The following is a 55,906-nucleotide window of genomic DNA, read 5'->3' as shown; positions in this document are numbered from 1 at the left end:
CTGTGGCCGGGTACAACGCGGTGAGCCCGACCGTGTTGTCGTGGACGACGCTGTACCCTGGCCTCGGGCCCTACCCCGGCCAGGCGCCAAAGGTCGCCTACCCCGCGACCACTCCGTATCAGACTACCTCCGACGCCAACTTTGCCCAATCAGCCGGGCCGGCGTTGGCGCCGTCGAAGCAACATCGCCGCGTGTTGAACGTGCCTTTGCTTCAGTGTCCTCTCAGCACCGCCGGATCGGTCCAGGCGAATGTTCTTGAAATCGGCAGGTTTTTCATGACAGTCCCAGCGACATCCACCAGTGTCAAGGTGGAATTCGCTGGGTTAATGCGCCAGCAAAACATTGACGGCGAAGTGGAGCTTATCCAATGAAGCAATCGACCAATTGTCGCAACCATCGCTGGCAGCGTGGCGTGGCTGCCGTGGAACTGGCGATCATCCTGCCAATACTGTTGATGTTGTTGACCGTGCCGTTCTATTTCGGCCGCGCGTTCTGGCCTTACACCGTCGCGGAAAAAGCCGCTCACGACGCGGCGCGCTATTTGTCCTCCATCCCTGTCACGGAAATGAAGTCGCAGGCACGTATCGCCGCAATAGTCGATGTCGCACGCCAGATCTACGATCAGGAGGTCGCTGAGCTAAACCCGGGTATGTTCCCTCCCACCCCGACCATTACATGTGGCAACTTTACTTGTGATGGAATCTCGGTCCCGGACACGGTGCGGGTCGCCGTCCGGATGCGCGTCTTCGACAACTTCGCGGGCACGTCGAACAGCGAGTACAAGGACGAGGAAGGGGGCATTGTCCTTACTGCCGACGTGACCCTGCCCTATGTCGGAAAATAATCGTCGTGAGGCTTTGATGCATCGCTCAAAAAACTTTCAGGGCGGCACAGCGGCCGTCGAGTTCTCGCTGACGTTGATGGTCTTTTTTCTCTTCATTTTCGGGATAATTGAAATGGCCAGGGTCTTGTACGTAATGAACACGGTGCAGGAAGTGACGCGCAGTGCAGCCCATGCGGCAGCCAAGGCCAACTTCGCCGACAGCAGCGCAATGGAACATATCCGTCAACGCGCGGTGTTCCGGGCAGACAGCGGATACCTGCTCCTGGCCGAGCCGATAACCGATGCGCACGTTCGGATCGACTACATGGCCCTGGTGCGCGCCGGCAGCCTGCAAGTGCTGACGCGTGTGCCGACCTTGCCCGCAAGTCCCATGATGAACCGGTCGACCTGTATCGCCGATCCGAATGACGCGAATTGCATCAGATTTGTCAGAGTCCGGATCTGTGGACCGGGCACTGCCGGCGAATGCAATCCGGTTCCGTACCAGACAATCGTTCCGCTGGTCCCACTGACGTTTAACGTGCCGATGGCGACCACGATCGTTACGGCGGAATCGCTGGGTTTGTAGTTTCGGCGGAAAATGGGCGATTCGGAGAGCCTCGCGCTAGTACGCGCGAGTCTTCGAATCCACGGGGGCGCCGAGCCCGTCTCCGTCCGAACAAAGAAAAATGGCCTCCCGCAGGGGAGGCAATTTTTCTTGGTTCTGGCGCAGACGGTGGAATCGGTACTGCGGCCCGAAACCCGCATGGATACTAGCTTCTGACGATACGGATGTTCTCGCATACCCTCACCTATGCCTTCATTAATACGAACTCAACAAGAAGTCCCTTACCTTGACGTTGGGCCGATTTTACCTCGGTTTTTTCGAAACCTCTTGCCCTGTTGTGTTGCCGTTCCGGACCGCATTTTTTGCCTCGACGTACCATCCGATCGTAAGCGGCTTTGCAGGCCGTATTGATGGGTAAGGAATCAAGCACTTGGAGCTAAACCGCTCGTAGCGCCTCCCACAGTCTCCAATTTCCGTGCGGCAGCAAATTAACTCCCGGGCAGACGCTATTCGGAATGCCTGGGAGGAAGCGCGTAGACGCCCACCCTTTTACCATATCGCTCAGCATGCGCTTGTACCATTACACCTCGGTCGCTCTCTTTGATGGGGCTCTACGGACAGACCTTTCCTTAGGCCATTTGAACATGGTCGGGGAGGTCATAAAGCCGGTCGCGTGGCTCGCCACGGCCGAAGCCACAATCATGAAAACGAGAGGAGTGGCCACCGACCAGTAGCGGACCCGATCGAGCCATCGCGCGACCCGGCCGGCGGGTGACGTCCTCGATTCGATGCTGGAGGTTTTGTAGCTCGACCTCGCGCAGTTGGATCAGCGTGAAAGCGGGCTGATAAAGATTTATCGGTTCGTTAGTCGGCGCTGGGAGATCGACGTGCGAATGCACTGGTGGACCAATGTTACGGCTGAAATCATGAGCCATATCGACACAGCGGCAGCACCCGCAGCGATTGGCGCCGAAGCAGTTGCCGTTTCGGTATATCGCATTGCAAGGGCGAGCGCACCTCCCAAGCCAGTGATTAGGATCGTGAGCATTACGGCTGACTCTTTGGCAAGCGCTTCAAAATTCTGGAGTCGAAATTTCATGTTTTCGTTGCCGGCTTTTTCGGCCCAGTCTAGAACGTCGGACATTTTTGTCTCCGATGGTTGATCGGCGACGAATGCTCGCTCTGTCGGCTTCGAGACCGTCGATCTGTCGCAGGATGTTTCGCTTGCGGATCAGATCGCCCATATCCTCGGCACCCCTGAAGTTGACTGCGCGGTCGATTGCGTTGGTTCCGAAGCGCGCGGACATGGCCATGCCGGAGCTCAGCATGAGGCATCGGCGACGGTGTTGAACTCGTTGCTGGAAATTATGCAGGTCTTCCCCGCCTTGGGCTTGGAACGCTGTAGTCATGCTGCTCGCCCGGTAGATCTTCAGCGGAACAACGCCACACCATCTTGCGGGTGGATCAGGCATCCAGCTTAAACAGGCTGGTCGCTTGCAGTTCCAGCACCGTGATAGCGTTCTGATTCACCAGCCGCCATTTCCACTGGACCACGCCCAGCCAGGGCTTCGAGGTCGATACCTTCGACTCGATCACTTCGACGTGCAACGTCAGCAGATCGTTGGGGCGCACGGGGTTTGGCCACTTCACGTACGACAGGCCGGGCGAGGCATACGATTCGGAGCCTTCCAGGATGGTGGCCGCGACCATTTGCATGGCGATCGAACAGGTATGAAACCCGCTGGCGATCAGGCCATTCCAGACGCCCGACTCTGCCCGCATCGGGTCGGTGTGGAACCACTGATTGTCGAACTTGCGCGCGAATTCGACGATCTCGGACGCCAGCACGCGCACTGGTCCCGCCTCGATGCGCCGGCCTGCCGTCAAATCGGAAAACTTCATGGATACCCTCCGCCGAACTGCGGGAGCCGCTTTTCTTTGAGCGCCGCCAGGCCTTCGCGCGCGTCGGCTTCGGCAAAGCCCATGAACTCGGCATTGAGGGATGCTTCAAACACTGGCCAGGCGGCTTGCAGCCACAGGTTGAGGGAGCGCTTGGTATGCGCCAAGGCAGCTGGGCTGCCCACCGCCAGGCGCTTTGCTATCGCGAGCGCCTCCGGCCCTACTAACGGCGCCTCGAGCGCAGCGCTGACAAGGCCGATCCGCTCCGCTTCCTCGCCGGTGACCGTCTCGCATAACAGCAGGTAGTACTTCGCCTTCGCCATCCCGCATAACAATGGCCACAGCAGCGCCGCATGGTCGCCTGCCGCCACGCCCAGTTTGGTATGGCCGTCGATCAGTTTCGCGCCCTTCGCGACGATCGAGATATCGGCCAGCAGCGCGACGGCCAGGCCGGCACCGACTGCAGCGCCATTGATCGCTGCCACGATCGGCTTGCCGCAATCGACCATGCCGCGCACCAGGTCGCGCGCCTCGGCCATCACGCGCGCCCGCACCGCCTGACTGTGCAGCATGTTCTCCACCATCGCCATGTCGCCGCCGGCGCAAAAGGCTTTGCCTTCGCTCTCGACCAGGATCACTTTGACGCCGGCATGCTCATCGAGCCGGCGCCAGATGCCCGCCAAGGCGCGGTGGCCATCCATGTCAAGCACGGGCATGCCGCCGGCCGGCTGGAACACCACATGCGCGATGCCACCGGCGTCGATGTCGACCCGGAAGTTCGTTGTGTCGACCAATACCTGTTCCATCATGCCGTGCTCCGTTCAATCCAGTAGCGTTGGCGCAGCAGCGGGCTGACGCGATAGCGCTCGCCACGGTACGTTGCGTCCAGGTTGTCCAGCATGCCCACAGTGGCATCGACGCCGATCTGTGCCAGCCATTCGAAGGGGCCCATCGGATAGTTCGTCCCCAGGCGCATCGCCTGGTCGACGCTGGCTTCGTCGCACACGCCCTGCCACACAGCGTCGGCCGCTTCGTTGATCAGCATCGCCACGGTCCGCGCAACGAGGAGTCCAGGAATATCGCGCAAGACGCGCACCTGCCACCCGCACGCCGCCAGCGCGGCTGCCACCCGTGCCTGTGCGTCGGTATCCGCGCCAGGCGCGAATGCGACGGCTAAGGCAGCTGCGTTTGCACTTAACGGCCAGTCGATGACGCCCAGCGCTGCCTTGCCCGCGATCTGCGCCGCGCTGCGACCATCGGTCAGGTGCATCGGCAAGCCGTCGATCACCAAACCGTTCCAAACGCTGCCGGCCACGCGATGAAATTGGATCGAGCGCGCGTCCAGTATCTGCGCGAGCCGCTGCGCCATCGGACTGTCCCCGTGGACCTCAACCTCTCCGGCGGGCGAGGCTTCGATCACGTCGCTTTCACCTGCAGCACCCTCGTAGAAGCCCTTGCCGGCCTTGCGGCCGAGGCATCCGCCGTCAACCAGTGCCTTCTGCACGAGCGACGGCTGGAAGCGGCGATCGCCATACGTCGCGTTGAATACGGAGCTGGTCACGGCATAGTTGATGTCATGGCCGATCAGGTCCATCAGCTCACAGGGCCCCATGCGAAAGCCTGCGCCGCGCGCACACTCGTCCAGCTGCGCCGGCGTGCCCGCCTGCTCGAGAAGCAGCTGCAGGGCCTCCGCGTAGAAGGGTCGGGCGATCCGGTTGACGATAAACCCGGGCGTAGACTTGGCATGCACGGGCGTCTTTCCCCACCTGCGCACCAGTTCGAAGATAGACGTCGCTACGGCCGGCGACGTCTCCGCGCCCGACACTACTTCGACCAGCTTCATTTGCGGCACCGGATTGAAGAAGTGCATGCCGACCACCCGGTGCGGATGGCGCATGCCCTGTGCAATGGCGGTGACGGAGATTGTCGACGTGTTCGACGCCAGGATGGCATCAGGGGCGACGTGGGCCTCAAGTTCGCGCAGCAGTCCCTGCTTGGCGGCGAGATCTTCGACAATCACTTCGATGACAATCGTAGCCGCGGCAAGGTCGGCCAGCACTTCAACCGCTGTGATCCGTGCAAGCAGATTCGCGCGCGCGGTCTCATCGAGCTTTCCCTTGGTGACCAGGATCGACAGGCCCGCGGCGATCTGCGCGTGCGCAGCCGCGGCCGCGCCCGGCCGCGCGTCGAGCAGCAGCACCGGGTGTCCGGCGGCGGCCGCCACCTGTGCGATACCGGCGCCCATTGTGCCGGCGCCAACCACCCCAACCAACTGTTCGCCGACCGCGCCGATCATGGCTGCACCCATGCTGCGGAACGCTTGCCGAGGAATGCGGCGAAACCCTCACGCGCCTCATCGGTGCAACGCACGCGGGCGATCGTCGTCGCGCTCTGTTCGCGCACCCGCTCTTCGATAGGCCCGACCTGGAGCTGGTCGAACCAGCGCTTGACCTCGCCCAGCGCGTTCGGCCCGTTGCGCAGCAGGTTGCCGACGATGTCCTCGATCGCGTCATCAAGTTCTTCCGGTTTGACCAGCTCGTGTACCAGACCGATCTCTGCGGCGCGAAAACCCTCGATCACTTCCGCGGTCAACGCCAGCCTCAGTGCGTGGCGCTTGCCGACCGCGTTGGTGAGATACGGACCAATCACCGCCGGCAGTATGCCGAACCTCGCTTCGCTGACCGCAAACTTCGCCTGCGGCACCGATACCACGATATCGCAGGCGCACAACAGTCCGACGCCGCCGCCCAGCGCCGCGCCATGCGCCCGCCCGATGACCGGCTTCGGGCACGAATGCAGCGCGTGCATCATGTGCGCGAAACGGCGCGCGTCTTCCAGGTTGGCCTGCTCGTTGTTGGTGCTCGCACGCTCCATCCAGCGCAAGTCGGCGCCGGCGCAGAATGCGCGGCCGGCTGCGGCAAGGATGACAACCCGCGTGACGGAATCGGCGGCAATCTGTTTGAATACCGCTGACAGCTCACCGATCATGGTCTCGTCGAAAGCGTTCAAAACGTTGGGACGATTGAGGGTGACCCTGGTGACGCCACGGCTGTCGGTGGCGACGTCGAGCGTCTCATAGGATGATGCTGTCAAGATAACTCCAGTTTGGTGAATCCGGCTTCGCGAGGAAGCCGATTGATAATCGCGTCAATAAGTCTCGACGTGGAAGCGGCCTTCCTGGACCATGCGCGCGTGCAGCGCCGGCCAGTCGATGCCGGCGGCGCGGCAGCTTTCTGCCAGCGCTTCCAGCACGCCGGTCTCCATGCCTTTCAGGCCGCAGATGTAAACGTAGGTGTCGCCGCCGAGAACATCTGTCACAGTGTTGCCAGCAGCACGGATCTTGTCCTGTACGTAGGTGCGCGGCTGGCCTTCGACACGCGAGAACGCCAGGTGGATATCGATGAATGCGGGTGGAAGCTTGAGCAATGGGCCGAAGTACGGCAGCTCTTCCGGCCGGCGCGCGCCGAAGAACAGCATCAGCTTGCCGCCAACGGGCTGGCCTTTTGCGGCCAGCCGGCGCCGGTGCTCGGTCATCGCGCGCATCGGTGCCGAGCCGGTACCCGTGCAGATCATGATGATGTTCGAGCCATTCTGGTTCGGCATCAGGTAGTTGTTACCAAATGGTCCGACAACCTGCACCTGCGCCCCCTTCGGCAAGTCGCACAGGTAGTTCGACGCCACACCGAGTGCGGGCGCGCCCGCATGGTCCGCCACTACCCGTTTCACCGTCAGCGCCAGGTTGTTGTAGCCATCGCGCTCCCCATCACGAGGACTTGCCACCGAATACATCCGCAGGTAATGCGGCTTGCCGCTCGCATCGACGCCAGGCGGCACGATGCCGATCGACTGCCCCTCGAGCAGCGGGAAGAAATTGGCGCCGAAATCGAGCACGATATGATGAATATCGCTTTCGGTTTCCTGCGCCGTAAGGCGGAAGTTCCCGGCTACAGTGGCCAGCACCGGCGCCTTGACCGAATACAGATTAAGGTAGGGGTGGGCTGCCGACCAGGGCGCGCGCGTTGATGATGCAGACGTCGCCGCATTGACCTGCTGACCGCCCTGCAACAGCGGCGCCGCCGGCTCGTCACCCGCCTCAAGCTCCGGGAGGTCCTGTTGCGCCGGCAGGTCGTCCCATGTCAGCTGCTCGGCGATGCTGTACGCATTGCTTGCTTCGACCGTGCGCCAGTGATCGATCGATCCGGTCGGGCACGGCGAAATGCAGGCATTGCAGCCATTGCAGATCACAGCATCGACTACGTAATTGCGGTCGTCATGGGTGATGGCGTCGACCGGACAGGTTTCCTCGCAGGTGTTGCAACGAATGCAGACCTCAGGGTCGATCAGGTGTTGCCGAATCAGGACGATTGGGAGCGCAGCGTTCATGTCAGGACCATCCAGTGAAAGCGGGTAAATCGCCGCCCCCTCGATCCTGCCGCTCCTTTTAACGGAGCGACAGTGGGAGAGCCAGCTTGTCTTAGTTGAAGCGGACGTATTCGAAGTCCGCTGCCTGGCGGTTGATGCCCACCGGCGGCGGCGCGATCCATCCGGCCATCTTGCCCGGCTCGGTCACGCGTCCCATCAGCGAAGCCACGTAAGCACGGTCTTCCTCGCTTGGCAGCCAGGCGCGCGATTTGGTCGCCCATTCCGCTTCCGACAGGACGCGGCCGTCGGGCGAGATCTTGAAGTCCGAAAAGCTGCCGATGTGGCGGTTGAAGGCCTTGTGCGGGGTAGTCAGGCGGAACGCCAGGCCAGCCTTTTCGATCACCTTGTTCCAGCGCGCCACGCCGGCGACCGAATCACGGATGTAATCGTCGCGCAGCACTTCGTTGAGCGAGTTCAGCATCGGCATTTCGCGCTCGACCAGGCGGTCGCCCGATACTTCCAGGATGCGATACTGCTGGTTCTTCAGCAGGTGGTCGTCATCGCGCTTCATCTCTTCGTAGCGGCCTTTTAGGCCAGCAGTGTAAAACGCCGCTGCATTGGACGACTGGTCAGCGCCGAACAGGTCGATCGTCACGCTGAAGTGGAAGTTCAGGTAGCGCTGGATGGTCGGCAGGTCGATGACGCCCTTGCTGCGCACCTGCTCCGGATCCTCGATACCGAACTCCTTCATCACCGAGCAGGTCCGGTTGAGGACACGTGAAATCCCCGACTCACCGACGAACATGTGGTGCGCTTCCTCGGTCAGCATGAAGCGGCAGGTGCGCGCCAGCGGATCGAAGCCGGATTCGGCCAGCGCGTTGAGCTGGAATTTGCCATCGCGGTCGGTGAAGTAGGTGAACATGTAGAACGCCAGCCAGTCCGGCGTCTCTTCGTTGAACGCCTCCAGGATGCGCGGCTTGTCCTGATCGCCAGAGTTACGCTGTAACAGCGCCTCGGCTTCCTCGCGGCCGTCGCGGCCGAAGTACTTGTGCAGCAGGTAGACCATCGCCCAAAGGTGGCGGCCCTCTTCCACATTAATCTGGAACAGGTTGCGCAGGTCGTAGTTCGATGGTGCGGTCAGGCCCAGGTGGCGCTGCTGCTCGACCGACGCTGGCTCGGTGTCGCCCTGCGTCACGATCATGCGGCGCAGGTTGGCACGGTGCTCGCCCGGCACTTCTTGCCAGGCGTCCGAGCCTTTGCTTTCGCCGAAATTGACCTTGCGGCCCTGCTCCTGCTGCGCCAGGAAAATGCCCCAGCGGTAGTCCGGCATCTTGACGTGGCCGAAGTTGGCCCAGCCTTCCGGCGTGACGTTAATCGCGGTGCGCAGGTAGACGTCGTGGTTGCTGGAGTTGTCCGGCCCCATATCGCGCCACCAGTTCAGGTAGTTCGGCTGCCACTGTTCGAGTGCACGCTGCAGCGTCTTGTCCTCGGAGAGGTTGACGTTGTTCGGGATGGTTTCGCTGTAATCGATTGAGCTCACGGTAGATTCCTTTGGATGGTGGTTGGCGCTTACACGCGGTTCATGTCGAATTGGGCTTTGTTGCCACTGCCGTAGACTTTCAGCGCGCCGAATTCGCCGACGGCGTTCGGACGGATAAAGATCCAGTTCTGCCACGCGGTCAGGCGGCCGAAGATCCGGGTGTCCATATTTTCCTTGCCATTGAAGCGCAGGTTCGCTTCCAGGCCGGTCAGTGCGTCGGGCGACATGCTGGCGCGCTCTTCCAGCGCCAGGCGGGTCTCGTCAGCCCAATCGAGGTCATCCGGGTCGGCGGTGATCAGGCCAAGCGCCAGCGCCTGTGCGGCGTCGAGCGGCCGGCCGACGGTGGCGCGCACTGCGCCCACCTGTGCGTCGTCCTCATAGAAGCGACGGGCGATGCGCGACTGCGCGGTTACCATGGGCAGCATGCCGAAGTTCATCGGCGACACAGTAATCTTCGGAGCGCGGTCAGGTGCGCCCGGCAGCGCCAGCATGTAGATGCGGTCGGCGCTGAGCGCGATTTCGAGCAATGTGCCGGCCGAGCATGAATCTTCGTCGATCAGGGCAAACAGCGAACGGGAAGAGACATCCAGACGTGCCAGCGTACGGCGCAGCAGGCCGATGGTCTCGCGGACCAGCCAGTGCGACTGATGCGCTTCAAGCGTAGCGTCGACGGCGAGGACCGCGGCGGAATCGCCACGCGTCTTCAGGATCCAGGTGCCGATGTCGAGCTCATTGGTACGCATGTGCAGGATGGCGTCGTCCAGTTCCCGCGCCATCTGCAGCGGCCACCACTTCACCCCAGCCGCCTCGATGCCGGCGATGTCGGCCGGCTGCGCACTGGAAGGAGCGCGCACGGTCAGCGTCGCATTACGGCTGGCGCGGTCGATGACGATGCTGACGAACTCATAATCGAGCGTGTCGGCGCCCTTCTCCTTGCGCAACGGGGTCAATTGGACGCCCTTGCCGTCCGCAGGCCGGTCGCTGCCGGCAGCCAGCGCCAGCGCGCGGTCGGCCACCACCTGCTGAAACTGGGCCGGCTTGGCGACTTCGTCGACCAGGCGCCAATCTTTCGCCTTCTGGCCGCGCACGCCTTCCGAGGTCGTGCAGAAGATATCGGCCAGGTCATGGCGCACCTTGCGCTTGTCGGTAAGGCGCGTGAGGCCGCCGGTACCTGGCAGCACGCCAAGCAGCGGGACCTCGGGCAGACTCACCGACGACGAGCGGTCATCGACCAGGATGATCTCGTCGCAGGCGGCAGCAAGTTCATAGCCGCCGCCAGCGCAGGCGCCATTGACGGCGGCGATGAACTTCAGGCCAGAGTAGCGGCTCGAGTCTTCCAGGCCATTGCGCGTCTCGTTGGTGAATTTGCAGAAGTTGACCTTCCATGCGTGGGTCGATTTACCCAGCATGAAGATGTTCGCGCCGGAGCAGAAAATCCGGTCGCGGCTGCTGCCGACGACAACCGTGCGCACTGCCGGATGCTCGAAACGGATCCGCTGCACGGCATCGTGCAGCTCGATGTCGACGCCAAGGTCATACGAATTAAGCTTGAGCTTGTATCCTTCCTTGATGCCGCCGTCTTCGTTCACGTTCATCGTGAGCGCCGCGACCTGGCCTTCGCAGGAAAGGGTCCAGTGTTTGTACCGCTCGGGAGCGGTCTCGTAATTAACGTGCGGGTTGGTAGTCATGACGCTCCTTCGGGACGGTGTGAAAAGTTCAGATACACGCAATATGCTGCATCTCATACTCGATGAATGAACTATATTGCACGTTGAAGGCATCGTCAAGCAAAAAAATGCAGTAATGTGCAGACGGGGTGGAAACGCCATGCCGGCAGGCAGCGCTGAGGATGGTCGACTAAGGGAGATGCACGGCGCCGGGCGGCGCCGTAGCAGTACAACTAGAAGAAAGCTTTGTCCTGCTTGAGGACGGCGTTGCGTAGCGAGTCCAGCAGACCGACGAAGCTCGCTTCCTGGGTCATTTCGCTGGTGTCGAAGGTCTGGTCGGCCTTCGAGTAGAACTGGGCGCGGCTTTCGAGGATCTGCTTGAGGTCCTCCATCGCCTCCTTGTTACCGGACATCGGCCGCGTATCGCCCTGCGCCACGACGCGGCCCATGTGCTCTTCCGGCGACGCTTTCAGCCACACTGTATAACAGTGCGACAGCAGCAGGTTGAACGTGGCGGGGTCGGACACCACGCCGCCAGGCGTGGCGATCACCGCGCGCGGAAAATTGCGCACGGTCTCCTCCAGTGCGCGACGCTCGTAGCGGCGGTAGGCATTCGGGCCATACAGCGCGTGAATCTCGGCGATGCTGCAGCCTGCGATCTTTTCGATCTGTCGACCCAATTCGACGAATGGCACCATCCAGTGATCGGCCAGCATCTGCCCCAGCGACGACTTGCCGGCGCCGCGCAATCCGATCAGCGCCACCCGCTGGCGCCGCGCCGAATCGCTGGTCGGCGTGTCGAAAATCCCGGCCAGCGCAACGCGCGCCTTGGCCAGTTCGTCCTCCGGACGTCCGCGCAGGATCTCCCTGATCATCAGCCATTCCGGCGACGATGCGGTTTCGTCGCCGATCATTTCGGCCAGGGTGCAGTTAAGTACCTGGGCCAGCTGGCGCAGGAACTGGATGGAAGCGTTGCCAACTCCGGATTCCACGTTCGCCACATGCCGCTCGGAGACATCGGCCAGCTGCGCCAGGGCCTTGCGTGTGAAGCCGCGCCGGCCCCGCAGGCTTTTCAGCCGTTCCCCCAGCGCGATCAGGAAGGGGTCCTTGTCTTGTTCAGTCAACTCGGTCATAGGTCTGGGCATATCATTCTTGGTGATGAAATATATTATGAATCACTATCTTGACATACGCAAGATATTGCATCTATACTCGATTCAAGATGCACTATAAGTAAGCGCCTTGGGGGTATTTTACCTGTTTGGCACGCCGCGAACCCTGCTCGGAGAACTAAATGGATGTGAATGCTTTTCAAACCCTGGTCGCGCGCATCACCGGCGAGATCGCCGGCGCCCCACTCGACTCGTCGCTCGAGGCGCATCTCAATGCAGAGCACGGCCCTGGCAGCGATACTTACGATGCACTCGCCGCGGCTTGCCAGGCTGGCGTACGCGACGGCTGGCTGTGCAACCGCGAAGGCGGCGGCATCCGCTACGGCCGAGCGCTCAAGGCCACCGACGCTACCCATGGCTTCAGCGTCGACGTCGTCGACATGGAAAACATTGCCGGCCCGCACCATGCGCACCCGAACGGCGAGATTGATCTGATCATGCCACTGACATCGGGCGCCAACTTCGACACCTGCCCGGCCGGCTGGTGCGTCTACGAACCGGGCAGCGCGCATCGCCCTACCGTTACCGAAGGGCGCGCGCTGGTCCTCTACCTGCTGCCAAACGGCGCCATCGACTTCACCGCGGCGGCGGCATGATCCCCTATCTGCAAAACTACCTCGGCGGCGCCTGGCAGGGTCAATCCGCAATCAGCGCCACCCTGCTCGACCCCGTCACCGGCGCGGCTCTGGCAACCGCCGGCGGCCCCGCCACTGGACTCGCCGATGGTTTCGAATTCGCCCGCAGCCGCGGCGCGGCCGCCCTGCAGGAAATGAGCTACGGGCAGCGTGCCGCGATGCTGGGCGAGGTGAACAAGGTCCTCCAAGCCAACCGCGACAGCTATTACGACATCTCGTGCGCGAATTCCGGCACCACCAAGGCCGACTCCGCGGTCGACATCGAGGGTGCCTGCTTTACGCTCGGTTACTACGCCAAGATCGGCGCCGCGCTCGAAAGCGGTTCGCTGCTGCTCGACGGTGAAGCTGCCATTCTTTCCAAGGACAAACTGTTCCAGTCCCAGCACGTGCTGGCCCCCGTGCGCGGGCTGGCGCTGTTCATCAACGCCTTCAACTTCCCGGCATGGGGCTTCTGGGAAAAAGCGGCCCCCGCACTGCTGTCCGGTGTCCCGGTGGTGATCAAGCCGGCGACCGTGACGGCCTGGCTGACGCATCGCATGGTAGCCGACGTCGTCGCCTCCGGCTTGCTGCCGCCCGGCGCGCTGTCGCTCGTCTGCGGCAGCTCGGCCGGCCTGCTCGATGCCCTTGGACCGTTCGACGTGCTGTCGTTCACTGGTTCGGCCGATACCGCATCCTTAATCCGCTCGCACCGCGCCGTGGCACGCAATTCCGTGCGCGCCAACATCGAGGCGGACAGCCTCAATTGTTCCATCCTCGGCCCCGATGCTGCCCCTGGCAGCGCCGCCTTCGAGTTGTACATCAATGAGCTGGTGCGCGAAATGACCACCAAGAGCGGCCAGCGTTGTACCGCAGTGCGGCGCGCGCTGGTGCCGGTTGCCTGCTACGACGCGGTCGCCGAGGCGGTCAGTGCGAAGCTGGCGCAAGTGGTGGTCGGCAATCCCCGCAATGCCGAGGTACGCATGGGATCCCTGGTCAGCCGCGAGCAGGTCGAGTCGGTCGAATCGGGCATCTCCAAACTGGCAGCCGAGGCGCAGGTACTGTACTCCGGCGCCGGCGCCACGCTGGTCGACGCCGATCCTGCCCTTGCCTGCTGCGTGGCGCCCACGCTGCTCGGTGTGCGCGACGGCGAACAGGCGCGCCTGGTCAACGAACACGAAGTATTCGGCCCTGTATCGACGCTGGTCGGCTACCGCGACGGCGCCCACGCCATGGCGCTGGCCCACCGCGGCCACGGCTCGCTGGTAGCGTCAGCGTTCAGCGACGACCACGCATGGCTGGCAAAGGCCGGGGTAGAACTGGCCGGCTCGCACGGCCGTGTGCACCTGGTCAGCGCCGATGTCGGCAAGACCCAGACCGGGCACGGCAACGTGATGCCTGCTTCTGTCCACGGCGGCCCTGGCCGCGCGGGCGGCGGCGAAGAGTTGGGCGGCCTGCGCGCACTTGGCTTCTATCACCGGCGCACCGCACTGCAAGCGTCAACGGCCACCCTGCAGCACCTGGCGCCATCGGCAGTCCGCTGGAACAGTTAGTCCAATACACCATGCCGGAAGTTAAAGCGGCAGGAGGAGACACAATGGAACACCCGACCATCCGCGTACCGGATCGCTTCAACTTCGCCCATCACATTCTGGCGCTGAACGCCGACAGGCCCAGCAAGCTCGCTTATATCGACGACACCTGCGAGCTGACCTACGGCGAACTTGACCGGCGCGTCAAGGCATGCGCCGCCGGCCTGCTCGCGCTTGGCGTACGTCCCGAGGAGCGTGTGCTGCTGGTCATGCAGGACAGCGTCGACCTGCCGGTCGCCTTCCTTGGCGCACTGCTCGCCGGCGTGGTGCCGGTGCCGGTAAACACCTTGCTGCCGCCGGAAGACCATGCCTACATGCTGGGTGACAGCAGCGCCCGCGCCGTCATCACCTCGGCGCCGTTGCTAGCCGGGCTCCAGCAGGCGATGGCGCTTGCCGGGGTCGATATTCCGCTGATTGTCGCCGGCGCCATCGACGGCTTGCCGCATGGCGCGCTGGGCTTCGGGCAGCTGCTCGACCATGCGCCGTTGGCCGCGCCGGCTGCCAGCGCGGCCGATCAGTTCGCGTTCTGGCTGTACTCCTCCGGTTCTACCGGGCGCCCGAAGGGCACCGTCCATTCGCACGCAAACCTGTTCTGGACCGCCGAGCTGTACGGCAAGGCAGTGCTGGGCGTGCGAGAAGACGACATCGTGTTCTCCGTCGCCAAACTGTTTTTCGCGTACGGACTGGGCAACGCGCTCACTTTCCCGCTGTACGCCGGCGCGACGACCGTTCTGATGGCCGAGCGCCCTACCCCGCAAGCGGTGTGCGATCGGCTGGTACGCCACCAGCCCACCGTGTTCTGTGGCGTGCCGACCCTGTACGTCGGCCTGCTCGCGTCGGACTGCCTGCCGTCAAAGACCAGCGTGGCGCTGCGGGTCTGCACGTCGGCCGGCGAAGCGCTGCCGCAACATATTGGCGAGCGCTTTACCAATCACTTTGGCTGCTACATCCTCGACGGCCTCGGTTCGACCGAAATGCTGCACATTTTCCTGTCCAACCAGCCAGGCGACATCCGCTACGGCGCCACCGGCAAGCCGGTCCCGGGCTACGACGTTCAGCTGCGCGACGACGCCGGCGCACCGGTGGCGGCGGGCGAAATCGGCGACCTGTACATCCGCGGCCCGAGTTCGGCGCTGATGTATTGGAACAACCGCGCCAAAAGCCAGGCTACCTTCCTCGGCGAATGGACTCGCAGCGGCGACAAGTACGTAGTCGATGCTGACGGCTACTACACCTACTCCGGTCGCAGCGATGACATGCTCAAGGTCAGCGGTCAGTATGTTTCGCCGATCGAGGTCGAGTCGGTGCTGATGGGCCACGAGGCGGTGTGCGAGTGCGCCGTGGTGGGCGCCCCCGACTCGCAAGGACTGACACGGACCGTGGCCTACGTGGTCGCGCATACCGGCCGCGAGGGCAACGCGGCGCTGGCCGAAGAGTTGAAGGCATGGGTCAAGGCGCGCCTGGCGCCCCACAAGTATCCGCGCGACGTGGTTTTCCTCGTCGACCTTCCGAAGACCGCTACCGGAAAAATACAACGCTTCAAGCTGCGGGCCGCGCCGTGATGGACACCTCAGCGCAAATCGCCTCCATCGACTGGCAAGGTCGTCAGCTTGCGCTTGAATATGCGTGGGTGGGAGCGCCATCGTCGGAGTACCCCGTGGTCGTCTTCCTCCATGAAGGATTGGGCTCACTTTCGATGTGGAAGGACTTCCCCGCGCACTTCTGCACAGCGAACGGTCTGCGCGGCCTTGTGTTCTCCCGTTACGCTTACGGTAATTCGACCGCCCGACCGGCCGAAGAACACTGGCGGCCGGACTTCATGCACCGCCAGGCGATAGAGGTGCTGCCGGCATTGTTCGCGCAGCTGGGGATCGAACGTCCGTGGCTGTTCGGCCACAGTGACGGCGGCTCGATCGCCCTGTTGTACGCAGCGCACTTCCCGAACGAAGTGAGCGGCGTGGTGACAGTGGCGCCGCACATCTTCGTCGAAGACATCAGCATCGCCAACATCCGCGCCGCCCGTGAAGCATACCTTCACGGCGATCTGCGCAGCCGGCTGGCCCGCCACCACGCCGACGTCGATTCGGCCTTCTGGGGCTGGAACGACATCTGGCTCGATCCCGCCTTCCGCGACTGGAATATTGAGGATGAACTGGCCGGCATCACCTGCCCGGTGATTGCCATCCAGGGAGAGGACGACGAATACGGCACCCTCGAGCAAGTGCATGGAATCATTCGCCGCATATCGTCGGCGCGTCTGTGCGTGCTGTCGCAATGCGGGCATTCGCCGCACCGCGACCAGCCGTCCGAATTAAGCCGTGAAGCAGCCGAATTCATCACGACCCACAGAGTTTATAAAAACCACACTGGAGACAACCATGCATAGCCCGTTCCGCTTTCCCCGCCTCACCGCCGTCGCTGCAGCCACTCTGATCCTCGCCGGCCAGGCAGCCGCACAAAACTCCCCGGTCAAAGTCGGCCTGATGCTGCCGGCCACCGGCACTTACGCCAATCTCGGCAGCATGATTGAAAACGGCTTCAAGCTGTATGTGGCCGAACAGGGCGGCAAACTTGAAGGCCGCGATATCGCCTACTCCAAGGTGGACGACGAGTCTGATCCGTCCAAGGCCAGCGACAACATCAACAAGTTGATCAAGCGCGACCAGGTCGACGTCGTCGTCGGTACAGTGCACTCGGGCGTGGCGCTGGCGATGGCCAAGGCGGCCAAGGAAAGCGGCACCTTGTTGATCGTTCCGAACGCCGGCGCGAATGCAATTACCGGTGCGATGTGCGCTAAAAATATCTTCCGCAGTTCGTTCTCGAGCTGGCAGTCAGGTTATGCGATGGGCCAGGTCGCCGCCCAGCGCGGCCACAAGAAAATTGTTGCCATCACCTGGAACTACGCTTTCGGAAACGAGTCGGCGGCGGCGTTTACCGAGGGTTTTGAAAAGGCCGGCGGCACCGTCACGCAGAGCCTGAATCTGCCGTTCCCGAACGTCGAGTTCCAGGCCCTGCTGACTCAGATCGCGGCGCAGAAGCCGGATGCGGTGTACGCCTTCTTTGCCGGTGGCGGCGCCGTCAAGTTCGTCAAGGACTACGCCGCCGCGGGCTTGAACAAGACCATGCCCTTGTACGGCCCCGGCTTCCTGACCGACGGCACGCTCGAAGCGCAGGGCGCGGCGGCGCAGGGCATGTTCACCACGCTGCATTACGCCGACAACATGAACACCCCGCGCGACAACGCGTTCCGCCTCAGTTTCGCCAAAGCGTACAAGCTTAACGCGGACGTATACGCGGTGCAGGGCTACGACGCCGCGCAAATGCTGCATGCGGGCCTGAAGGCGGCCGGCGGCGACATCAGCAAGCAAGATAGAGTGATCGCAGGGATTGCCGCGGCGCAGATCGACAGCCCGCGTGGCAAATTCCGCATGTCGCCGGCCCACAACCCGGTGCAGGACGTCTACCTGCGCCAGGTGAAGGGCAACAACAACGAGTTCAAGGGCATCGCCATGAAAGCGCTCGCCGATCCGGCCAAGGGCTGCCGCATGTAATTACGCTCTCGCGGGATCATTCCGGCCACGCGCGGCCCGTCACACGGCCGCGCGCAGGACCCGCCACGCCCAATGTTCGGTTTAACGCTTTCGCCGGAACGACTTTCTCGAGTACCAGGAACCATCATGGATATATCTACCTTCCTCGCGCAATGCCTCAACGCCGTCCAATACGGGCTGCTGCTGTTTCTGGTCGCCAGCGGCCTGACCCTGATCTTCGGCATCATGGGTGTCATCAACCTGGCGCACGGCAGCTTCTACATGATCGGCGCGTACATGGCGTGGGCGCTGGCGCCGTTGTTCGGCGACCAGTTCCTGCTGCAGCTGCTGGCCGGCGTGGTGCTCGCCGCGGCGCTTGGCTTCGTGCTCGAGTGGATATTCTTCAGCTACCTGTACCAGCGCGACCACCTGCAGCAGGTGTTGATGACGTATGCGCTGATCCTGGTGTTCGAGGAACTGCGCAGCCTGTTGGCCGGGAATGAAGTACATGGCGTCAACATCCCGCCATGGCTGTCCGGATCCATCGCGCTGGGTGACCTGATGTCCTACCCGGTATACAACCTGTTCGCCTCGGCGGCGTGCCTGCTGGTGGCGTTCGGCCTGTACTGGGTGGTCAACCGCACCCGGCTCGGCATGATGATCCGCGCCGGCGCCAGTAACCGCGACATGGTGCGCGGCCTGGGCATCAACATCGGAATGCTGTACCGAATCGTATTCGCGGCCGGCGTGGCCTTGGCCGCACTGGCCGGCATGATCGCCGCGCCGATGGCATCGGTCTACCCCGGCATGGGCGGCCAGGTGCTGATCATCTGTTTCGTGGTGGTCGTCATCGGCGGCATCGGCTCGATCTCGGGCGCCCTGATCGCGTCATTGCTGGTCGGTTTCGTCGACACCTTCGGCAAGGTGCTTTTCACCCAGTTCAGCGGCCTGAGTATCTATCTGCTGATGGCGCTGATTCTGATCTGGCGCCCGCAAGGCCTGAAAAGCAAAGGATATTAAATCATGAGCACCTCCACCCTGACCTCCCCACGCGTGGCGACGCCACGCAGCGCCGCACTGCACGGCGTCTGGCCGCTTGCTGTCGGTTTGATACTTGCCGCCCTGCCGCTGGTGCTCTCGCCCTACCTGCAGGAACTGGTGCTGAAGATCGCGATCTACGCCATCTTCGCCCTCAGCCTCGAACTGCTGGTTGGCTGGACCGGCCTGATCAGCCTTGGCCACGCCGCCTTTTACGGCATCGGCGCCTACATCACCGTGCTGGCGTCGCCTGAATCGGATCCCGGCGCGCTCGCCGTGCTGCTGCCGCTGGCGATGCTCGGCGCCGGCGCTTACGCACTGGTAGTTGGCGCTCTCAGCCTGCGCACCAAGGGCGTGTATTTCATTATGGTGACACTGGCGTTCGCGCAGATGGCGTACTTCGTCTTCCACGACACCAAGGTGGGCGGCGGCAGCGACGGCATCTTCCTCGCCATCCGCCCGCTGCTGCAAGTCGGTCCACAGGTGCTGGTCGACCTCGAGAAGCCCCTGCACATGTACTGGCTCGTCGTCGCCTGCCTGGCCGGCTGCTACGGCTTGCTGGCGTTAATACAGCGCTCGCGCTTCGGTCATGCGCTGGCCGGCATCCGCGCCAACGAACAGCGCATGCGCGCCACCGGCTACAACACTTTCGCCTACAAGCTGGCCGCCTTCGTGATCGCAGCCATGCTGGCCGGCGCGGCAGGCTTTCTCACAGCGGCTCGCAGCGGCGCCGTCAATCCCGAAATGCTGTCGTGGCATGAATCGGGCGCGGTCCTGCTGATGATTATCCTGGGCGGACTTGGCAGCCTGCGCGGCGCAGTTCTTGGCGCTGTCGCCTTTATTCTACTCAAAGAGCTGTATTCGGCCGAGGCGATCATGGGGCCGGCGGCCAGGCACTGGCAACTGACACTCGGGCTGACAATGATCTTTTTCGTCGCAGTGATGCCAAACGGGTTGATCGGCATGGCCGCCCAATGGAAAGCGCGCCGTAACGCCGCAGCCGCCAAAGGAGAACGCGCATGACTACCGCCACCAACGCGGCACCGCTAATGCAGGCAACATCGCTAAGCCGGCATTTTGGCGGCCTGGCCGCGGTCGACCAGGTCTCGGTCGTGCTGCAGGCCGGCGAAGTGCACGCCGTGATCGGCACCAACGGCGCCGGCAAGTCGACCCTGATCAACATGCTGTCGGGCGAAATTGAAGCCTCCGGCGGCGCGATCATGCTGCGCGGCGCGGACATTACCGGCTGGAGCCAGGCACGCCGTGCCCGCGCCGGCGTCGGCCGCACCTACCAGCGCACCACCATCTTCCCGAAGTTTTCGCTGCTGGAGAACTGCCGGCTGGCGGCGCAGGCAGCGGTGCAGCGCCCGTGGAGCCTGTGGCAGGCGGCGACTTCGTGCCGCCAAAGCCTGGATCGCGCATGGGAAGCGCTCGAAGCGGCCGGCCTGCAGGAATCGGCGCACAAAATCGCCGGCGCCATCAGTCACGGGCAGCAGCGCCAGCTCGAGATTGCGATGTGCCTGGCGACGAGTCCGGCCGTGCTGCTGCTCGACGAACCTTTGGCCGGCATGGGCGCCGAGGAGACCGACCGCATGCTGTCGATGCTCGAACGCCTCAAGCAGGCGCACGCGATCCTGCTGGTGGAGCACGACATGGACGCCGTGTTCCGCGTCGCCGACCGGATCACCGTGATGGTCAATGGGCAGGTCATTGCCAGCGACCTGCCCGACAACATCCGCACCAGCGCCGCCGTCAAGACCGCATACCTGGGCGAGAGCCATGCCGAGAAAGCCAGCCATGCTTAAGATCCGATCGCTTAACACCTACTACGGCGACAGCCACATCCTGCACGGCGTCGACCTCGACATCCCCGAAGGCAAGGCGATTGGCCTGCTGGGCCGCAACGGCATGGGCAAGACCACGCTGATTCGGACGCTGATGGGCTTCGTGCCCGCCACTTCCGGCAAGTTGGCGTGGCGCGGCCAGGACTGCACCGGCGCGGCGCCCGAGCGCATGGCGCGGCGCGGCATCGGCTACGTGCCTGAGGGGCGCGGCATTTTCCCTAACCTGTCGGTGCGCGAAAACCTGGCGATGAGCGCGCGGCGCGGACCAGCCGGACGCAACGACTGGGATTTCGAGCGCGTGATGGCGACCTTCCCGAGGCTGGCCGAACGGCTCGATCACGGCGGCCAGCAGTTGTCGGGGGGCGAGCAGCAGATGCTGGCCATCGGCCGCGCGCTGATGACCAATCCCGACCTGCTGATCCTCGACGAGGCGACCGAAGGCCTGGCGCCACTGATCGTGCAGGAAATCTGGCGCGTCATCCGCCTGATCGGCGAAACCGGCATTAGTACACTGATCGTGGATCGCAACTACCATGCCGTGCTGTCGCATACAGACCTGGCGGTGGTGATGGAAAAAGGGCGAATCGCCCGCGCCGGCAGCTCGGCCCAGTTGCTGGAGACGCCCGAAGAACTGGCGCGCCTTCTCGGCGTATAGGGGACGACATGAAAGCGCTTGCCAAAGCATTCCTTCCAATGCTGCACCGCCGGCCCAGCGTTGAGCCAGCAGTCGAGCAACAACAAGTCGAGCCAATCGGCGCCGACCCGGCTGCCCCGCTTGACCTGACGCATTGTGACGAGCATGTCAGGCAGCTGCTCGCCTCGATTCGCAAGGCGATCGACGACATGGCCAGTGCCGGGGTTGTCGCCAGGGCATCCGGCGAGAGCGTGGTGCGTGGCACCGACGCGGTGCGGCAAACGGCCGCTGCGATCAACATCGTCGCCCAGTACCTGGAACGGTCGTTCGAGATCCACCATGCGCTGGCCAAACAGTCATCGATGATCAGCGAGATTGTCGAGACGATCCAGGGCATCGCCAACCAGACCAACCTGCTCGCCCTGAACGCTGCCATCGAAGCAGCACGCGCCGGAGCCGCGGGACGCGGGTTTGCCGTCGTTGCCGCCGAAGTGCGCCACCTGGCAGAACGTTCGCGTGTGTCGGGCAAGGAAATCGGCGTCATCGCCAACCAGCTCAAACAGTCGTCCCACAGCGCTATCGCGGAAGCGGAAGCGACGCTGGCCAATGCGCGGGATGGCGCGCGCCGCGCCAACCTTGCGCTGGTCGCGATGGAAGAGATCGTGGCCGGGGCCAAACAGCGCGTGGTAATCGTCGGCCAGGTCGGGTCGGCCCTCGATCACCAGCTGGTGCTGGGCGAAAGCCTGGCAGGCGACATTGCGGGCCTCAGTTCCCCCTGTGCAGCGGAGGTGAACGGCCGCGCAAAACGATTGTGAACATAGTTGTCAGAAAAATTACAACAAGGAGACCGAAGCATGAAAAAAGTACTAGGTAGTGCGTTAGCAATCGCAGCGGGTTTAGTTTCAAGTGCCGCCATGGCGCAAGTGACGGTGTACGGCATCGTCGACGTCGGCATCGAGCGTGTCACCAATACCAATGCGGCGGGGGACTCCGCCGTCAAGATGCCGTCCCTCACCAGTTCGTTCCCTTCGCGCATCGGCTTTCGCGGCAATGAAGATCTCGGTGGCGGCGTGCAGGCCGTGTTCACGCTCGAGACCGGCTTCGCGCCGGACACCGGCACGATCGGCCAGGGCAACCGTCTGTTCGGTCGCCAGGCGTGGGTAGGACTGAAAGGCGCATACGGCACCCTGATGCTGGGCCGCTTGCCGAACATGACCTTCTACTCGATCCTGAAGGCCGACGTCATGGGCCCGCACATCTACAGCATCAGCAGCCTCGATGGCTACCTGCCGAACTCACGAAGCGACAATGCGATCGGCTACATGGGCACTTTCTCCGGGGTGACGGTCGGCGCGACATACAGCCTGGGGCGCGATACTTCGGCCGCCGGCGGACCTGGCGCCACTGGCTGCGCTGGCGAAGTACCGGGCAACTCCCGGGCCTGCCGCCAGGGCACCGCGCTGCTGTCGTACGACTCCAAGGATTTCGGCGTGCTCGGCGCCTACGACATGCTGTACGGCGGCCCCGGCGCCAACAACGGCATGACCAGCAGCAACTTCAGCGACCGCCGCCTGTCGTTCAACGGCTACGCCATGGTCGGCGGCGCCAAGCTCGGCGCCGGCCTGATCGACCGCCGCACCCGCATGCTCGTCGAGACCGGGACCAAGCTGTACTACTTCGGCGGCACCTATCTGTTCGCGCCGCGGTGGCAGGTCGATGCGCAGGTAGCGCGCCTGTCGGTCGACGACACCGCGAGAAAATCGACGTTGTCGGTGGCGCGCGTGAGCTACCTGCTGTCCAAGCGCACCGCCGTGCATGGATCGCTCGGTTACATGCGCAATGCGGGTGGCGCGGCGCTCGCGGTGGACGCCGGCGGCACGGTCGGCCTGGGCCTGAACCAGACCGGCGTGATGCTGGGGATTCGCCACAACTTCTAAACGACACAGCGGCGGCCGGCATTTCTTCGACAGCCGCCGCCGTTATCCAGCATCAGGACGGGAGAGCACATGCGCGAGATGACGTCGAGCCCTGGAGCGGTGGTCAGGGCACGCGAACTGTTTTTCAATGAAGGCACCTTGCCTCAGGGCCTGGTGCAGGAAGCGGTCCTGCGGTCATGGCAGCGCTGCGCGCAGCGCGGCCGCGACGCCGGCGAGGCGATCGAATTCAACCATGTCAGCCGCAGCGCGCTGTCCGCTTCGGCCGAGCGTAACCGGCGACTGATCATGGCCTCGGAATCGCCCATCCTGAGGCTGGCCGATGCGATGAAGGGCGTCGGTTATGGAATTCTCGTCACCGATCGCGAAGGCGCCTGCGTCGCGGTGCATGGTCCCATCGACAGTTGCGGAAAGATGCTTCGGCAGGCACTGCGCCCCGGCATAGATCTGTCGGAGACCGCAGTGGCCACCAACGCCATGGCCCTCGCCATGGCCGAGGGGCGTCCTATCGGCCTTTGCGGGCCTGAGCATTTTTTCTCGCAAAACCAGACATTTCAATGCGTCGCCGCGCCTATATTCGATGCCAGCGGTGCCTTGGCCGGATCCATCGACATTACCCGCGACACTGGGGCGCCGCGGTTCGGCGCTGTGTCGCTGATCCTCAACTGTGCCGCTGCGATCGAAACCGCGCTGTTCTTGCAAACGCCGGCACATTGCCTGGTGACGCTAAGCTGGAATATCGATGCGGTCATCTCGACCCCGCCCGCGATCGTGGCGTTTGGCGCTGACGGCGAAGTACTGGCCGTCAGCCGCGGTGCGCGCGATTTGCTCGAGCTCGGCGCCATCCTGGCCAAGCTCCGTTTTCAAGATCTGTTCCACGGCAGTTATGCTCACTTCCTGGACCAGGCCAGCCAATCGAATCGCGGCTCACCTCTGACCTTGCAATCGGGACTGCGCATATTCGCACGCGCGCTGGTTGTCAAGCGTGGCGAAGTTGCGGCAGTCCGGGCGGACGCGGCCGGCAAACAAGTTCAGCTGCCCGAGTTTGGCGATGAAGGATGTCAGGCCGCCTTACACAGGGCTACGCGCGCACTCGGCGCCGACTTGCCGGTGCTGCTGCGCGGGGAAACGGGGACTGGAAAGGAAGTCGCTGCACGCGCGCTGCACGCCAACAGCGCCAGGCGCCGGGGGAACTTCATCGCTATTAACTGCGGCGCGATCCCCAGAGACCTGATCGAGGGCGAGTTGTTCGGCTATGCCGACGGCGCCTACACCGGCGCGCGTCGCGGCGGCGCACGCGGCAGAATCGAAGAGGCGAACGGCGGCACCTTGTTCCTCGATGAGATCGGCGACATGCCGCTCGAATTGCAGACGCGGGCCGATCCCCGACAGCATCAACAGCTTCGGCGAATTGAGGGCGCCGGTGGACAAGACCACTTCCTTCGCGGCGCGAATCTTGCGCAGCTTTCCTTGCCAGAGAAATTCAACGCCGGTAGCCCGCTTGCCGGCCAGCGTGACTTTCTGCACTTCGGCCTGGGTCAGCACCGTCAGGTTCGGCCGATCCATGGCCGGGTGCAGATAGTGCGCCGCCATATTCAGCCGCCGCCCGTCCTTGATGCTCGTGTTGGCGATCGAGCAGCCGCCGGGTCCTTCCATCATGGCGCCGTTGTGATCGGCGAACGACGGAATTCCCACAGACGCAGCAGCTTTCATCATGGCCGGCGCGATTGGGTTCGGATTGTGCGCGGGCTGTACCCACACATTGCCGCCTTGTCCGCGGTAGGCGGGATCGGGCGCACCCTGCCAGTTTTCGATGCGCTTGTAGATGGCCAGCACGTGCTGGTAATTCCATGAGGGATCGCCCGCTTCGGCCGCCCAATGGTCGAAATCGTTCTTGTGGCCGCGCACGTAGGCCATCACATTGATGCTGCTGCCGCCGCCGACCGCCTTGCCCATTGCCAGCGAGAGCTGGCGGTTGTTCAGGTGGCGCTGCGGCAGCGATTTGTCGCCCCATTCGCGCTCGGTGCCGAGGTTGGTGAACCAGATGCCGGGATCCTGGATGCTGGCGACCTGGTCGCTTCCGCCGGCTTCGATCAGCAGCACCTTGACGTCCGGGTTCTCGGACAGGCGACTGGCCACGACGCAGCCCGATGAGCCAGCGCCGCACACGATGTAGTCGTACTGCGTCAGCAGGTTACTGGCCAGGGCGGACTGGTTGGCGTCGATCGCCGACGCCTTTTGCGCCATCGCCGACGCCGAGGTGGCCGACAGACCCAGCGCTGCCGCAAATTTCATGAAATTGCGCCGGTCGATCTGGCCGCGCATCATGGCCTGTTCAAGCAAGTTGATACGGTCGCCGCGTTCGAGTTCGCCGCCCTCGGGGAATGCCTTTTTCATCTCGTCTCCGTCCAATATTTGAATGGTGTGCGTCTATCGCGCACGCTGTTGCTGCACTCTCTGCAATGCAAGAGGCATGCCATTCGCAACTGGACCGGATCAAGCGGCCAAGTGACTGATTCTCATGGGGTGATCGATACGCCGCACAACGGTGTCGGGGCGCTGCTGCTCGTCGACACTGTCAGAATGCGACGCGGTAGTAGCGATGTGCGACAGTGCAATGCTATTTGCTGGCGGCGCGGGAAGTCTAGAAGTCGAACCCGGCTATTTGGTGAGCCAGCGTCCGGCCAGCCGGATCAGTGCGGGCATCAGCCAATACACCATCACGCCCGAGATCGAGGTGGCGATCACTCCCTTGAGCAGCAGGTCGTGCAACCCGGGCGCCAACGGATCGGCGACCGAGTGGACCAGCCAAGGCATGACAACTGTCAAAGGGAATACGGCAGCGGTGGACAGCATCCATTGTTTCCAGCGCCTCGGCGCCGGTCCAGCACCGGGAGGCGTGAACCAGAAATCAGAGCCGGAATGGACATGAAAGCGGTCTTCGCTAAGCAGCCATGGCATCGCGTCAACCAGCAGCCCGGCGCGCGTGTCCGACGCCAGCCACGCCTGCGCGCCAGCTTCGCTGTCGAAGCGAACGACCACGATGAAGCGCAAGCCGGAACCAACCGGGCGGATCACATCGGTGGCAAGAAATCCGGGAAAGCTCGAGTGGGCCTGGATGGCCCTGAGCATCCACCGCTCATAGTGCTCACGGTGATCAACGTGAACATCGTGGACGATGACGCTGGTGCCGTGGGCATCGGTGGTCGACATACTCATGTGAACTTTCCCTTCCTTTTAAAACGCCGTCGCCCTGCCTGATCAGCTCAGAACGAGTGACGCAAGCCGGCCGACAGGCCCGACTGGTTCATGCCAGCGCCAACCGTTCCGCCGACGTCGAGCGCGATCGCAGCCGACCCGCCGTTCTTCATATGCCCGAGTGAACTATACACAGCCGTACGCTTCGACAGACTGTACGTCAGGCGCAGGACCGACAAGGTCGAGTCGTTGGCGCTGCCGTCGACGTCGTGCCGCGCCACTTGGCCATCGAGCTGCAAGGCTGGCGTCAGCGGGTGACTGGCGCCGATGTAGTAAAGATCCGTCTTCAGATCGTTAACGGGGGTCGCCGCGACCTTCCTGCGCGCCATCGCGCCGGCGCCAATCTTCGTGGCGCCAACCATTGCGTAGCCATTGAGCGTCGTGCGCCGATCGCGCGATTCACTGGTGGTGAGACCGCCGGCGGCGCCGGTATTGCCATACATGATGTCGTAGGACGTGGTCACGCCCCAGGCCTTGTTGTCGTAGCCCAGCAAGGCAGTCACCTGGCGGCACGCCTTGGAGTTGCCGGCGACCTCGCCGGCGCAGTTCGTTGCCGATGGGCCACCGGCGGCGGAAGCGTCGCGGCCCAGGCTATACGTTGCGCCGACCGTGAACGCGGAAAAATTGCCAAGGTAGCCGATGGCGTTATCGCTGCGCGCGTTCGGAATGTACAGGTCGATGCTCGACATGCTGAACAGGTTCGGCCCCATCACGTCCGACTTGAGCGCCGACAGGAACGTCATGTTGATCTGGCGTCCCAGCGTCAGCGTGCCGAATTCGCCCTTCAATCCAACGTTCGCCTGGCGACCGAACAGTCGGTTGCCCTGTCCCATGGTGCCGGTGTCGAGATTCAATCCGCCTTCGAGCACGAAGATCGCCTGCAGCCCGTTGCCAAGGTCTTCGGTTCCGCGAAAGCCCAGGCGCGAGGGAGCACTGCCTGTCAACCCAGGCATCTTGACCATCGAGTCGCCGGCAGCATTGGTATTCGTCGTGTAGACCAGCCCGCTGTCGACAACGCCGTAGATAGTGACCTGGCTTTGCGCCACCGCCGAACTTGCGGTGGCGCCGCCGATGAGTGCCAGGGTGGCGGCGAGAACTACTTTTTTCATTACTATGTCTCCAGTTTTGTTTTACTTAAAGAAACTACGCGGGTTATTCGCTATCGGGTTGTCGCGCCGGATGGGCAAGCTGAAATTCGGGCAGCTCCTGGCACGCCGCGTCGATCGCGCGCAAGGTCGGAAACGGCGCCAGATCCAGCCCGAAGCGGCCGGCGGCAAACAGCTGCGGTACGAGGCAGCAATCTGCCATGGTCGGTGTATCGCCGACGCAGAAGCGGCCGCGTTGCGGGTCGCGCGCCAGCTCGGTCTCCAGCGCCGTCAATCCGGTGACGTGCCAATGATCGATCCATGCTGCCTTCGCCGCTTCGTCGGCGCCAAGCGGGCCGGTCAAATACTTCAGGACGCGCAAATTGTTCAGCGGATGAATGTCGCACGCCATCGCCAACGATAGCTGACGCACCTTGGCGCGCTCACGCGGCGCAGACGGCAGCAACGGCACCGCCGGATAGGTCTCGTCGAGGTATTCCATGATCGCCAGCGACTGGCTGATATCGATGTCGCCATCGCTCAGTACCGGTACCAGCTGCTGGGGATTGCGGTCGCTGTTGGCCGGATTGAACTGTTCGCCGCCATTGCGGTTCAGGTGTATCGAGGCGTACTCGAACGGCAGGCCTTTCAGGTGCAGCGCTATACGCACGCGATACGCCGACGAACTGCGAAAATAGTTGTGCAGTACCAGCTTTGAATTGCTCATGAAACCCCCATATATTGTTGAACGATGGCGGGCTCGTTGCGAAGCTGGGCCGAATCTCCCTGCCACACCACCCTGCCCTTCTCCATCACGAAGTGGCGGTCGGCCAGCTTCAGCAGCGCCCCGACGTTCTTGTCGATGACGATCTGCGCCAGCCCTTCCTGCTTCAGTTTTGCGAGCACGGCCCATATTTCGGCGCGGATGAGCGGCGCCAGCCCTTCGGTCGCCTCATCGAGCACCAGCAGCTGCGGGTTGGTCATCAGCGCGCGGCCGATGGCGAGCATCTGCTGCTCGCCGCCCGACAGCTGCCAGCCATGGTTGCCGCGCCGCTCCTTCAGGCGCGGGAAAAATCGGTACACCCGCTCCAGGTCCCACAATTGCAGGCTGGCTTGGCCGTGGCGCGGTGCGCGCGCGGTGGCGATCAGGTTCTCTTCGACCGATAACGTCGGGAACACCTGGCGCCCCTCCGGCACCAGCCCCAGGCCAAGCCGGGCGATGCCATGCGACGACATCGACGTCAGCGATTTGCCGCCGAAGGTAATGACGCCTGACTTCACCGGCAGCATGCCGAACAGGCACTTGATCGTCGTCGAGCGGCCCATGCCATTGCGGCCGAGCAGGGTCACCACTTCGCCCGCCTTGACGTCGAAGCCCATGCCGAACAGCGCCTGCGCGTGGCCGTAGGCGGCCTGCACGTTTTTCATTTCCAGTAGCGTGGTCATCTCAGTCCTCTTCTTCGCCCAGGTACACCGCCCGCACTTCCGGATGGTTGCGGATCTCGTCGGGGGTACCGGTAAACATCACCTTGCCGTACACCAGCACAGTGATGCGGTCGGCCAGCGCGAATACCGCTTCCATGTCGTGTTCGATCAGCAGGATCGTGTAGCTGCCCTTCAGGCGCGTCAGCATCGCCACCACGGCGGCCGACTCCTGCACGCTCATGCCGGCCATCGGTTCGTCGAGCAGCAGGAACTTTGGCTGGGCTGCCAGCGCCATTGCCATCTCGAGCTGGCGCCGCTCGCCGTAGGCCAGGTCGGCGGCCGGCACATCCGCGCGCGCCGCCAGGCCACAGGCCACCAGCGCCTCATCGGCCGCCCTGGCCGGCCCCGAGCGGCCCAGCATCGGCTGCAGGAAGCGCCAGCCGTGCTCGCGCGCACCGACTGCGGACAGCACGGCGTTTTCGCGCACCGTGAAGTCCTCGAAGATCGACGTGATCTGATACGAGCGCAGCAGGCCGCGCCGGGCCCGCTCGTGAATCGGCAGCGCGGTGACGTCGGCGCCGTCGAACCACACGCTGCCCGAACTCGACGCCATCTCACCGGACAGCTGGTTGATCAGCGTGGTCTTGCCGGCGCCGTTCGGACCGATAATGGCGTGCAGTTCGCCCGGCGTGATGTCGATCGATATCGCGTCGCTGACCAGGATGCCGCCGAAGCGCTTGACCAGGGATTCTGTACGCAGCATGCTCATGCGTGTTCTCCCACCGCAGCGACCTTCACTTCATCGGGGCGGCCGCGGCGGCGATGACCGATTTTTTCCAGCAGGCCGGCCAGGCCCGCGGTACGCAACAGCGCGATCAGGAAGATGGCGAATCCGAACACGGCCGGCCAAGCTTCCGTGAATCCCTTCAGGACCTCCTCGGCGCCGATAAAGGCCAACGCGCCGAGCAAAGGTCCGAACACCGTCCCCAGGCCACCGAGCACGATCATGACGATCAGGTCGCCGGAGACGATCCAGCTCAGCGTCGCCGGCGAGGCGAACGCGGTCAGGTTGGCCAGCAGCATGCCGGCGATGCCGCACAAGATCGCCGACATCACGTACGCGACCAGCTGGTAGCGCGTGCTGCGAAAGCCGATCGCGTTGACCCGGCGCGCGTTCTGGCGGGCGCCGCGCAGCACCATGCCAAATGGCGACGCGCGCAGCCGCGCACCCCACCAGATCACCAGGCACAGCACCGCCAGCGCGACCCAGTACAGCGGCAGCGTCTGGCCGAGGCTGACACCGAAGAATTCGCTTGGCGCGGCCACCGGGGTGCCGTCGTCGCCGCCATACTGCTTCAGGCTGACGAACACGAAGTAGCCCATTTGCGCGAACGCCAGCGTGATCATGATGAAGCCGATGCCGGTCGTGCGCAGGCTGACGGCGCCGGTCAACAGGCCCACCAGGCCGCACGAGACGACGCACACCGCCAGGTGAATCCAGCCATTGCCGATGCCGTGAAAGGCAGGAATGGCCACGCTGTAGGCGCCCAGTCCGAGGAACAGCGCGTGCCCGAGACTGACCAGGCCGCCGAAACCGAGCGCCAGGTTCAGAGCGGTGGCGGCGATGGCGTAGATGATAATGCGAGCGAAGAACGCGATATAAAATGACTGCCCGGTAGCGCCAGCGATAAATGGGACTAGTGCGAGCAGCAGCAAGAGCAGCAGCGGGACAAAGTTGCCCGGCCTGCGCAGTGTTTCAAATGACGACATCATGTCCTCCCGGCGGGAAACAGGCCTTGCGGACGCACAGCCAGCACGACGGCCATCAGCAAGTAAATAAGCATGGAAGCGAGCGCCGGACCGGCCGCATTGGCGACGTCGCGGCTGGCGACTTCACGCAACAGGGTCGGCAGGAAGGCGCGGCCGAGGGTGTCGGCGATGCCGACGATCAGCGACGCATACAGAGCGCCGCTGACCGAGCCGATGCCGCCGATGACGATCACCACCAGCGCGGTGATCAGCACTGGCTCACCCATGCCGGTCTGGATCGACATGATCGGTCCGGCCATGACGCCGGCCAGCCCGGCGAGCGCCGCGCCCAGCGCGAACAGCACCGAGTTGAGCAGCTTGATGTCGACGCCGAGTGCCGACACCATCGCCGGGTTCGACGCGCCGGCGCGGATCAGCATGCCCAGCCGCGTCTTGTGCATCAGCAGATGCGCCCCTACCGCCACCACCAGCCCGACCACGATGATGGCGAAGCGATAGCTCGGGTAGGTGATGCCGAACAGGTCGACCGTGCTTTCGAGGAAAGCCGGCAGCGGCAGGAAGTACGGCTGCGGCCCCCAGATGATGCGGGCCATCTCGTTAAAGAACAGCACCAGGCCGAACGTGGCAAGCACATGGTCGAGGTGATCGCGCCCGTACAGGCGCGAAATCGCGGTCCGCTCGAGCAGCACCCCCAGCACCACGCAGCCGGCCACCGCGGCCAGCACCGCCAGCGCGAACGAGTCGGTGTGCTGGTAGGCGGTGGCGGCGAAGTACGCGCCGAGCATGTAAAGTGAGCCGTGCGCCAGGTTCACGAAACTCATGATGCCGAACACCAGCGTCAGGCCGGCGGCAAGCAGGAACAACAGAACGCCGAACTGCAGGCCGTTCAGCAGCTGCGTCAGGATGAGACTGATACTCATGGGGATCTCCGCAACCTGGCTTTACGGCATCGAGCACTTGGCTTGATACGCATCCGAGTGATTTGCCAGTGGCGTGCCAAGCAGCTTGATGACCGGTGCAGGACCTGCGCTGGCAACCTGAAACGCATAGTAATTCTGGATCGGCATGTTGTTCTTATTGAAGCGGAACGGACCGCGCACCGACTTGAATTCCTGCCCGGCGCTCTTGACTGCTGCAGCCAATGCCTTCTTGTCGGCGTAGTTCGCACCAGCGCGGCGAATCGCCACATCGAGCAGGCGGGCGGCGTCATAGGCGGTGGCTGCATACTCGCTTGGCAGGCGCTTGTACTTCGCGCGGAACGCTTCGATGAACTGCTTGTTTTCCGGATTGTCGATGGCGATGTCCCACATCGCGCCCGAGATGGTGCCGGTGGCGGCATCGCGCAGCGCCGGCATGGTGGTGCCGTCGACGGTGAACACGGAATAGTTAGGAATCGATTTCAGCAGTCCGGCCTGGCTCAGCTGGCGGATGTAGTTCACGCCCATGCCGCCCGGGTAGAAGGCAAACACCGCATCCGGTTTGGCCGCCTGCAGCTGCGAGATCTCGGCCGAATAGTCGGACTGCCCCACTTGGGTGTACACCTCGTCGACGATCTCGCCCTTGAAGAAGCGCTTGAAGCCGATCAGCATGTCCTTGCCGGCCTGGTAGTTCGGCGCCATCAGGTAGACGCGCTTGATGCCTTTCTCCTGCATGTACTTGCCCATGCTCTCGGCGGCGCCGTCGTTTTGCCATGCCACCGAAAACACGTTCGGCGCGCAAGCCGCACCGGCCAGCGGCGACGGACCGGCATTGGTGGCGAGCGCCACCGTACCGGAGTCCACCAGCGGCTTCAGGGTCGCCATCAGCACGTTCGAAAAGCCCAGGCCCACGATCGCGTGGACCTTGTCCTTTTCAATGAATTTCCGAACGACCTGGTTGCCTACTTCCGGCTTGAGCTGGTCGTCCTCCTTGAAGATCGTAACGGCTTGGCCGCCCAGCTTGCCGCCGCCCTGCTCGAGCGCGAGCATGAAGCCGTCGACCTGGTCTTGGCCCACTACTGCGACAGGACCCGACAGTGGGCCGGAAAGGCCGATTCGTACCTGGGCGCTGGCTTGCGTTGTCACACCGGCGATCAGCAGCGCGGCACAGAGGATTTTGTAGTTGTTATGCATGAATGTCTCCTGGTGGGTAAAAACAGTTAGCCGAGATCGACGAAGACACGTCCGTTTTCGATCTTGACGGGGAAAATGCGCAGCGGATCAGTGGCCGGCTGGCACGTCGCGTGGCCGCTGCGGATGTCGAATTTCCCCTGGTGCAGGGGGCACTCGATCTCGTGGCCATCGAGGAAGCCGTCGCACAGGCGGGCGTGGCCGTGGGTGCAGATGTTGTCGGTCGCGAAGACGGTGCCGTCGACGCCATACAGCGCCAGCTCGGCGCCGCCGACCATCACCGCGGTGACGTCATCGTCCGGCACATCGGCCAGCGCGCTGACGTCGGTCCAGTTTTCTGCCATGGTGTTCTCCTAGATTGGGTAGATCAGCGAGTTCGGAATCATCTCGCTGTCGTAGATGCAGTGGCGTTGCTCGAAGCGCAGGCCGTCGGGGGTGATGCGAATCCGGTCCAGGTAGCGGCCGACGTTAAATACCGTCGTCTCCTGGCTCAACTTGGTGCGGAACACCGCGTAGTTGGCCTGCGCGACGATGACGCCGTCCGCCACCGTTTCGACCAGCGGCGCGCCGGTCACGTGGCGCTGGTAGTACGGATCGTGGAACAAAGTTTCCTTGATGCCGTAGGCGCGGTCGCGCAGCATGCCGCCGCTGATCAGGGCAAGCGTGGCAAGCGGCAGACCGCGTTCATGGTTCTCGCGCGGCTGGACGCGGTAGTCGCAGTCTTCGACAAACAGCGAGATCCACTTGTCCCAGTCGTTGGAGTCGACCGCCGCGGCGTACTCGGCATACAGTCGGTTGAGCGCCATCCAGGTATCGAAATCGAGCGTGTTCATACCTCCATTACCTTTCGCCAGTAGTTGTACATTCCGCGGATCAGCGTTTCGGTCACCATGTGGTCGGTGTTTTCGACGCCGTAGCCACCCAGTTCGGCCAGCGTGCGGTGGTTCGGCTTCTGCTCGAAGCCCATCTGCGACAGCTCGATCACCTCGCCGTCGTCGGCCGAGACAAAGCCGGCGGGCCCGAACAGGTTCGCCTGGATCAGGCGGCGTTCCGTCATTTCCGGCGTGTCGTCCTCGAAACCGAAGTGGGTCCAGACGAAGTCGAACGATCCGGCGCCGTCGGGCTGGATGTGGCGGGTCGATACGCTGTTGACCTGCTGCTGGAAGATCACGCTCGGGAACACCGTCATCATTACCGCCGTCGGGCCGTTCCACCAAGGTTCCGGCACGATGTCGAGCAGGCGCTTGTCGTTGATCTCCATGCCGGCCTTGAAGGACGTCACGCCGGCGGTCACTTCCTTGCTGGCCGCCTGCTGTCCGCGCGTCGAAATCATCGCCGCGTGACGGTACTGCGCATCCATCTTCAGTTCCGACTTGTTATCGGCGCGCCACAGCCCGTAAGTGACGAACCAGGTATGCAGCAGGCCCGGATGATAAGGGTCCTTGATGTTCTCCTGCATCAGCTTCCAGTTGCCCGGAATGCGCTGACGGTTGTAGCCGAGGATGGTCAGCTTGCGGCCGTTGAACAGGCGGTCGAAATACGCCGTCATGTCCGGCCCGAGGAAGTCCTCGAGCGACTCGATGTCATGGTCGAACGACGCGAACACCACGCCGCCGCGGGTGGCCACCTTCAGCTTGGTCAAACCGTGATCGGCGGTGTTGAATTCTTTCGGCATGCCGCCGTTGATCTTGCCGTCCTGTTTGACCCCGCGCCGGAACGGCACACCCTGCAGGTCGCCCGTCAGCGTGTAGGTCCACTGGTGGTAGGGGCAGACAAACTCGGTCTTGTTGCCATGGCGCTCGCGGCAGAACTGCATGCCGCGGTGCGCGCAGACGTTTTCGACCACGTTAATGCTGCCGTCGGCGGCGCGCGTCAGGATGACGGATCGCTCGCCGATGACCGAGCGCTTGTAGTCGCCCGGGTTGGGGATTTCCGCTTCCAGGCCGACGTAGCACCAGTGGCCGTGGTAGAACAGGCGCTCGAGTTCGCGCTTGTACAGCGCCTCGTCGGTGTACGCCCAGAACGGAATGCGGCTGGACCCTGGCTGGTCCCAGACCGGCTTGATCGGGAACACGGCAGCCATGTCAGCTCTCCACGCGCACGGTGATGGCGGTGAGGCCTGCCACCGAACCGTGCATGACGTCGCCGGGAACAACCGCGTTGACGCCTTCCGGGGTGCCGGTCATGATGATGTCGCCCGGTTCCAGCGTCTCGTATTCGGACAGGTAGGCAATCGATTCAGCGACCGACCAGATCAGCTTCGAGATGTTCGACGACTGGCGGTGCTCGCCGTTGACAGTCAGCGCGATGGTCGCGTCGGACAGGTGACCGACATCGCTCACCGGATGGATCGGGCCAATCGGCGCCGACTGCGAAAACGATTTGCCGAATTCCCACGGCCGCCCTTTGTCGCGCGCTTCGAGCTGCACGTCGCGGCGCGTCATGTCGAGGCCGACCGCGTAGCCGTATACATGCTCCAGCGCCTGTTCAACCGGGATGTTCTTGCCGCCCTTGGTGATCGCCACGACCAGCTCGATCTCGAAGTGGAAGTTCGACGTCTTCGGCGGATACGGTATCGTCACTTCGGCGTTGTCGACCGCCACCGCGGCGTTGGCCGGCTTCATGAAGAAGAACGGCTTTTCGCGGTCCGGATCGCGGCCCATCTCGCGCGCATGCGCGGCGTAATTGCGGCCGACGCAGAAGATGCGGTTGACGGGAAAGCGCTCGTCGCTGCCGGCGACTGCGAGTGTGTAGACGGGTGCTGGGGGAACTGCGTATTTCATGTTGGTCTCCATTGGGTTATGCCATTTTTTCTTCACGCCACAGGCCGAGCACCTGCTGCATCGGCCGATCCGAAAAGCTGAAAAGAATGCAGTCGCTCGCCGCGCGCAAGCGCAGCGGATGCCAGGACGGCACCACGAACACATCGTTGAGCGCGAAGTCGACGCTGACGCCGCCGATTTCCGCGCTGCCGCTGCCCTCCAAACAGACGTAAACCGTGCTGTCGGTGGCGCGGTATTGTTTGGTCTCGAAGCCGGCCGGCAGGTACTGGGCAAACGCGCCGATGGTGGGCATCGGCGAGGCGCCGGTGGCCGGATTGACATAGCGCAGCTTGTGGCCGAAGTGGGCGTCGATGGCGCCGCGGGCAATGCCCATCAGCGACTCACGCGTTTTGCTGAACGGGTAGACGAACACCTTGGTCGGCTGCGACGCGGTCTGCTGAAAATCGACCGGCAGCATGTTGTTGCCGTAGCGGGCCAGCGCGTCCCCTTCAGGACGCGCTGTTTCCTGCGTCGCGGCCGCGCCGTGCTCGGCGAAACCTGCATCGAAGAAGCGCACCGTCGGGATATCGAGTCCATCGAGCCAGACCACCGGCTGGTCGCCCAGGTTGCCGTGATCGTGCCAGGTCCAGGCCGGCGTGATGATGAAGTCGCCGCGCCGCATCGTGGTGCGCTCGCCGTCGACTGCCGTGTACGCGCCTTCGCCGTCAAGCACCAGGCGCAGCGCTGATTGCGCATGGCGGTGAGCCGGCGCGACTTCGCCTGGCATGATCAACTGCAGGCCGGCGTACAGCGACTGGGTGATTGACGAATTGCCGCGCAATGCCGGGTTCTCGAGAATCAGCACGCGGCGTTCCGCCTCGGCCGCCGTGATCAGGCGCCCTGCCTCCATCACGTGGTCGCGCACATCGGCGTAGCGCCACAGAGCCGCCTGCAGCGGCGAGGTCGGGGTTTTCGGCACCAGCGCGCCGAGGACTTCCCACAAGGGTGTCATGTGCTGCTGGTCGATCCGCTGGTAAAACTCCTGGCGGGCAGTGGTGGTCATCGCTTTGTTCTCCTGTCTTCTTAAATACCGCTTGGGTAAAACGCGTCGGCGTGGACGTTCAGCGCCGGCACGCCCTTTTTCTTGGCGAGCATGGCCGCCGACTCGACCATCGGCGGCGCGCCGCACAGATAGGCGCGCCATCCAGTCAGGTCGTCCCAGTCGGCGTTGAAGGCGTCCGTCACGAGACCGGAGCGCACCAGCGGATCGTCGTTGCCGCTGCTGATGACGACGTGCACGTGCAGATTCGCGTGGCGTTGCTGCAGGTCGGTGAGCCATTCGAGGCCATAAACGTCTTGCGGGCTGCGCACGCCGAAATAGACGTGAATCGGATTCTCCATGCCCTGGGCGAGCGCGCCGCGCACGATCGACAGCACTGGCGCCAGGCCCGTGCCGCCGGCCACGCACAGCATCGGTCCGGTGTGCTTCGCGCGCAGGTAGGCGGTGCCGAGCGGGCCGCTGACACGCACCGCGTCGCCCACTTTCAGCTGCTGTTCGATGTAGCCGGTGACGCGGCCGCCTGGCACCAGCCGCACGTGAAATTCGAGCTCACCGCTGCCGGGCACATTGGCCATTGAATACGGGCGGATATGGTCGGGCGTGAACTGCAGGTTGGCGTACTGGCCGGACGAAAATTCCAGTGGCTTGGCCGGCGCCAGCCGCAGGCGGCGGATGTCGTGCGTCAGCGTGTCGACGGCCGTGACGGTGGCCTTGATGATGCGGGCGGGATGAATGACGATTTCGTCCGTATCAGGCACTTCGATGACGCAGTCGCCAGTCAGCACGCTCATGCAGGCCAGCACGTAACCCTCATCGTCCGGATGGGTGATCTTCGATTCGCGCCCGTTCTCCAATACCTCACCCTTGAGCACCTTGCAGCGGCAGGTGCCGCAACGGCCTGCTGTACAGCTGTAGGAAATCGGTACCTGGTGTTCGCGCAGGGTGGCCAGCAGGTTGGCGCCCGGCTCCGCGTGAAGCTTGCGGCCCAGAGGTTGTACGAAAAGTTCCATGACGACGTCCGCTGCGAAAAGAGAAAGTGGTTCGAGTATAGGAAGTCGGGTAATATAAATAAATAGCATTCCACGAATGTTCTACATCACGAACCGCAATACTACTTTTGCCATGGAATTGAAAAATATCGATTTGAACCTGCTGCTGGTGTTTCATCAGCTTCTGGCCGAGCGCAGGGTGTCGAAGGTCGCCGAGACGCTCGGGATGACCCAGCCCGGTGTCAGCAATGCGCTGAAACGGCTCCGGGTCGTGCTCGGCGACGAACTGTCCGTGCGGACCGCGAAGGGCATGGAGCCGACACCATATGCGGCGCAGCTGGGCGAGCCGATCGGCTACGCGCTATCGACCATTTTCGATTCGCTCAATGAGGGGGTGCGCTTCGATCCTGGTACCAGCAGCCGGAAGTTCAAGATCGGCATGACCGACATTGGCGAGGTATATTTCCTGCCGGCGCTGATGGCAGCGCTGCGCCAAGTTGCGCCCGACGTGACGATCAGTACCGTGCGCAACACCGCCGTTAATTTGCAGGACGAGATGGAAGCGGGGCATATCGACATGGCGATCGGCTTGCTGCCGCAGTTGAAGTCGGGTTACTTTCAGCGCAAACTATTCCGCCAGCGCTACGTGTGCATGTTTCGGAAAGGTCACGAGCTCGACAAAGCCAGCATCACGGTCGAAGAATTCGAGCGCGCCGAGCATGTGGTGGTGGTCTCCGGCGGCACCGGGCATGCGATTGTCGATCAAACGATCGAACGGCTGGGCATCAACCGCCGGGTATGCCTGACCGTTCCGCACTTTGTCGCGGTCGGCCATATTTTGTCGGCCAGCTCGATGATCGCGACGGTACCGGAGCGGTATGCCATGGCCTGCATGAAGCCGTTTGGCTTGAAATACGTCACGCATCCCTTGTCGTTGCCGGAAGTGAGCATCAACATTTTCTGGCACGCGAGGTTCAACAAGGAGCCGGCCAATCAATGGCTGCGGCGCCTCATCTTCGAGCGGTTCGCGGACGGTGGAGTGATCAGCGCCGCATAAAGTGAATCGGCACCATGGATCACGAGTCGCTGTTCTGGAGTGCGCAGGATGTCGGGCGCGGTCGCCGACGACAGGTTCAATCGACGTGCGCGGCTGCGCCGACACCGGTTGTGGCAAAGCGCTCCCGATACATCCTCGGTGGGATGCCCAGCTTTTTCAGGAAAACGCGCCGCATGTGAGCCTCATCGCTAAAGCAGGCGCGCGCTGCAACGGTCTTGAGCGACAACGCCAAGTCTGCCAGCAACTGTGTGGCCCGCTCGAAGCGACATCCTTCGATGAACTCCTGGGTGCTCATTCCTACCTCCTGCTGGAACGTGCGGGCAAAGTGACGTTCGCTCATCAATGCCTTCTCCGCCAATTGCGCCACGGTGAATCGTTCGTGAAGGTTTTCCAGTATCCAGTTCTGCAGCTCGCGAATATTTGGCCGCGCCGTTCGCTCGCTCAGCAGGTGTGCGCTAAATTGCGACTGCCCACCCGGGCGCTTCAAGTACACCACCATTTCGGTGGCCACTTCCAGGGCCAGGTCGCGCCCGAAATCGTCTTCCACCATCGCCAACGCGAGGTCGATGCCGGCGGTGACACCGGCCGACGTCCATAGGTTATCGGCACGCAGGAAAATGGCGTCAGCATCGACCAGCACCGAAGGAAAGTCGGCCTGCAGGCGGTCGGCGACGCTCCAATGCGTGGTGGCGCGCTTACCATCAAGGACTCCGGCGGCAGCAAGGAAAAACGCACCCGAACACAGAGCGGCCAGGCGCGTGATGCGTGGACTCACTTGTGCGACCCAGTCGACAATGGCGGCGCCGTCCGCCAGCGCCGCCTGGATATGCCGGGCGCCGACGATGATGGCGCTATCGGGCAGCGCCAGTGAGCTCAATACTTTGGTCGCTTCCAGCGACATCAACGTGTCCGATGGCACCAGGCCCAGATCGATGGATGCGATGCGCACGTCGTATCCAGCAGGCCGGCCACGACGCTGCAAATGCAAGTTGGCATACTCGAATACCGACATCGGCCCGATCGCCTCCAGCGCTTTGAATCCCGGGTACACAACCATGTCGAGGGTGATTGTGGTAGTTAAAACTGTGCTGTTCATGTGGAGGCGCTTCTACCTTGTAGTATCCCGAAATTCCGGTCATTGTGCCACCAATTCCTGCCATTCGCGGGCGAGCTGCGCCTTGCTCGACATGCTCCCCGGCATAATCGTGGTCTGTAATTCACCCCCGGTTCATAGCAAGGAAAATATGAAAACCAAAGCAGCTGTTGCATGGCAGGCTGGCAAGCCATTGACGATCGAAGAAGTCGATCTGCAGGGCCCGCGCGAAGGCGAGGTCCTGATCGAACTCAAGGCCACCGGTATCTGCCACACCGATTACTACACGCTGTCGGGTGCGGACCCTGAAGGCATTTTCCCCGCGATCCTGGGCCACGAAGGAGCCGGCATCGTCGTCGACGTCGGCCCGGGCGTGAAGACCTTGAAGAAAGATGACCACGTCATTCCTCTGTACACACCGGAATGTCGTGAGTGTAAATATTGCCTCTCGCAGAAGACGAATCTGTGCCAAAAAATCCGCAGCACGCAAGGCCGCGGCCTGATGCCCGATGCCACCAGCCGGTTCTCACTGAACGGCAAGCCGCTGTTCCACTACATGGGCACGTCAACGTTCTCGAACTACATCGTGGTGCCGGAAATCGCCCTGGCGAAAATCCGCGAGGACGCACCGTTCGACAAGGTGTGCTACATCGGTTGCGGCGTGACCACCGGGGTCGGCGCGGTGCTGTTTTCGGCCAAGGTTGAAGCCGGCGCCAACGTGGTCGTATTCGGACTTGGCGGCATCGGACTGAACGTCATTCAGGCGGCCAGGATGGTCGGCGCCGACAAGATCATCGGCGTCGACATCAATCCGGCTCGCCAGCAGATGGCGCGCAAATTCGGCATGACGCACTTCATCAATCCGAAGGAAGTCGACAATGTCGTCGACGCCATCGTGCAGATCACCGACGGCGGCGCCGACTACTCGTTCGAGTGCATCGGCAACACGACGACCATGCGCCAGGCGCTCGAGTGTACCCACAAGGGCTGGGGTAAATCTTTCATCATCGGCGTCGCCGCCGCCGGCGAGGAAATCTCGACCCGTCCGTTCCAGCTTGTCACCGGCCGCGAGTGGCGCGGTTCGGCCTTCGGCGGCGCCCGTGGTCGCACCGACGTGCCGAAGATCGTCGACTGGTATATGGAGGGTAAGCTCAACATTGACGACCTGATCACGCACCGTCTGCCGCTTGAGCGCATCAACGAAGGTTTCGACCTGATGAACAGTGGTGAATCGATTCGGTCGGTCGTCCTTTATTGAGGATACCCGATGCGTCGCAATCGTTCAGCAGACGACAACAATCTTGCCTCCGGCCTGATTCGATTCCATCAGCCGATGCGCATCGACAATGTCGTCCAGCTTGAAAACACGGGCGGCTGCTACCGGCAGCCGCCCATCCGCTACCTGGTCGATTAGCTCCTGCAATGGCATCGCAAGGAAATCGGCGACGCCGCCTGAATAGGTCGTCAGCGACACGCCGGTCGGGATGACATCCATCGGCGCGAATTGTGCAAACGACCAGCGGTCACCGACCATGCCCGCCATGCAGACGATGCCCGGTTCCTGTACCGCCGCCAGCGAGTCTGCCAGCGTCGTCGTGCCAATCAGCTCGAGCACCTTGTCGGCGCCGCCCTTCCACGCCCCTCGAACCGTTTCGGCAACGGCGCCATCGTCGAGGAAGAAGTGATCGGCGCCGCTCGCCCGTACTAGCGCCTCGCTCGAGGAATGTCGCGAGGTTGCGCCGACCTGCACACCGTGCGCCCGCGCGATGGCCGCCGCGGCAAGCCCGATCGAGGTAGTGCCTCCCCGGATCAGCAGCCGCTCGCCAGGCTGGAGGCGCAGTCCACGAAACAATGCCCCCCAAACGGTCTGAAGCATTTCCGGCAGCGCACCGAGTATTTCCCATGGCAAGTCAGTGCGTACCGCCCGCACCTGCCCCGCGGGTACGCACGTATATTCGGCATAGCTGCCGTCGAATGCGCGGCCCATGCCACCCATCACTGTCGCGACCATCTGTCCCGGCGCGAATTCGCCGCCTGGCGCCGCCGCGACCGTACCGACGGCCTCTATTCCCAGGATGCGAGGAAAGAGGACGTTCGGCGAATGGCCCTGCCGCGTGAAAAGCTCAGAACGGTTCAGGCCGAACGCCGCGACACGGATCAGCAGCTCGCCCCGCTGCGGCACAGGAACGGGCCGGTCCTCAATCTTCAGTGCCTCCGGTCCGCCAGCGGCATGGATGACCGCCGCCTTCATCGTCGTCGCAATTGCCATCATTTTTCCTGTCCGTAGAAGTCGGGGTCTTGCTTGAGCAACGCGAGAATCTGCAGGCGCGCAACCACCTTCAATTGTAGCGGCCATTCGCGCCGCCAAGGCTGTAGCGGCCAGCTCCGAGCAGTGCAACCGTAACAGCAGCGATAAAAAACATGCCCTGCAGTTCAAGCGCCCAGCCGCCCGTCTCGTTAATAGTGAAGAACTGGCTGGTATGTACAAGCAGCACTGCCACAAGCATATTGATGGCCACCACCAGCGCGGCAGGACGGGTGAATATACCGGCCAGGATCATCAGCGGTGCGATCACCTCTCCCACGTAGACCAGGTAGCCCAGCGCCGCCGGGGCACCCGCCTTGGCCAGCATGTCGCCCACGAAGCCGATGCCGCCGGTGAGCTTTGCGTAGCCATGGAATAGCAAAATGATTGCCAGTGCTGCACGCAAGACAAGCTTGCCCGCATCGTCGGTATTGGTATGGATCGTCGTATTGGTTTGCATGATTGTTCTTTCTGTTGAATTAAGTATGGGAAGCGTCGGACTGGTCCAGTTGGCCGCCCAGCCATTGTTTGAAATCGCCTGTCATCGCCATGTCCAGCGAATGGCCGGCCTGGTACTCCTGGTACTGCAACGGCACACCGAAGCGATCGAGCACCTCCTTGGCATGCCGGGCAAAATGAATCCCCAGCTTCTGGTCCTGCACGCCGTGACTGACGAACGCGCGGACCTTGCCCAGCGCCGGTCCCGCCTGCACCAACGGCATCACTTCCGGCAAGATGCGCCCGCTCAGGATACCGAACCCGGCGACGTCGGCTGGCGCCGTGAGCCCGACGCTGGCGCTCATGATGCCGCCCTGGCTGAAGCCGGCAATCCAGATCCGCGCCGGGTCGATGTCGTGTTCGTTCGGCAGTTGCTCGATAAAACGGAGCAGCTTGGAGCGGGAAAGCTCGGCCTGCGCGGCGTTGATCGACGGGCCGTCTTGCGTAAAGCTCACCTGAAACCAGCCGAATTGCATCGGGCCGAACTCCAGCGGGCCCCTCACCAGCACCACCGCCAGCTGCGGATGCATCTGCCGCGCCAGGTCAATGAAACCGGCCTCGTTGGCGCCCACGCCGTGTAGCAAAATCAGGCACGGCGCCTTGCCCTGCCCTGTTGGGGCGGTTTGGATCCGATAAACCAGTCCGGACACGGGTTCGATCCGTGTGTCATTCAAAGTGCCAGTCATGTCAGTCCTTTCGTTAGTTGAATGCGTACGCGTCCATTGCCAGCACGCCGTGCTCGACACTTGAATGCAGCAGCTGCGCCTTCGCCCCAGCGCCAGCGGCGCCCATCGCCACAAACAGCGGCAACAGATGCTCCTCGGTTGGATGATTCTTAACAGCTGACGGCGCCCTCTTGCGATAGTCCAGCAGGGCCGCGCCGTCACTTGCCTCCAGCTGCTCACGCATCCAGAGTTCAAATTCGAGCACCCAATGAGGCGCGGGCGCGTCGACCTGCTGGCCGCGGAACTCGGACAAGTTATGGGTCAGCGATCCGGAACCGATCACCAGCACGCCCTCGTGCCGCAACTGCGACAAGGCGCGGCCGAGCTTTTCGTGAGCAGATGGATCGGCGCCTCGCACCAGCGAGATTTGCAATACCGGCACATCGGCATCCGGATACATCAGGCTGAGCGGTACCCAGGCGCCGTGGTCCAGGCCGCGTTGCGCGTTGCGCCCAACGGCGATACCGGCTGCTTCGAACAGCGACGCCGCTCGCTCGGCCAGTTCTGGCGCCCCGGCAGCCGGGTAGCGAATATCGAACAGTGCCTGCGGAAATCCACCGAAGTCATGAATCGTTTCCGGCTGAGCGGCAAGGGACACGGCTGGGCTGCCCGAGGTTTCCCAGTGGGCGGAGATGACGACGATCGCTTTTGGTCGGGGCAAGCTCTGCCCCAGGCCCTGCAAGAAGCGCCGCGCAGGACTATCCTGCAGCGCCAGCATGGGTGATCCGTGCGATACAAAGATGGTTGGTAACGGGGACATGTTGCACCTCCTGTGAAGATGCAACCATGGTATATAGATTTAAATCGTTGATAAAGACGCGCTGAGGGACTAAACTATTTCCTTTTACTTGACAATGGCACCATGGATCTGTTCGGATCAATGAAAATGTATGTAGCCGTCGTCGAAGGGGGAAGCTTCGCTGCGGCTGCCAGCAAGCTCGACATCTCGCGCGCGATGGTATCGAAACAGATTCAGAAGCTGGAAGAGCATCTGGGTACGCGCCTGATGAACCGCACCACGCGCCGGCTCAGCGTGACCGAAACCGGCCGCGCATTTTACGAGCGCAGCGCCCAGATCATCACCGATGTCGAAGAGGCCGAACAGATTGCCGGCCAGATGACGAGCACCCCGCAAGGCGTGCTCCGACTGACGATACCGCTGTCGTATGGGCAGCATCGGCTGGCGGCCATCATCGGCGCATATACCCAGGCCTACCCGCAAGTGCAACTGGATATTTCGCTTAGCGACCGCAAGATCGACCTGGTCGACGAAGGCTTCGACCTGGCGATCCGCATCGGCGCGATGCCGCAGTCAGACCTGATCGCGCGAAAAATCGGCGGCGTGCATAGCATAGTCTGCGCCGCGCCCGCGTACCTGGCCCGGCACGGCGCACCGCAAACACCGGCGGAGCTGACCGGGCACGCGTGCCTGGGCTACACCCTCACCGGCAGCGGCGCCGAATGGCGGATGGAAGGCCCCGACGGCGCGGTAACTGTCGCCATTTCCGGTCCAATACGGGCCGACAACGGCGACATCATTCGGCTCGCGGCGCAAAGCGGCGCCGGAATTGTCTTCCAGCCCCACTTTATCGTCGGCGACGACATAGATGCTGGCAGGCTGGTGCGTTTGCTGCCGGACTGGCAGTCGGCTGAACTCGGTGTGTACGCCGTCTACCCCAGCCGCAAACACCTGTCAGCCAAGGTACGGACCTTCGTCGATTTTATCGTCGCCGCGCTCGCGGTCTAGCTGTTTGACCTGGCGGCACCAAAGGTCGCGACCACAAAATCGACAAAGCTGCGCAGCTTGGGCGTCATCTGGCGGTCGGGGGCATACAGCAGATGCAGCGGCCTTGCCGGCGCCGCATGTTTCGGCAGTATCCTCACCAGCCTGCCGGCCGCGATCTCCGGCTCGATCAGCTCGGCGGGCTGCAACAGCACTCCCGCGCCGGCGCGCGCGGCGACCAGCAATGCCTCACCGCTGTCGACCATCAGCCGGCCCGCCACTGGCACCGTCACCAGCCCGCCCGGTCCGTCAAAGGTCCAATGCGTGCGCAGCTCCGTATAGGCAAAGCCGAGGCAGGTGTGACTCGCCAGGTCCATCGGCTTGTGGATCTTGGCGTGCGCCTCGAGGTACGACGGTGCTGCGCACAGTATCAGCCGGTAGGGCGCCAGGCGGCGGGCAATGCGGCTGCTGTCGTCCAGTACGCCGACGCGAAATACCGCATCGGCTCCCTCTTCCAGGGCATCGATATAGCGATTCGTCAGCGCCACCTCTACCTGCACCTCCGGGAAAGCCGCCATGTATTCGGTCAGGCGTGGCATCAAGGCGTGGATGCCGAAGGTGACAGGCGCATTGATCCGCAAAAGCCCACTCGGCGTGACCCGGGAATCGGCGGCGAGGCCTTCGGCAGAGTCGACTTCTGCGAGGATGATCTTCACCTTTTCATAATAGCTGGCGCCGATCTCAGTCAGGTGCTGTCTGCGCGTGGTGCGGTTAAGCAGCTGGACTCCAAGATGCTGCTCCAGCATGCGCACATGTTTGCCGACGAGCTGCGGCGACATCCTGAACACCTCCGCCGCGGCGGAAAAGGACCCCATTTCCACCGCTTTGGCGAACACGCTCATGCTCAGTAATCGATCCATTGGAAACGCCCTATTTCAAGTGATACATTTTAATCGATATTTATCCTGAGCCGTTTGCAGTTCATAGTGAGGCTTGGCGACTTCGGGTGCGCCTGCCGAGATCGAACGCGCTCATCAGGATGTGCCGGCGATCCATCAACCTATCCCATCGACTCCTGGAGCAAAGATCATGAAACCCATCCGTCTCGCCCTTGGCGGCGTCGCCCTCCTGCTTGCTTGCGCCACTGCGGCAGCCGCTCCCGCGCAGACCGTATTAGGCAAAGATTTCACGTTCCCCAACGCGATCGTGGGGCTGCCGTCGAAGCTGTCCGATTTCAAGGACCTGCAGATCAATCACTTCAGCACCAACGACGGCGTCAAGCTCGCCTACTGGGAAGCCGGCACAGGCAAGCCGCTGATCTTTATTCCTGGCTGGTCGGCCAACGGCGCGCAATACCTCAACGTGATGTACTTGCTCAGCAAGCGATACCACGTGTATGTGCTCGACCCACGCAACCAGGGCCTGTCGCAGCATGTCGACTACGGCAACCGCATCTCGCGTTTCGCCACCGACCTGAAAGAGTTCGGCGACCATCTTGGCATCAAGAAGGCGGACTATGTGGGCTGGTCGATGGGCGCATCGGTGCTGTGGAGCTATATCGACCTTTACGGCACCAAGGGGATCGGCAAGGTCGCCTTCATCGACGAACCGCCGTCGATCTACAGCCATGCCGACTGGACCGAGAAGGAACGGCTGGAGGCCGGCGCGATCACCAGCGACGCCGAGCGCATGATCGATTCGTTCACGTCGCCGAAGGCGCCCAACAAGATGGTCGTCGACAGCCAGGCGTTTCAACGCGCAACGCTGATGGACTCCCCCTACTACCAAAATTCGGAATCGTTCGCGCAAGCGTTCGTGAAGAATGATATCGAGGCCCTGAAGCGCGTCATGTTCGACCATGTCACCAACGATTGGCGCGACATCATCAGCAAGCGCATCAATGTACCGACGGCGATCTTCACCGGGGTTTACAGCGACTCGCTTGCCGCCCAGCGCTGGATCCACTCGGCGATTCCGAACAGCGTTCTGCACGTCTACGCGGCAAACGAACAAGGCGACCATTTTCTAGCGTTCAAGAATCCGCTCAAGTTTACGGCCGAGCTCGACGCGTTCCTCGCAAAGCCCAAATAAATCCAACATCACTTATCACGACTTACTTCTGGAGATTCCATGTCCGTTTCAGCATCAATCAAGGCCCGCACGTCCGCCAGCAGCTACGATCCATCCCGTCAGATTTCCGAAGCCGAGATTGACGAACTGATCGAACTGGCCACCCAGGCGCCCTCCGCCTTCAATCTGCAAAACTGGCGCTTCATCGCGGTGCGTAGCGCCGAGGGCAAGGCACGCTTGCTGCCATTGGCGTTCGGCCAGCCCAAGATCATCGAAGCGGCCGTCACATTTATCATCTGCGGCACGCTGGAGGAGCATCTGACGCTGCCGGCAGCACTGGCACCTACCCGCGACGCCGGCATCATTGACGAGGCAACCTATAACGGATGGGTAGGCGCAGCCCAGAATATGTACGGCGCAAGCGAAACCACGCAGCGAGACGAGGCCATCCGCTCCGGCGCACTGGCGGCCATGACGCTGATGCTGGCGGCGCAGGAAAAGGGCCTGGTGTCGTGCCCGATGATCGGATTCAATCCGGCGGCCGTGGCCGATGCGTTTCGGCTGAAAGCGACGGATGTACCGGTGATGATGGTGACGGTAGGCTACCCGGGACCAGCAAATTGGCCGAAGAAACCGCGCAAGCCGGTCGGCGATGTATTGACGTTCGCCTGATGAGGATCTTGCGGCGGCGGCCATCCACAAGCATGCATTCATGAGGATAGCAATGAACCTTTCACTTTATACCATCGCCATGCTCGCGGAGCGCCTGGAGCGGGCGGAGCTCACCGCCACAGCCGTGGCAAAAATCACCGACGACCATCCGGGCATGGACCTGGACGAGGCCTACGCCATCCAGGATGCAATCCGTGCGGCCAAGGCGGCGCGCGGATCGCCGGTCGCTGGCCTGAAAATGGGGCTGACGTCAGGCGCTAAAATTGCCCAGATGGGCGTCAAGGAGCCGATCTACGGCTTCCTCAATGGCGAGCACGAATACCAGAGCGGCGCAGCTATCCCAACCGCCCGGTTCATTCATCCGAAGGTAGAGGCCGAAATCGGCTTCGTGCTGAGCCGTCCCCTGCAAGGTCCGGGTTGTGACGTTGACGAGGTGTTGGCCGCTACCGCTTACGTGGTGGCCGCCGTGGAAATCATCGATTCGCGATACGAGCATTTCAAATTCGACGTCGCAAGCGTTATCGCCGATAACACCTCGGCCGCAGGCTATGTCACCGGCAGCGTTCGCCACGCCGCCACCGGACGCGACTTGCAAAGTATCGGCATGGTGCTGCGCAAAAACGGCGTGGTGACAGCAACAGCGACCGGGGCCGACGTACTGGGACACCCGGCCGCAAGCGTTGCGATGCTGGCCAACATGCTCGGCCAACGCGGCCGGGCAATACCCGCTGGTGTGCTGATACTTAGCGGCGGCGCCACTGAAGCGATACAGGTCGCGGCGGGCGACCAGATCAGCGTCGAGTACCAGTGGCTCGGTACTGTATCGATGCAATTCACCTGACCGCCCCGGTGACCGCGGGGGGAGACTACAGCGGAACGATGGTCTTGATCCAGAACGCCGCGCCCGAGGCCCGGTTGCGCACATCGTACTGACGTTCGTATTTTGCAGTAATCATCCATCCCTGTGCGGTCTTATAGCGCACCGACGGCCCGATCGCAAAGGCGCGGCCGCGGTTGCCTTCTACCGTACGGTCAGCGAGCTTGTCGTCAGTTACCTGCCGATACACATATCCGCTGACGCCGGCGACAAAGCCATTGCCCAGCCCCCATCCCAGCGCGTAGTCGGCATGCGCTTCCTGACCGGATTGGTAGCCGGTGTCCTTGTTGCGGAAATTGTAGTCATACATGAGCTTGATGTCCGCGTTCAATCCCTTTTCCTGGATATAGGAAACGGCCACCAGCGGCTCGATATTCCAGTGGTTGCGGCCGATGCTGGCGACATCGTTGCGATCATATTGGCCCGTGGGCGCATTGGCTTCGAGCGCCAACACATAGTGCAGCTTGGGCGACACGTGATAGCCAAGCGCCGCCGCCAGGTTCAGGTCGCCGATGCCAGTATTGCGGCCGCGATTGGCGCCGACCTGCACATCCACGTTCAGCACTGGAACGATCGCGTGCACGGCCAGTTGCCCGCCGAGCAGCTTCTGGCCCGTGACCCAGATGAAGCGCGGAATCACCCCGGCAACGTGGACGCGAAAACCGCCCACCGCAGAAGCGATGTCGTTGCCGCGGCCGTCGCGCAATTCCGTGGCCCGATAGCTGGTGGCGTACACCAGCGGATAAAAGCCTGGCGGTGGCATTGCGCCGACCAAAAAGTTTTCGACGCCATTCGGGTAGATGCTGCCTCCGCCCTCGGTGGCGGCGGCAGGGGCGCAGAGGACCAGCCCGAGCATCGCCGCTGCGGTCGCGTGGCGCACCGCGTTCGTTCGCTTGCTGTTTTTCATTCCATTGTCTCCAATTTTTATTGTATTTATCAGAACGGGTACTGCTGAACTTCCGGTTCAATGGTGATCCACTTGAGGTCGGTGAACTCGTCGATCACCGCGCGCCCGTCAAACTTGCCATAGCCGCTGTGCTTGGTCCCTCCGTACGGAGCTTGGGCTTCGTTCTGCACGGTCGCGCCGTTTACATGCACGCAGCCGGCATCGATGCGCAACGCCACTGCGAACGCACGCTGCACGTCGCGGCCGAACACGCTCGACGACAAGCCATAGGCGGTGTCGTTGGCCACCCGGATCGCCTCTTCCACGCCTGACACCCGCACCACCGTCGTGATGGGTCCGAAGGTCTCCTCGTCATAAATGCGCATGGCGGGAGTGACGTGGTCCAGTATCGTCGCAGGCATCACGGCGCCGTCGGCGTGGCCCCCACAAACGAGCAGCGCGCCCTTGCTGACGGCGTCGTCGATCAGCGTATTGAGGCGAGCGCCGTTGTCCGCGCTGACCATCGGCCCGATCACGCAGCCTGCGGTCGTTGCGGGGTCGCCTGCGGGCAGCTCCCTGGCGCGGGCGACATACTTCGCCACGAATGCATCGGCAACGGCTGAATCGACGACCAGGCGTTCGGTCGACATGCAGATCTGGCCCTGGTAAAGGAAGGAACCGAAAACCGCAGCCTTGACCGCTTCGTCGATATTGGCATCGTCGAGCACGACGAGCGGCGCCTTGCCGCCCAACTCCAGCAAACAGCGTTTCAGCTGGGTCGCCGCTTTTTGCGCGATGATGCGTCCAACCTTGGTGGAGCCGGTGAAGTTGATCCGCCGTACCGCCGGGTGGGCGATCAACGCATCGATGATTTCGGGGGCGTCGGCCGGCGCATTGGTCAGAAAGTTGAGCGCGCCAGCTGGCAAACCTGCCTCCACCAACGCTTCAGCGACCATCAGGTGGGTACGGGGACTCGCTTCCGATGCGCGGAACACGACTGTGTTCCCGCAGGCGAGCGGATAGGCGATCGCGCGCGCCGCCAATACCACCGGGCCATTCCAGGGCACGATGCTGAGCACCACACCGACAGGCTGGCGCACCGTCATCGACAGTGCGCCCGGCTTGTCTGTGGGGATGGTTTCGCCCTGAATCTGCGTCACCAGCGAGGCCGCTTCGCGGAACAGGTTGGCCGCCAACATGACGTTAAATCCGCTCCACAATTCAGAAGCGCCGACTTCTTGCGCCATCACGCTGATGAATTCAGGCGCTTTCGATTCCAGCACGTCCGCCGCTTTCAGCAGGATGCGGCGCCGCTCGGTCGGGCCGGTCAGCGACCAGGTCTTGAACGCCATCGCAGCCGAATCTACCGCCTTGACGGCATCTTCGACCGTTGCAGCGGCAGCGACCGTGACGGTCTTGCCTGATGTCGGGCTGACCCTTGCGTAGGTGGCGCCGCCGACAGCGGCAACATGTTCGTTGTCGATAATGAGTTTGGTTTCCATGCTTGTCTCCGTTAAGTGTACGTATCAGGTTTCTGTCTTCAAAATTTCAGCCATGCGTTCGCCGATCAGCACGCACGTCGCCATGGTCGCCACCGACACGATGCGCGGCATGATGGAACTGTCCGCGATGCGCAGCCGCTTGATGCCATTAACGCGTAGTTTGCTGTCGACGACAGCCCGGTCGTCCTTGCCCATCCGGCAGGTGCCGCTCTCGTGGAAGTAGGTGGTGGCGCCGTTACGGATGAAATCAGTCATTTCCTGGCCGCTGAGCTTCTTGCCAGGGGCGACTTCGCGTTTCGATAGCTGACGCAGTGGCGCGGCGTTGCCGATGTCGCGGCACATCTCGATGCCCACCGCTAGCGCCTTGACGTCGTCCGGGTGGCTCAGGAAGTTGGCATGCACCAGCGGCCGGTCGGATGCCTTGGCCGAGCGCAGCGCGATGTGCCCCCTGCTTTTTGGCTGGACCAGTCCAGCGCACAGCGCCCAGCTGTTCGCCGGCGGGCTGTAGCGTTTCGCCACCACCTCGCTGGCATACGGCAGCTCGATCTGCACCAGGTTGAGGTCCGGCGGACCAGTCCTGCCGCGCCTGCTGTGCATGAAGCCGGATGCTTCGGCGCCGCTGTTGCGCAAATCGCCCGGCAGGTTGGACTCCCATAAACAGGCGCCATGCAGTATGTGGTCCTGAAAGTTCTTGCCCACCTCCGGCGAATGCACGACGGTCTTGATACCGTGGCGTTTGAGTTCCTGCTGGTCGCCGATGCCACTGAGCATGAGCAGCTTGGGGGTATTGATGGCGCCGGTCGAAAGGATGACTTCCCGATTCGCCCTGACCCTGAATGGCTGGCCATCGCGGACGAGCTCGCCGCCGACCACTTCATTGCCAGACAGGCTGAGTCGGTCGACATGCGTGTTGACCAGCAGCGTGACGTTTTTCTGTCCAAGCACGGGATACAGGTAGGCTTGCGCCATGCTGTGCCGCTGCCCCTCTTTGATGATCTGGTTCATCAGTGCGAAGCCCGCATCACGTTCCTCGCGCACGCCATTCAGGTCATCGAAAACCGGCAGGCCGAGAGCGGCGCACGCCTGCAGCATGGCAGGGGCGATGGGTGCCGGATCGTGCGCCGGCTGGCACCAAACCGGCCCGCCCTGTCCACGATAACGTGCGTCGGGCTTGCCGCGCCAGTCTTCCACCCGCCGGTAGATCGCCAGCGCATGTTCGTAGCCCCAGGCCTGGTCACCGGTTGCCGTGACCCAGTAATCGAGATCCTTCTTGAACGGCCGCGACCAGATCGTTGCATTGATGCTGCTACCGCCGCCGACAACCCGGCCCATGTGTTCTGGAATGGCCCGGTTGTTGACGTGGATAGAGCGCTCGGCCACGTCGCCCCAGTCGCGCGGCGTACCCAGGTTGGTGAACCACACGCGCGGATCGGCGACCGACGGAGCGGTGTCCCAGTCGCCGGCCTCGACCAGTAGGATGCTGACGCTGGCGTCAGCTGCCAGGCGGTTGACGATTGCGCAACCGGCACTGCCCGATCCGCAAACAATATAGTCGTAGGCAGCGAGCAGCGTCTTGGCGCGTTCGGCCTGATTGGCCCGGATCGCGTCGAGCTGGTCGGCCAATGCCGGCACGCCTGCTCCGAACAGGCCGGCTGCGCCCATGAATCGCAAAAAGTCGCGTCGGTCGATGCGCCCTGTGATGAAACTCGCCTCCAGCGCTGCTTGGCGGTGATCCTTGATAGACATCGTCTCCTCCGGTTGTCACGAAGTACCGTTCGCCGGACAGGGATCTGCCGGCGGGCACTTCGAATCGGACCGTGCTGCCCTCTGATGGGGCAATAGCTGGGTCCGTTCGAACCAAAGAATAGGTGGAGAAAATGTTCTCGTCTTACGGGTTGCGGCCACCGCTGACGGATAAATGCCAGAATTTTGGCAGCGGCCAATGCCGGCGGCTATCTGATCAGGACAGCGCCTTACGCTGACGCGTCTGGGACGGCGTTTCGCCGAAGGCCTCTCGATATTTCCGATTGAATTCGCCAAGGTGCCGGAAGCCCCAGTGATAAGCGATGTCAGCGATCGTCTTTTGCTGAAGCGTTGAAAGCGCCAAGTCGGCTTTGACGCGCTGCAACCTCAATCCATGCACATACTGCATCGGCGTCGTGTCGCTGGCCTGGTGAAAGGCGCGCGTCAGCGAGCGGATGCTGCACGCTGCAGCGTCCGCGATGTCGGTGAGCCGAAGATCGGATTCAAGGTGGTCATTGATGTATTCCACCGCCTGCCTGAACTGGCGCGGCGATACTTTGCTGATCCGGCTCACCGGGTCGGCATGGTAATTGCTCGGCTGAATGCTCAGCAGTGTCAGCATCAGCAATTCTTCCATGCTGGCCAGTTCCATCGACGACGGAGTGCACGCGGCCGAGGTGTTGAGCGTCGCGACGACGAAGCGCAGCAACGACGTCCACCGGGCGCCGGCATCTGGCCGAGACATCAGATAGTCGAACCTCAACGGCCCCGCGGGCGCCTGATCGTGGACCTTGAAGGCAAACTCTTCAAACCGACGACGGTCAAAACGCAGCTTCAATACCTCCGTGTCGACACCGTAGAGAAACGTTGGCGCATCCTCTTCGTGAGAAACGAAGGTCGCGCCAGTGTCTATGCCGTGTGTACCGCCGCGCAAGGCTACCCCGGCTCGGCCGGCGATCGCCGTGGTCACGAGCAAGGCACCTGCCAGCCCCTGCGGCTCGATGTCCACCGTCCTGCCGAACTTGAAGGTGGATACGGCCACATGGCCGCACGAGGCAGCGCGGACGTACACCGGCTCGACGCTGGACACAATGCCTGCCCGCGGGCGCGCAAAAAAGTGTCCCTGCAGCTGCTCGATGGCTGGACTGGCTTCTGCGAGATCGCAGGTGTTCACTTTCGTAAACTGATCGGACAATCTTAAACCAGCTTCGCTCTCAACCATGTCGCTGTCTCCCCCAGTATCAATGCGATACGATGCCGCATTATTCTCTTAATCCAAACGCCCTTGCTTGGCCAGCTTCACAAGTGTATCGACGACATGACGCACCTTTGGTCGCAGATGGGCCGTACGCGGCCACACTGCATGGACGTCGATCGACCGTTGCGTACGAACATCGAGCACCGTCACCAGCTTGCCTGAATCGATGTATTGACGCAACAGGGCGAGCGGCATTTGGCAAAGGCCGATGCCAGCCAGCGCTGCATCGACCATCGCCTCGCCGTCGCCGATCTGATAGGTCGGCGGTGGTGCAAACCGAGCGGCCTGTCCGTCCACTTCGATATGCCATGCAAGCGGACGGCCGCGCCGGTAGCCGACGATGCAGCGGTGTCCGGCAATGTCGACTGGTGAAAGTGGCGTGCCATGCTGGCGCAAATATTCGGGGGTCGCGCAGATCACCCAGCGGTGGCTTGTCAGCTTGCGCGCCATGAGGTCGCTCGAGTCCTCCAGCGTGCCGAAGCGGATCGCCAGATCGACGCCCTCCTCCACGAGATCGATCACGTTGTCGCTAAAGGTCAATGTCATCTGCAAGGCCGGGAACGCCGTGCCGATGTCGAGCAAAATGGGCAACATCACTTTGCGCCCGAACGCCGCCGGCATGTCGATGCGCAGCCGCCCGGACGGTACCGCCAAGCGCGCGCCGAGGCTGCCCTCCGCCTCCGAGATCCCTTCCAGCGCGCGGGCGCACACCGCGAAGTAGGCTTCGCCATCGGCGGTCAGCGACAGCCGCCGGGTCGTGCGATGAAACAGCTTCACGCCCAGCCGCTCTTCCAGTCGTGCGACGGCCTTGCCGACGGCGGACTTGGAGACGCCCAGCTGTTCTCCGGCCTGGGTAAAGCTTTCCGCCCGCGCTACCGCAACGAAAGTGACGATGCCGCTGAGCGGCTCGAACGCAACCATTTGTGTTCCGTGGCCAGAAAAGACCTTAATTGTAGACATAAAGTTGACGCTATGGCGAGTCCCGGCCTGTTTATCTTCTTCCGCTCCTACCTTAAGCTATGTTTTTTACTCACCTGGAGAATATGATGCCTGTCGTAAGAGTTACTTGGTTTGAAGGTAAGGACGCCATCGCCAAACAAGCAGTGGCCGCCGAAATCACCGAAAGCATCGTCAAGCATACCGGCACCGATGCGAGCTACATTTATGTCGTGTTCGAAGACGTCAAGCCATCCGACTGGGCAGGCGCAGGCAAGCTGTATGGGTGACGAGCCGTTCTGGCTGTTTACACTGGACGTCAAGCCAGGAAAATTCGACGAATTCAAAAGCCTCGTGGCAGATATCGTCGCATCGACTCTAAAAGAACCGGGCACGTTGGCGTACCAGTACGCGGTCACTGAAGACAAGCGTTCAGTGCATATCTACGAACGCTATCGGGATTCCGAGGCGTTTGTAGTGCATGTGGAACAAAACTTCGCTGGCTACGCCGACCGATTCCATTCCATGGTGACGGTGAGGTCGCTGGTTGTCTATGGTGAACCAAACGCCAAGGCGCGCGCGGCGCTTGACACATTTAACGCAACCTATATGACCTTGTTCGACGGCTTCACGCGTCACTAGCGTGACCAGAACGTTTTTTCAGTCTGGTTTCAGGATGCCGCAAGCGATTCAAAAGTCGTTCTATATCGTCGTTATCAGGTGACAACCGCTCACATTGACAGTGAACACTCGATCACGCTGGCGGTGGCCGTCAAGCTAGTTGTCGCCTAATATAGTCGTTATGCTGCTTTCTTTTGCAGCACGGTTTCCTCTACTCGGGCGCCATCACTGATGGTCTTTTCCGGATTGAGGTGGACGACGGACACTGG

The 55,906-nt window shown here is 62.6% G+C and carries 56 protein-coding genes and 4 pseudogenes (1 of these 60 cut by a window edge); 25 read left to right on the top strand and 35 right to left on the bottom strand.

The window, feature by feature from the left end; genetic code table 11:
* The 4 genes and pseudogenes from CR105_RS18590 to CR105_RS28980 all read left to right on the top strand — a co-directional run.
* Nucleotides 1-371: the final stretch of a pilus assembly protein TadG-related protein gene (locus CR105_RS18590; protein WP_099790918.1), read on the top strand. The gene continues 1,078 nt to the left of window position 1, outside the view; the window shows 371 of its 1,449 coding nt (coding positions 1,079-1,449); its start codon lies off the left edge, out of view; the stop codon is at nt 369-371.
* Nucleotides 368-844 carry a TadE/TadG family type IV pilus assembly protein gene (locus CR105_RS18585; protein ID WP_099790916.1) on the top strand — a complete coding sequence of 159 codons (477 nt, stop codon included), beginning with the start codon at nt 368-370 and terminating at the stop codon, nt 842-844. Before CR105_RS18590 ends, CR105_RS18585 begins: the two co-directional genes overlap by 4 nt.
* A gap of 16 nt (nt 845-860) precedes the next feature.
* Entirely contained in the window at nt 861-1,412 is a 552-nt protein-coding gene (locus CR105_RS18580) for a TadE family protein (RefSeq protein ID WP_099790914.1), read from the top strand.
* A gap of 1,151 nt (nt 1,413-2,563) precedes the next feature.
* Nucleotides 2,564-2,785, top strand: a pseudogene (locus CR105_RS28980) (formaldehyde dehydrogenase, glutathione-independent); the annotation flags it as partial.
* A gap of 70 nt (nt 2,786-2,855) precedes the next feature.
* On the opposite strand, the gene CR105_RS18555 reads toward CR105_RS28980, so the two are convergent.
* The 8 genes from CR105_RS18555 to CR105_RS18520 all read right to left on the bottom strand — a co-directional run bounded on the left by CR105_RS18555 (nt 2,856) and on the right by CR105_RS18520 (nt 11,992).
* Complete coding sequence (locus CR105_RS18555) at nt 2,856-3,293, bottom strand: MaoC family dehydratase (RefSeq protein WP_099790906.1); 438 nt, start codon at nt 3,291-3,293, stop codon at nt 2,856-2,858.
* On the bottom strand, nt 3,290-4,099 hold the full coding sequence (locus tag CR105_RS18550) for an enoyl-CoA hydratase/isomerase family protein (protein WP_099790904.1): 810 nt from the start codon (nt 4,097-4,099) through the stop codon (nt 3,290-3,292). The genes CR105_RS18555 and CR105_RS18550 overlap by 4 nt, the downstream gene beginning before the upstream one ends.
* Nucleotides 4,096-5,586 carry a 3-hydroxyacyl-CoA dehydrogenase gene (locus tag CR105_RS18545; protein ID WP_099790902.1) on the bottom strand — a complete coding sequence of 497 codons (1,491 nt, stop codon included), beginning with the start codon at nt 5,584-5,586 and terminating at the stop codon, nt 4,096-4,098. The genes CR105_RS18550 and CR105_RS18545 overlap by 4 nt, the downstream gene beginning before the upstream one ends.
* Nucleotides 5,583-6,383, bottom strand: a complete 801-nt coding sequence (locus CR105_RS18540; RefSeq protein WP_099790900.1) for an enoyl-CoA hydratase-related protein — start codon at nt 6,381-6,383, stop codon at nt 5,583-5,585. Before CR105_RS18540 ends, CR105_RS18545 begins: the two co-directional genes overlap by 4 nt.
* 54 nt (nt 6,384-6,437) lie before the next feature.
* Nucleotides 6,438-7,673: a benzoyl-CoA 2,3-epoxidase subunit BoxA gene (gene boxA / locus CR105_RS18535; protein ID WP_099790898.1), complete on the bottom strand. Its 1,236-nt coding sequence runs from the start codon at nt 7,671-7,673 to the stop codon at nt 6,438-6,440.
* Nucleotides 7,674-7,764: 91 nt separating this feature from the next.
* The gene (gene boxB, locus CR105_RS18530; protein ID WP_099790896.1) at nt 7,765-9,192 is read right to left on the bottom strand and encodes a benzoyl-CoA 2,3-epoxidase subunit BoxB; all 1,428 of its coding nucleotides are present in this window, start codon (nt 9,190-9,192) and stop codon (nt 7,765-7,767) included.
* A 29-nt stretch (nt 9,193-9,221) separates the two neighbouring features.
* Nucleotides 9,222-10,880 carry a 2,3-epoxybenzoyl-CoA dihydrolase gene (gene boxC, locus CR105_RS18525; protein WP_099790894.1) on the bottom strand — a complete coding sequence of 553 codons (1,659 nt, stop codon included), beginning with the start codon at nt 10,878-10,880 and terminating at the stop codon, nt 9,222-9,224.
* 212 nt (nt 10,881-11,092) lie between these two features.
* Nucleotides 11,093-11,992 (bottom strand): helix-turn-helix transcriptional regulator, encoded by a 900-nt coding sequence (locus tag CR105_RS18520; protein WP_229414004.1) that lies wholly within the window; start codon nt 11,990-11,992, stop codon nt 11,093-11,095.
* Nucleotides 11,993-12,153: 161 nt separating this feature from the next.
* On the opposite strand from CR105_RS18520, the gene CR105_RS18515 reads away from it, so the two are divergent.
* The 12 genes and pseudogenes from CR105_RS18515 to CR105_RS29710 all read left to right on the top strand — a co-directional run.
* Entirely contained in the window at nt 12,154-12,627 is a 474-nt protein-coding gene (locus tag CR105_RS18515) for a 4-hydroxylaminobenzoate lyase (RefSeq protein ID WP_099790890.1), read from the top strand.
* Nucleotides 12,624-14,195 (top strand): 3,4-dehydroadipyl-CoA semialdehyde dehydrogenase, encoded by a 1,572-nt coding sequence (locus CR105_RS18510; protein ID WP_099790888.1) that lies wholly within the window; start codon nt 12,624-12,626, stop codon nt 14,193-14,195. The genes CR105_RS18515 and CR105_RS18510 overlap by 4 nt, the downstream gene beginning before the upstream one ends.
* A gap of 44 nt (nt 14,196-14,239) precedes the next feature.
* A complete protein-coding gene (locus tag CR105_RS18505) occupies nt 14,240-15,796 on the top strand; it encodes a benzoate-CoA ligase family protein (RefSeq protein WP_099790886.1) in 1,557 nt (518 codons plus the stop codon).
* Nucleotides 15,796-16,620, top strand: a complete 825-nt coding sequence (locus CR105_RS18500) for an alpha/beta fold hydrolase (RefSeq protein WP_099790884.1) — start codon at nt 15,796-15,798, stop codon at nt 16,618-16,620. The genes CR105_RS18505 and CR105_RS18500 overlap by 1 nt, the downstream gene beginning before the upstream one ends.
* Nucleotides 16,613-17,785, top strand: coding sequence for an ABC transporter substrate-binding protein (locus CR105_RS18495; RefSeq protein ID WP_099790882.1), 1,173 nt, complete (start codon nt 16,613-16,615; stop codon nt 17,783-17,785). The genes CR105_RS18500 and CR105_RS18495 overlap by 8 nt, the downstream gene beginning before the upstream one ends.
* A gap of 126 nt (nt 17,786-17,911) precedes the next feature.
* Complete coding sequence (locus CR105_RS18490; protein ID WP_099790880.1) at nt 17,912-18,784, top strand: branched-chain amino acid ABC transporter permease; 873 nt, start codon at nt 17,912-17,914, stop codon at nt 18,782-18,784.
* Nucleotides 18,785-18,787: 3 nt separating this feature from the next.
* Nucleotides 18,788-19,825 (top strand): branched-chain amino acid ABC transporter permease, encoded by a 1,038-nt coding sequence (locus CR105_RS18485; RefSeq protein ID WP_099790878.1) that lies wholly within the window; start codon nt 18,788-18,790, stop codon nt 19,823-19,825.
* Nucleotides 19,822-20,607: an ABC transporter ATP-binding protein gene (locus CR105_RS18480; protein WP_099790876.1), complete on the top strand. Its 786-nt coding sequence runs from the start codon at nt 19,822-19,824 to the stop codon at nt 20,605-20,607. Before CR105_RS18485 ends, CR105_RS18480 begins: the two co-directional genes overlap by 4 nt.
* Complete coding sequence (locus CR105_RS18475; protein WP_099790874.1) at nt 20,600-21,301, top strand: ABC transporter ATP-binding protein; 702 nt, start codon at nt 20,600-20,602, stop codon at nt 21,299-21,301. The genes CR105_RS18480 and CR105_RS18475 overlap by 8 nt, the downstream gene beginning before the upstream one ends.
* An 8-nt stretch (nt 21,302-21,309) precedes the next feature.
* Nucleotides 21,310-22,095 carry a methyl-accepting chemotaxis protein gene (locus CR105_RS18470; protein ID WP_099790872.1) on the top strand — a complete coding sequence of 262 codons (786 nt, stop codon included), beginning with the start codon at nt 21,310-21,312 and terminating at the stop codon, nt 22,093-22,095.
* A gap of 39 nt (nt 22,096-22,134) precedes the next feature.
* Nucleotides 22,135-23,217, top strand: a complete 1,083-nt coding sequence (locus CR105_RS18465; RefSeq protein WP_099790870.1) for a porin — start codon at nt 22,135-22,137, stop codon at nt 23,215-23,217.
* Between the two features lie 69 nt (nt 23,218-23,286).
* Nucleotides 23,287-23,772: pseudogene (locus CR105_RS29710) on the top strand (sigma-54-dependent Fis family transcriptional regulator); the annotation flags it as partial.
* A gap of 168 nt (nt 23,773-23,940) precedes the next feature.
* Here the strand turns inward: CR105_RS29710 and CR105_RS28970 are convergent.
* Complete coding sequence (locus CR105_RS28970; RefSeq protein WP_229414002.1) at nt 23,941-24,093, bottom strand: hypothetical protein; 153 nt, start codon at nt 24,091-24,093, stop codon at nt 23,941-23,943.
* Nucleotides 24,094-24,324: 231 nt separating this feature from the next.
* On the opposite strand from CR105_RS28970, the pseudogene CR105_RS29500 reads away from it, so the two are divergent.
* A pseudogene (locus CR105_RS29500) lies at nt 24,325-24,531 on the top strand (sigma 54-interacting transcriptional regulator); the annotation flags it as partial.
* 111 nt (nt 24,532-24,642) lie between these two features.
* On the opposite strand, the pseudogene CR105_RS28960 reads toward CR105_RS29500, so the two are convergent.
* The 15 genes and pseudogenes from CR105_RS28960 to CR105_RS18385 all read right to left on the bottom strand — a co-directional run.
* Nucleotides 24,643-25,539, bottom strand: a pseudogene (locus tag CR105_RS28960) (GMC family oxidoreductase); the annotation flags it as partial.
* 336 nt (nt 25,540-25,875) lie between these two features.
* On the bottom strand, nt 25,876-26,433 hold the full coding sequence (locus CR105_RS18450; protein ID WP_099790866.1) for an antibiotic biosynthesis monooxygenase: 558 nt from the start codon (nt 26,431-26,433) through the stop codon (nt 25,876-25,878).
* Nucleotides 26,434-26,480: 47 nt separating this feature from the next.
* Nucleotides 26,481-27,581, bottom strand: a complete 1,101-nt coding sequence (locus CR105_RS18445; RefSeq protein WP_099790864.1) for a porin — start codon at nt 27,579-27,581, stop codon at nt 26,481-26,483.
* A gap of 43 nt (nt 27,582-27,624) precedes the next feature.
* Nucleotides 27,625-28,284, bottom strand: coding sequence for a maleylacetoacetate isomerase (gene maiA / locus CR105_RS18440; RefSeq protein WP_099790863.1), 660 nt, complete (start codon nt 28,282-28,284; stop codon nt 27,625-27,627).
* Entirely contained in the window at nt 28,281-29,003 is a 723-nt protein-coding gene (locus CR105_RS18435; protein ID WP_099790861.1) for an ABC transporter ATP-binding protein, read from the bottom strand. The genes maiA and CR105_RS18435 overlap by 4 nt, the downstream gene beginning before the upstream one ends.
* A 1-nt stretch (nt 29,004) precedes the next feature.
* Nucleotides 29,005-29,751, bottom strand: a complete 747-nt coding sequence (locus tag CR105_RS18430; RefSeq protein WP_099790859.1) for an ABC transporter ATP-binding protein — start codon at nt 29,749-29,751, stop codon at nt 29,005-29,007.
* Nucleotides 29,748-30,752 carry a branched-chain amino acid ABC transporter permease gene (locus tag CR105_RS18425; RefSeq protein ID WP_370660695.1) on the bottom strand — a complete coding sequence of 335 codons (1,005 nt, stop codon included), beginning with the start codon at nt 30,750-30,752 and terminating at the stop codon, nt 29,748-29,750. Before CR105_RS18425 ends, CR105_RS18430 begins: the two co-directional genes overlap by 4 nt.
* Nucleotides 30,752-31,672: a branched-chain amino acid ABC transporter permease gene (locus CR105_RS18420; RefSeq protein WP_099790855.1), complete on the bottom strand. Its 921-nt coding sequence runs from the start codon at nt 31,670-31,672 to the stop codon at nt 30,752-30,754. Before CR105_RS18420 ends, CR105_RS18425 begins: the two co-directional genes overlap by 1 nt.
* Before the next feature lie 21 nt (nt 31,673-31,693).
* On the bottom strand, nt 31,694-32,863 hold the full coding sequence (locus CR105_RS18415) for an ABC transporter substrate-binding protein (protein WP_099790853.1): 1,170 nt from the start codon (nt 32,861-32,863) through the stop codon (nt 31,694-31,696).
* Nucleotides 32,864-32,889: 26 nt separating this feature from the next.
* On the bottom strand, nt 32,890-33,204 hold the full coding sequence (locus tag CR105_RS18410; RefSeq protein ID WP_099790851.1) for a non-heme iron oxygenase ferredoxin subunit: 315 nt from the start codon (nt 33,202-33,204) through the stop codon (nt 32,890-32,892).
* Between the two features lie 9 nt (nt 33,205-33,213).
* A complete protein-coding gene (locus tag CR105_RS18405) occupies nt 33,214-33,693 on the bottom strand; it encodes an aromatic-ring-hydroxylating dioxygenase subunit beta (RefSeq protein WP_099790849.1) in 480 nt (159 codons plus the stop codon).
* A complete protein-coding gene (locus tag CR105_RS18400) occupies nt 33,690-34,943 on the bottom strand; it encodes an aromatic ring-hydroxylating dioxygenase subunit alpha (protein ID WP_099790847.1) in 1,254 nt (417 codons plus the stop codon). Before CR105_RS18400 ends, CR105_RS18405 begins: the two co-directional genes overlap by 4 nt.
* Before the next feature lies 1 nt (nt 34,944).
* Nucleotides 34,945-35,643: a fumarylacetoacetate hydrolase family protein gene (locus tag CR105_RS18395; RefSeq protein ID WP_099791038.1), complete on the bottom strand. Its 699-nt coding sequence runs from the start codon at nt 35,641-35,643 to the stop codon at nt 34,945-34,947.
* Nucleotides 35,644-35,659: 16 nt separating this feature from the next.
* Nucleotides 35,660-36,685 (bottom strand): gentisate 1,2-dioxygenase, encoded by a 1,026-nt coding sequence (gene gtdA, locus CR105_RS18390; protein ID WP_099790845.1) that lies wholly within the window; start codon nt 36,683-36,685, stop codon nt 35,660-35,662.
* 20 nt (nt 36,686-36,705) lie between these two features.
* Entirely contained in the window at nt 36,706-37,692 is a 987-nt protein-coding gene (locus CR105_RS18385) for a 2Fe-2S iron-sulfur cluster-binding protein (RefSeq protein ID WP_099790843.1), read from the bottom strand.
* A 112-nt stretch (nt 37,693-37,804) separates the two neighbouring features.
* On the opposite strand from CR105_RS18385, the gene CR105_RS18380 reads away from it, so the two are divergent.
* Nucleotides 37,805-38,728: a LysR family transcriptional regulator gene (locus tag CR105_RS18380; protein ID WP_099791036.1), complete on the top strand. Its 924-nt coding sequence runs from the start codon at nt 37,805-37,807 to the stop codon at nt 38,726-38,728.
* A 76-nt stretch (nt 38,729-38,804) separates the two neighbouring features.
* Here CR105_RS18380 and CR105_RS18375 read toward each other — a convergent pair whose 3' ends face one another.
* Nucleotides 38,805-39,824 carry a GlxA family transcriptional regulator gene (locus CR105_RS18375; RefSeq protein WP_099790841.1) on the bottom strand — a complete coding sequence of 340 codons (1,020 nt, stop codon included), beginning with the start codon at nt 39,822-39,824 and terminating at the stop codon, nt 38,805-38,807.
* A 148-nt stretch (nt 39,825-39,972) separates the two neighbouring features.
* Between CR105_RS18375 and CR105_RS18370 the strand changes: the two genes are divergently transcribed.
* Nucleotides 39,973-41,079 carry an S-(hydroxymethyl)glutathione dehydrogenase/class III alcohol dehydrogenase gene (locus tag CR105_RS18370; RefSeq protein WP_099790839.1) on the top strand — a complete coding sequence of 369 codons (1,107 nt, stop codon included), beginning with the start codon at nt 39,973-39,975 and terminating at the stop codon, nt 41,077-41,079.
* Between the two features lie 24 nt (nt 41,080-41,103).
* On the opposite strand, the gene CR105_RS18365 is transcribed toward CR105_RS18370, so the two are convergent.
* The 4 genes from CR105_RS18365 to CR105_RS18350 all read right to left on the bottom strand — a co-directional run bounded on the left by CR105_RS18365 (nt 41,104) and on the right by CR105_RS18350 (nt 44,109).
* Nucleotides 41,104-42,093 (bottom strand): zinc-binding alcohol dehydrogenase family protein, encoded by a 990-nt coding sequence (locus CR105_RS18365; protein ID WP_229414001.1) that lies wholly within the window; start codon nt 42,091-42,093, stop codon nt 41,104-41,106.
* 67 nt (nt 42,094-42,160) lie between these two features.
* Nucleotides 42,161-42,586 (bottom strand): DoxX family protein, encoded by a 426-nt coding sequence (locus CR105_RS18360; RefSeq protein WP_099790837.1) that lies wholly within the window; start codon nt 42,584-42,586, stop codon nt 42,161-42,163.
* Between the two features lie 19 nt (nt 42,587-42,605).
* Nucleotides 42,606-43,310, bottom strand: coding sequence for an alpha/beta hydrolase (locus CR105_RS18355; protein WP_099790835.1), 705 nt, complete (start codon nt 43,308-43,310; stop codon nt 42,606-42,608).
* Between the two features lie 13 nt (nt 43,311-43,323).
* Nucleotides 43,324-44,109, bottom strand: a complete 786-nt coding sequence (locus tag CR105_RS18350; protein ID WP_099790833.1) for a dioxygenase family protein — start codon at nt 44,107-44,109, stop codon at nt 43,324-43,326.
* Nucleotides 44,110-44,211: 102 nt separating this feature from the next.
* Between CR105_RS18350 and CR105_RS18345 the strand changes: the two genes are divergently transcribed.
* Complete coding sequence (locus CR105_RS18345) at nt 44,212-45,096, top strand: LysR family transcriptional regulator (protein ID WP_180288234.1); 885 nt, start codon at nt 44,212-44,214, stop codon at nt 45,094-45,096.
* Here the strand turns inward: CR105_RS18345 and CR105_RS18340 are convergent.
* A complete protein-coding gene (locus CR105_RS18340; protein WP_099790829.1) occupies nt 45,093-45,992 on the bottom strand; it encodes a LysR family transcriptional regulator in 900 nt (299 codons plus the stop codon). The genes CR105_RS18345 and CR105_RS18340 overlap by 4 nt on opposite strands.
* A gap of 169 nt (nt 45,993-46,161) precedes the next feature.
* Here CR105_RS18340 and CR105_RS18335 point away from each other — a divergent pair, with 169 nt between their 5' ends.
* The 3 genes from CR105_RS18335 to CR105_RS18325 are packed head-to-tail and all read left to right on the top strand — an operon-like array spanning nt 46,162 to nt 48,655.
* Nucleotides 46,162-47,163 carry an alpha/beta fold hydrolase gene (locus tag CR105_RS18335; RefSeq protein WP_099790827.1) on the top strand — a complete coding sequence of 334 codons (1,002 nt, stop codon included), beginning with the start codon at nt 46,162-46,164 and terminating at the stop codon, nt 47,161-47,163.
* 39 nt (nt 47,164-47,202) lie between these two features.
* A complete protein-coding gene (locus CR105_RS18330; protein ID WP_099790825.1) occupies nt 47,203-47,814 on the top strand; it encodes a nitroreductase family protein in 612 nt (203 codons plus the stop codon).
* 52 nt (nt 47,815-47,866) lie between these two features.
* Nucleotides 47,867-48,655, top strand: coding sequence for a fumarylacetoacetate hydrolase family protein (locus CR105_RS18325; protein ID WP_099790823.1), 789 nt, complete (start codon nt 47,867-47,869; stop codon nt 48,653-48,655).
* A 25-nt stretch (nt 48,656-48,680) separates the two neighbouring features.
* On the opposite strand, the gene CR105_RS18320 is transcribed toward CR105_RS18325, so the two are convergent.
* The 5 genes from CR105_RS18320 to CR105_RS18300 all read right to left on the bottom strand — a co-directional run bounded on the left by CR105_RS18320 (nt 48,681) and on the right by CR105_RS18300 (nt 55,001).
* Complete coding sequence (locus tag CR105_RS18320) at nt 48,681-49,598, bottom strand: SphA family protein (protein WP_218968721.1); 918 nt, start codon at nt 49,596-49,598, stop codon at nt 48,681-48,683.
* 29 nt (nt 49,599-49,627) lie between these two features.
* The gene (locus CR105_RS18315; protein ID WP_099790821.1) at nt 49,628-51,079 is read right to left on the bottom strand and encodes an aldehyde dehydrogenase; all 1,452 of its coding nucleotides are present in this window, start codon (nt 51,077-51,079) and stop codon (nt 49,628-49,630) included.
* 24 nt (nt 51,080-51,103) lie between these two features.
* Nucleotides 51,104-52,825, bottom strand: coding sequence for a GMC family oxidoreductase (locus CR105_RS18310; RefSeq protein ID WP_099790819.1), 1,722 nt, complete (start codon nt 52,823-52,825; stop codon nt 51,104-51,106).
* 214 nt (nt 52,826-53,039) lie between these two features.
* Nucleotides 53,040-54,044 carry an AraC family transcriptional regulator gene (locus CR105_RS18305; protein WP_099790817.1) on the bottom strand — a complete coding sequence of 335 codons (1,005 nt, stop codon included), beginning with the start codon at nt 54,042-54,044 and terminating at the stop codon, nt 53,040-53,042.
* A gap of 48 nt (nt 54,045-54,092) precedes the next feature.
* Nucleotides 54,093-55,001, bottom strand: a complete 909-nt coding sequence (locus CR105_RS18300) for a LysR family transcriptional regulator (protein WP_099790815.1) — start codon at nt 54,999-55,001, stop codon at nt 54,093-54,095.
* 122 nt (nt 55,002-55,123) lie between these two features.
* Here CR105_RS18300 and CR105_RS18295 point away from each other — a divergent pair, with 122 nt between their 5' ends.
* On the top strand, nt 55,124-55,306 hold the full coding sequence (locus CR105_RS18295) for a tautomerase family protein (protein ID WP_229413999.1): 183 nt from the start codon (nt 55,124-55,126) through the stop codon (nt 55,304-55,306).
* Nucleotides 55,299-55,658 (top strand): putative quinol monooxygenase, encoded by a 360-nt coding sequence (locus CR105_RS18290; RefSeq protein ID WP_099790813.1) that lies wholly within the window; start codon nt 55,299-55,301, stop codon nt 55,656-55,658. Before CR105_RS18295 ends, CR105_RS18290 begins: the two co-directional genes overlap by 8 nt.
* The last annotated feature ends 248 nt before the right edge of the window (nt 55,659-55,906 follow it).

The sequence above is a fragment of the Massilia eurypsychrophila genome (assembly GCF_002760655.1).
Lineage (GTDB): Bacteria > Pseudomonadota > Gammaproteobacteria > Burkholderiales > Burkholderiaceae_D > JAFCUW01.
The sequence above is the reverse complement of the archived record's forward strand: the minus strand, read 5'-3'. Positions and strand labels throughout refer to the sequence as shown.

Coding starts and splice junctions, on each gene's coding strand:
- CR105_RS18585 (WP_099790916.1), top strand. CDS start 368: ATGAAGCAATCGACCAATTGTCGCAACCATCGCTGGCAGCGTGGCGTG.
- CR105_RS18580 (WP_099790914.1), top strand. CDS start 861: ATGCATCGCTCAAAAAACTTTCAGGGCGGCACAGCGGCCGTCGAGTTC.
- CR105_RS18555 (WP_099790906.1), bottom strand. CDS start 3,293: ATGAAGTTTTCCGATTTGACGGCAGGCCGGCGCATCGAGGCGGGACCA.
- CR105_RS18550 (WP_099790904.1), bottom strand. CDS start 4,099: ATGATGGAACAGGTATTGGTCGACACAACGAACTTCCGGGTCGACATC.
- CR105_RS18545 (WP_099790902.1), bottom strand. CDS start 5,586: ATGATCGGCGCGGTCGGCGAACAGTTGGTTGGGGTGGTTGGCGCCGGC.
- boxA (WP_099790898.1), bottom strand. CDS start 7,673: ATGAACGCTGCGCTCCCAATCGTCCTGATTCGGCAACACCTGATCGAC.
- boxC (WP_099790894.1), bottom strand. CDS start 10,880: ATGACTACCAACCCGCACGTTAATTACGAGACCGCTCCCGAGCGGTAC.
- CR105_RS18520 (WP_229414004.1), bottom strand. CDS start 11,992: ATGACCGAGTTGACTGAACAAGACAAGGACCCCTTCCTGATCGCGCTG.
- CR105_RS18515 (WP_099790890.1), top strand. CDS start 12,154: ATGGATGTGAATGCTTTTCAAACCCTGGTCGCGCGCATCACCGGCGAG.
- CR105_RS18510 (WP_099790888.1), top strand. CDS start 12,624: ATGATCCCCTATCTGCAAAACTACCTCGGCGGCGCCTGGCAGGGTCAA.
- CR105_RS18505 (WP_099790886.1), top strand. CDS start 14,240: ATGGAACACCCGACCATCCGCGTACCGGATCGCTTCAACTTCGCCCAT.
- CR105_RS18500 (WP_099790884.1), top strand. CDS start 15,796: ATGGACACCTCAGCGCAAATCGCCTCCATCGACTGGCAAGGTCGTCAG.
- CR105_RS18495 (WP_099790882.1), top strand. CDS start 16,613: ATGCATAGCCCGTTCCGCTTTCCCCGCCTCACCGCCGTCGCTGCAGCC.
- CR105_RS18490 (WP_099790880.1), top strand. CDS start 17,912: ATGGATATATCTACCTTCCTCGCGCAATGCCTCAACGCCGTCCAATAC.
- CR105_RS18485 (WP_099790878.1), top strand. CDS start 18,788: ATGAGCACCTCCACCCTGACCTCCCCACGCGTGGCGACGCCACGCAGC.
- CR105_RS18480 (WP_099790876.1), top strand. CDS start 19,822: ATGACTACCGCCACCAACGCGGCACCGCTAATGCAGGCAACATCGCTA.
- CR105_RS18475 (WP_099790874.1), top strand. CDS start 20,600: ATGCTTAAGATCCGATCGCTTAACACCTACTACGGCGACAGCCACATC.
- CR105_RS18470 (WP_099790872.1), top strand. CDS start 21,310: ATGAAAGCGCTTGCCAAAGCATTCCTTCCAATGCTGCACCGCCGGCCC.
- CR105_RS18465 (WP_099790870.1), top strand. CDS start 22,135: ATGAAAAAAGTACTAGGTAGTGCGTTAGCAATCGCAGCGGGTTTAGTT.
- CR105_RS18450 (WP_099790866.1), bottom strand. CDS start 26,433: ATGAGTATGTCGACCACCGATGCCCACGGCACCAGCGTCATCGTCCAC.
- CR105_RS18445 (WP_099790864.1), bottom strand. CDS start 27,581: ATGAAAAAAGTAGTTCTCGCCGCCACCCTGGCACTCATCGGCGGCGCC.
- maiA (WP_099790863.1), bottom strand. CDS start 28,284: ATGAGCAATTCAAAGCTGGTACTGCACAACTATTTTCGCAGTTCGTCG.
- CR105_RS18435 (WP_099790861.1), bottom strand. CDS start 29,003: ATGACCACGCTACTGGAAATGAAAAACGTGCAGGCCGCCTACGGCCAC.
- CR105_RS18430 (WP_099790859.1), bottom strand. CDS start 29,751: ATGAGCATGCTGCGTACAGAATCCCTGGTCAAGCGCTTCGGCGGCATC.
- CR105_RS18425 (WP_370660695.1), bottom strand. CDS start 30,752: ATGTCGTCATTTGAAACACTGCGCAGGCCGGGCAACTTTGTCCCGCTG.
- CR105_RS18420 (WP_099790855.1), bottom strand. CDS start 31,672: ATGAGTATCAGTCTCATCCTGACGCAGCTGCTGAACGGCCTGCAGTTC.
- CR105_RS18415 (WP_099790853.1), bottom strand. CDS start 32,863: ATGCATAACAACTACAAAATCCTCTGTGCCGCGCTGCTGATCGCCGGT.
- CR105_RS18410 (WP_099790851.1), bottom strand. CDS start 33,204: ATGGCAGAAAACTGGACCGACGTCAGCGCGCTGGCCGATGTGCCGGAC.
- CR105_RS18405 (WP_099790849.1), bottom strand. CDS start 33,693: ATGAACACGCTCGATTTCGATACCTGGATGGCGCTCAACCGACTGTAT.
- CR105_RS18400 (WP_099790847.1), bottom strand. CDS start 34,943: ATGGCTGCCGTGTTCCCGATCAAGCCGGTCTGGGACCAGCCAGGGTCC.
- CR105_RS18395 (WP_099791038.1), bottom strand. CDS start 35,643: ATGAAATACGCAGTTCCCCCAGCACCCGTCTACACACTCGCAGTCGCC.
- gtdA (WP_099790845.1), bottom strand. CDS start 36,685: ATGACCACCACTGCCCGCCAGGAGTTTTACCAGCGGATCGACCAGCAG.
- CR105_RS18385 (WP_099790843.1), bottom strand. CDS start 37,692: ATGGAACTTTTCGTACAACCTCTGGGCCGCAAGCTTCACGCGGAGCCG.
- CR105_RS18380 (WP_099791036.1), top strand. CDS start 37,805: ATGGAATTGAAAAATATCGATTTGAACCTGCTGCTGGTGTTTCATCAG.
- CR105_RS18375 (WP_099790841.1), bottom strand. CDS start 39,824: ATGAACAGCACAGTTTTAACTACCACAATCACCCTCGACATGGTTGTG.
- CR105_RS18370 (WP_099790839.1), top strand. CDS start 39,973: ATGAAAACCAAAGCAGCTGTTGCATGGCAGGCTGGCAAGCCATTGACG.
- CR105_RS18365 (WP_229414001.1), bottom strand. CDS start 42,093: ATGATGGCAATTGCGACGACGATGAAGGCGGCGGTCATCCATGCCGCT.
- CR105_RS18360 (WP_099790837.1), bottom strand. CDS start 42,586: ATGCAAACCAATACGACGATCCATACCAATACCGACGATGCGGGCAAG.
- CR105_RS18355 (WP_099790835.1), bottom strand. CDS start 43,310: ATGACTGGCACTTTGAATGACACACGGATCGAACCCGTGTCCGGACTG.
- CR105_RS18350 (WP_099790833.1), bottom strand. CDS start 44,109: ATGTCCCCGTTACCAACCATCTTTGTATCGCACGGATCACCCATGCTG.
- CR105_RS18345 (WP_180288234.1), top strand. CDS start 44,212: ATGGATCTGTTCGGATCAATGAAAATGTATGTAGCCGTCGTCGAAGGG.
- CR105_RS18340 (WP_099790829.1), bottom strand. CDS start 45,992: ATGGATCGATTACTGAGCATGAGCGTGTTCGCCAAAGCGGTGGAAATG.
- CR105_RS18335 (WP_099790827.1), top strand. CDS start 46,162: ATGAAACCCATCCGTCTCGCCCTTGGCGGCGTCGCCCTCCTGCTTGCT.
- CR105_RS18330 (WP_099790825.1), top strand. CDS start 47,203: ATGTCCGTTTCAGCATCAATCAAGGCCCGCACGTCCGCCAGCAGCTAC.
- CR105_RS18325 (WP_099790823.1), top strand. CDS start 47,867: ATGAACCTTTCACTTTATACCATCGCCATGCTCGCGGAGCGCCTGGAG.
- CR105_RS18320 (WP_218968721.1), bottom strand. CDS start 49,598: ATGAAAAACAGCAAGCGAACGAACGCGGTGCGCCACGCGACCGCAGCG.
- CR105_RS18315 (WP_099790821.1), bottom strand. CDS start 51,079: ATGGAAACCAAACTCATTATCGACAACGAACATGTTGCCGCTGTCGGC.
- CR105_RS18310 (WP_099790819.1), bottom strand. CDS start 52,825: ATGTCTATCAAGGATCACCGCCAAGCAGCGCTGGAGGCGAGTTTCATC.
- CR105_RS18305 (WP_099790817.1), bottom strand. CDS start 54,044: ATGGTTGAGAGCGAAGCTGGTTTAAGATTGTCCGATCAGTTTACGAAA.
- CR105_RS18300 (WP_099790815.1), bottom strand. CDS start 55,001: ATGGTTGCGTTCGAGCCGCTCAGCGGCATCGTCACTTTCGTTGCGGTA.
- CR105_RS18295 (WP_229413999.1), top strand. CDS start 55,124: ATGATGCCTGTCGTAAGAGTTACTTGGTTTGAAGGTAAGGACGCCATC.
- CR105_RS18290 (WP_099790813.1), top strand. CDS start 55,299: ATGGGTGACGAGCCGTTCTGGCTGTTTACACTGGACGTCAAGCCAGGA.